The 57,671-nt window shown below is 34.7% G+C and carries 63 protein-coding genes (1 of these 63 only partly in view); 15 read left to right on the plus strand and 48 right to left on the minus strand.

Going from position 1 to position 57,671, the window contains the following annotated elements; translation table 11 throughout:
• The 3 genes from BN2390_RS07990 to BN2390_RS21670 form a co-directional block, all read right to left on the minus strand.
• Positions 1 to 518, minus strand: the 5' portion of a protein-coding gene (locus tag BN2390_RS07990) for a ParM/StbA family protein (protein ID WP_053983826.1). The gene continues 406 nt to the left of window position 1, outside the view; the window shows 518 of its 924 coding nt (coding positions 1-518); its start codon is at positions 516 to 518; its stop codon lies off the left edge, out of view.
• A gap of 126 nt (positions 519 to 644) precedes the next feature.
• Positions 645 to 1,058 carry a single-stranded DNA-binding protein gene (locus BN2390_RS07995; RefSeq protein WP_053983827.1) on the minus strand — a complete coding sequence of 138 codons (414 nt, stop codon included), beginning with the start codon at positions 1,056 to 1,058 and terminating at the stop codon, positions 645 to 647.
• Positions 1,051 to 1,224 (minus strand): hypothetical protein, encoded by a 174-nt coding sequence (locus BN2390_RS21670; RefSeq protein WP_154668802.1) that lies wholly within the window; start codon positions 1,222 to 1,224, stop codon positions 1,051 to 1,053. The genes BN2390_RS07995 and BN2390_RS21670 overlap by 8 nt, the downstream gene beginning before the upstream one ends.
• 410 nt (positions 1,225 to 1,634) lie before the next feature.
• Between BN2390_RS21670 and BN2390_RS08000 the strand changes: the two genes are divergently transcribed.
• Positions 1,635 to 1,871, plus strand: coding sequence for a hypothetical protein (locus BN2390_RS08000; RefSeq protein ID WP_053983828.1), 237 nt, complete (start codon positions 1,635 to 1,637; stop codon positions 1,869 to 1,871).
• Positions 1,872 to 1,929: 58 nt separating this feature from the next.
• On the opposite strand, the gene BN2390_RS08005 is transcribed toward BN2390_RS08000, so the two are convergent.
• The 5 genes from BN2390_RS08005 to BN2390_RS08025 all read right to left on the minus strand — a co-directional run bounded on the left by BN2390_RS08005 (position 1,930) and on the right by BN2390_RS08025 (position 4,059).
• Positions 1,930 to 2,727 carry a phosphoadenosine phosphosulfate reductase family protein gene (locus tag BN2390_RS08005; protein ID WP_053983829.1) on the minus strand — a complete coding sequence of 266 codons (798 nt, stop codon included), beginning with the start codon at positions 2,725 to 2,727 and terminating at the stop codon, positions 1,930 to 1,932.
• A 208-nt stretch (positions 2,728 to 2,935) separates the two neighbouring features.
• Complete coding sequence (locus BN2390_RS08010; RefSeq protein WP_154668803.1) at positions 2,936 to 3,175, minus strand: hypothetical protein; 240 nt, start codon at positions 3,173 to 3,175, stop codon at positions 2,936 to 2,938.
• Positions 3,176 to 3,204: 29 nt separating this feature from the next.
• Positions 3,205 to 3,441 (minus strand): hypothetical protein, encoded by a 237-nt coding sequence (locus BN2390_RS08015; RefSeq protein WP_053983831.1) that lies wholly within the window; start codon positions 3,439 to 3,441, stop codon positions 3,205 to 3,207.
• A gap of 27 nt (positions 3,442 to 3,468) precedes the next feature.
• Positions 3,469 to 3,705 (minus strand): hypothetical protein, encoded by a 237-nt coding sequence (locus BN2390_RS08020; protein ID WP_053983832.1) that lies wholly within the window; start codon positions 3,703 to 3,705, stop codon positions 3,469 to 3,471.
• Between the two features lie 33 nt (positions 3,706 to 3,738).
• Complete coding sequence (locus tag BN2390_RS08025; RefSeq protein ID WP_053983833.1) at positions 3,739 to 4,059, minus strand: hypothetical protein; 321 nt, start codon at positions 4,057 to 4,059, stop codon at positions 3,739 to 3,741.
• Between the two features lie 87 nt (positions 4,060 to 4,146).
• Here BN2390_RS08025 and BN2390_RS08030 point away from each other — a divergent pair, with 87 nt between their 5' ends.
• On the plus strand, positions 4,147 to 4,653 hold the full coding sequence (locus tag BN2390_RS08030) for a hypothetical protein (RefSeq protein WP_053983834.1): 507 nt from the start codon (positions 4,147 to 4,149) through the stop codon (positions 4,651 to 4,653).
• A 140-nt stretch (positions 4,654 to 4,793) separates the two neighbouring features.
• The gene (locus BN2390_RS08035; RefSeq protein ID WP_053983835.1) at positions 4,794 to 4,982 is read left to right on the plus strand and encodes a hypothetical protein; all 189 of its coding nucleotides are present in this window, start codon (positions 4,794 to 4,796) and stop codon (positions 4,980 to 4,982) included.
• Positions 4,983 to 5,179: 197 nt separating this feature from the next.
• On the opposite strand, the gene BN2390_RS08040 is transcribed toward BN2390_RS08035, so the two are convergent.
• The 13 genes from BN2390_RS08040 to BN2390_RS08085 form a co-directional block, all read right to left on the minus strand.
• The gene (locus BN2390_RS08040; RefSeq protein ID WP_053983836.1) at positions 5,180 to 5,395 is read right to left on the minus strand and encodes a hypothetical protein; all 216 of its coding nucleotides are present in this window, start codon (positions 5,393 to 5,395) and stop codon (positions 5,180 to 5,182) included.
• A 20-nt stretch (positions 5,396 to 5,415) separates the two neighbouring features.
• Entirely contained in the window at positions 5,416 to 5,646 is a 231-nt protein-coding gene (locus tag BN2390_RS08045) for a hypothetical protein (protein ID WP_053983837.1), read from the minus strand.
• Between the two features lie 23 nt (positions 5,647 to 5,669).
• Complete coding sequence (locus tag BN2390_RS08050; RefSeq protein ID WP_053983838.1) at positions 5,670 to 5,945, minus strand: helix-turn-helix domain-containing protein; 276 nt, start codon at positions 5,943 to 5,945, stop codon at positions 5,670 to 5,672.
• 62 nt (positions 5,946 to 6,007) lie between these two features.
• Positions 6,008 to 6,382 (minus strand): hypothetical protein, encoded by a 375-nt coding sequence (locus BN2390_RS08055; RefSeq protein ID WP_053983839.1) that lies wholly within the window; start codon positions 6,380 to 6,382, stop codon positions 6,008 to 6,010.
• On the minus strand, positions 6,382 to 6,714 hold the full coding sequence (locus tag BN2390_RS08060; RefSeq protein WP_053983840.1) for a hypothetical protein: 333 nt from the start codon (positions 6,712 to 6,714) through the stop codon (positions 6,382 to 6,384). The genes BN2390_RS08055 and BN2390_RS08060 overlap by 1 nt, the downstream gene beginning before the upstream one ends.
• Positions 6,711 to 6,872: a hypothetical protein gene (locus tag BN2390_RS21675; RefSeq protein WP_154668804.1), complete on the minus strand. Its 162-nt coding sequence runs from the start codon at positions 6,870 to 6,872 to the stop codon at positions 6,711 to 6,713. The genes BN2390_RS08060 and BN2390_RS21675 overlap by 4 nt, the downstream gene beginning before the upstream one ends.
• A 2-nt stretch (positions 6,873 to 6,874) precedes the next feature.
• Positions 6,875 to 7,522 carry a replicative helicase loader/inhibitor gene (locus BN2390_RS08065; protein WP_053983841.1) on the minus strand — a complete coding sequence of 216 codons (648 nt, stop codon included), beginning with the start codon at positions 7,520 to 7,522 and terminating at the stop codon, positions 6,875 to 6,877.
• Positions 7,523 to 8,545, minus strand: a complete 1,023-nt coding sequence (locus BN2390_RS08070; protein WP_053983842.1) for a hypothetical protein — start codon at positions 8,543 to 8,545, stop codon at positions 7,523 to 7,525.
• Positions 8,538 to 8,660: a hypothetical protein gene (locus tag BN2390_RS22240; protein ID WP_278308263.1), complete on the minus strand. Its 123-nt coding sequence runs from the start codon at positions 8,658 to 8,660 to the stop codon at positions 8,538 to 8,540. Before BN2390_RS22240 ends, BN2390_RS08070 begins: the two co-directional genes overlap by 8 nt.
• Positions 8,661 to 8,687: 27 nt before the next feature.
• Positions 8,688 to 8,825: a hypothetical protein gene (locus BN2390_RS21680; RefSeq protein WP_154668805.1), complete on the minus strand. Its 138-nt coding sequence runs from the start codon at positions 8,823 to 8,825 to the stop codon at positions 8,688 to 8,690.
• Positions 8,826 to 8,890: 65 nt separating this feature from the next.
• A complete protein-coding gene (locus BN2390_RS08075; RefSeq protein ID WP_053983843.1) occupies positions 8,891 to 9,385 on the minus strand; it encodes a helix-turn-helix transcriptional regulator in 495 nt (164 codons plus the stop codon).
• Positions 9,386 to 9,505: 120 nt separating this feature from the next.
• On the minus strand, positions 9,506 to 9,712 hold the full coding sequence (locus BN2390_RS08080; protein ID WP_053983844.1) for a hypothetical protein: 207 nt from the start codon (positions 9,710 to 9,712) through the stop codon (positions 9,506 to 9,508).
• A gap of 44 nt (positions 9,713 to 9,756) precedes the next feature.
• Positions 9,757 to 9,966 carry a helix-turn-helix transcriptional regulator gene (locus BN2390_RS08085; RefSeq protein ID WP_154668806.1) on the minus strand — a complete coding sequence of 70 codons (210 nt, stop codon included), beginning with the start codon at positions 9,964 to 9,966 and terminating at the stop codon, positions 9,757 to 9,759.
• Positions 9,967 to 10,152: 186 nt separating this feature from the next.
• Between BN2390_RS08085 and BN2390_RS08090 the strand changes: the two genes are divergently transcribed.
• The 6 genes from BN2390_RS08090 (at position 10,153) to BN2390_RS08115 (ending at position 14,722) form a co-directional block, all read left to right on the plus strand.
• Positions 10,153 to 10,578: a helix-turn-helix domain-containing protein gene (locus BN2390_RS08090; protein ID WP_053983846.1), complete on the plus strand. Its 426-nt coding sequence runs from the start codon at positions 10,153 to 10,155 to the stop codon at positions 10,576 to 10,578.
• Between the two features lie 68 nt (positions 10,579 to 10,646).
• The gene (locus tag BN2390_RS08095) at positions 10,647 to 11,087 is read left to right on the plus strand and encodes an ImmA/IrrE family metallo-endopeptidase (protein ID WP_053983847.1); all 441 of its coding nucleotides are present in this window, start codon (positions 10,647 to 10,649) and stop codon (positions 11,085 to 11,087) included.
• A gap of 71 nt (positions 11,088 to 11,158) precedes the next feature.
• Positions 11,159 to 11,953, plus strand: coding sequence for a HipA family kinase (locus BN2390_RS08100; RefSeq protein ID WP_053983848.1), 795 nt, complete (start codon positions 11,159 to 11,161; stop codon positions 11,951 to 11,953).
• A gap of 1 nt (position 11,954) precedes the next feature.
• Positions 11,955 to 12,752, plus strand: a complete 798-nt coding sequence (locus tag BN2390_RS08105; RefSeq protein WP_053983849.1) for a hypothetical protein — start codon at positions 11,955 to 11,957, stop codon at positions 12,750 to 12,752.
• A 67-nt stretch (positions 12,753 to 12,819) separates the two neighbouring features.
• Positions 12,820 to 14,442 carry a recombinase family protein gene (locus BN2390_RS08110; protein WP_053983850.1) on the plus strand — a complete coding sequence of 541 codons (1,623 nt, stop codon included), beginning with the start codon at positions 12,820 to 12,822 and terminating at the stop codon, positions 14,440 to 14,442.
• 28 nt (positions 14,443 to 14,470) lie between these two features.
• Positions 14,471 to 14,722, plus strand: a complete 252-nt coding sequence (locus tag BN2390_RS08115) for an HFCD family protein (protein ID WP_053983851.1) — start codon at positions 14,471 to 14,473, stop codon at positions 14,720 to 14,722.
• Positions 14,723 to 14,798: 76 nt separating this feature from the next.
• Here the strand turns inward: BN2390_RS08115 and BN2390_RS08120 are convergent, their stop codons facing one another.
• Both BN2390_RS08120 and BN2390_RS08125 read right to left on the minus strand, forming a co-directional pair.
• Positions 14,799 to 16,550: a sensor histidine kinase gene (locus BN2390_RS08120; RefSeq protein ID WP_053983852.1), complete on the minus strand. Its 1,752-nt coding sequence runs from the start codon at positions 16,548 to 16,550 to the stop codon at positions 14,799 to 14,801.
• A gap of 3 nt (positions 16,551 to 16,553) precedes the next feature.
• Entirely contained in the window at positions 16,554 to 17,780 is a 1,227-nt protein-coding gene (locus tag BN2390_RS08125; protein WP_053983853.1) for a response regulator transcription factor, read from the minus strand.
• Between the two features lie 191 nt (positions 17,781 to 17,971).
• Here BN2390_RS08125 and BN2390_RS08130 point away from each other — a divergent pair, with 191 nt between their 5' ends.
• The gene (locus BN2390_RS08130) at positions 17,972 to 18,940 is read left to right on the plus strand and encodes a DUF1861 family protein (protein ID WP_198524883.1); all 969 of its coding nucleotides are present in this window, start codon (positions 17,972 to 17,974) and stop codon (positions 18,938 to 18,940) included.
• Between the two features lie 50 nt (positions 18,941 to 18,990).
• On the opposite strand, the gene BN2390_RS08135 is transcribed toward BN2390_RS08130, so the two are convergent.
• The 5 genes from BN2390_RS08135 to BN2390_RS08155 all read right to left on the minus strand — a co-directional run bounded on the left by BN2390_RS08135 (position 18,991) and on the right by BN2390_RS08155 (position 29,172).
• The gene (locus tag BN2390_RS08135) at positions 18,991 to 21,057 is read right to left on the minus strand and encodes a glutaminase domain-containing protein (RefSeq protein WP_053983854.1); all 2,067 of its coding nucleotides are present in this window, start codon (positions 21,055 to 21,057) and stop codon (positions 18,991 to 18,993) included.
• A 79-nt stretch (positions 21,058 to 21,136) separates the two neighbouring features.
• Positions 21,137 to 25,804 carry an S-layer homology domain-containing protein gene (locus BN2390_RS08140; RefSeq protein WP_053983855.1) on the minus strand — a complete coding sequence of 1,556 codons (4,668 nt, stop codon included), beginning with the start codon at positions 25,802 to 25,804 and terminating at the stop codon, positions 21,137 to 21,139.
• A 22-nt stretch (positions 25,805 to 25,826) separates the two neighbouring features.
• Positions 25,827 to 26,720 (minus strand): carbohydrate ABC transporter permease, encoded by an 894-nt coding sequence (locus BN2390_RS08145; RefSeq protein WP_053983856.1) that lies wholly within the window; start codon positions 26,718 to 26,720, stop codon positions 25,827 to 25,829.
• Between the two features lie 10 nt (positions 26,721 to 26,730).
• Positions 26,731 to 27,633: a carbohydrate ABC transporter permease gene (locus tag BN2390_RS08150; RefSeq protein ID WP_053983857.1), complete on the minus strand. Its 903-nt coding sequence runs from the start codon at positions 27,631 to 27,633 to the stop codon at positions 26,731 to 26,733.
• An 81-nt stretch (positions 27,634 to 27,714) separates the two neighbouring features.
• Positions 27,715 to 29,172 (minus strand): ABC transporter substrate-binding protein, encoded by a 1,458-nt coding sequence (locus BN2390_RS08155; protein ID WP_053983858.1) that lies wholly within the window; start codon positions 29,170 to 29,172, stop codon positions 27,715 to 27,717.
• Between the two features lie 167 nt (positions 29,173 to 29,339).
• Between BN2390_RS08155 and BN2390_RS08160 the strand changes: the two genes are divergently transcribed.
• Positions 29,340 to 30,278, plus strand: a complete 939-nt coding sequence (locus BN2390_RS08160) for a cache domain-containing protein (RefSeq protein WP_053983859.1) — start codon at positions 29,340 to 29,342, stop codon at positions 30,276 to 30,278.
• Between the two features lie 62 nt (positions 30,279 to 30,340).
• Here the strand turns inward: BN2390_RS08160 and BN2390_RS08165 are convergent, their stop codons facing one another.
• From BN2390_RS08165 to araA, 10 genes are all read right to left on the minus strand, one after another.
• Entirely contained in the window at positions 30,341 to 31,588 is a 1,248-nt protein-coding gene (locus BN2390_RS08165; RefSeq protein WP_053983860.1) for an alkaline phosphatase family protein, read from the minus strand.
• Positions 31,589 to 31,600: 12 nt separating this feature from the next.
• Complete coding sequence (locus tag BN2390_RS08170) at positions 31,601 to 32,944, minus strand: ABC transporter substrate-binding protein (RefSeq protein WP_053983861.1); 1,344 nt, start codon at positions 32,942 to 32,944, stop codon at positions 31,601 to 31,603.
• Between the two features lie 38 nt (positions 32,945 to 32,982).
• Positions 32,983 to 33,801 carry a carbohydrate ABC transporter permease gene (locus tag BN2390_RS08175; protein ID WP_053983862.1) on the minus strand — a complete coding sequence of 273 codons (819 nt, stop codon included), beginning with the start codon at positions 33,799 to 33,801 and terminating at the stop codon, positions 32,983 to 32,985.
• A gap of 9 nt (positions 33,802 to 33,810) precedes the next feature.
• The gene (locus BN2390_RS08180) at positions 33,811 to 34,686 is read right to left on the minus strand and encodes a carbohydrate ABC transporter permease (RefSeq protein WP_198524884.1); all 876 of its coding nucleotides are present in this window, start codon (positions 34,684 to 34,686) and stop codon (positions 33,811 to 33,813) included.
• Positions 34,683 to 35,729 carry an ABC transporter ATP-binding protein gene (locus BN2390_RS08185; RefSeq protein WP_053983863.1) on the minus strand — a complete coding sequence of 349 codons (1,047 nt, stop codon included), beginning with the start codon at positions 35,727 to 35,729 and terminating at the stop codon, positions 34,683 to 34,685. Before BN2390_RS08185 ends, BN2390_RS08180 begins: the two co-directional genes overlap by 4 nt.
• A 256-nt stretch (positions 35,730 to 35,985) precedes the next feature.
• On the minus strand, positions 35,986 to 36,822 hold the full coding sequence (locus tag BN2390_RS08190; protein ID WP_053983864.1) for an HAD family hydrolase: 837 nt from the start codon (positions 36,820 to 36,822) through the stop codon (positions 35,986 to 35,988).
• 148 nt (positions 36,823 to 36,970) lie between these two features.
• Positions 36,971 to 38,122 carry an AI-2E family transporter gene (locus tag BN2390_RS08195; protein ID WP_053983865.1) on the minus strand — a complete coding sequence of 384 codons (1,152 nt, stop codon included), beginning with the start codon at positions 38,120 to 38,122 and terminating at the stop codon, positions 36,971 to 36,973.
• A 170-nt stretch (positions 38,123 to 38,292) separates the two neighbouring features.
• Positions 38,293 to 38,991: an L-ribulose-5-phosphate 4-epimerase gene (locus BN2390_RS08200; protein ID WP_053983866.1), complete on the minus strand. Its 699-nt coding sequence runs from the start codon at positions 38,989 to 38,991 to the stop codon at positions 38,293 to 38,295.
• Positions 38,992 to 38,993: 2 nt separating this feature from the next.
• Positions 38,994 to 40,631, minus strand: a complete 1,638-nt coding sequence (locus BN2390_RS08205) for a ribulokinase (protein ID WP_053983867.1) — start codon at positions 40,629 to 40,631, stop codon at positions 38,994 to 38,996.
• 12 nt (positions 40,632 to 40,643) lie between these two features.
• Entirely contained in the window at positions 40,644 to 42,125 is a 1,482-nt protein-coding gene (gene araA / locus BN2390_RS08210; protein WP_053983868.1) for an L-arabinose isomerase, read from the minus strand.
• A gap of 321 nt (positions 42,126 to 42,446) precedes the next feature.
• Here araA and BN2390_RS08215 point away from each other — a divergent pair, with 321 nt between their 5' ends.
• From BN2390_RS08215 to tkt, 3 genes are read left to right on the plus strand one after another with little or no spacing between them, the layout of a single operon-like run.
• Complete coding sequence (locus BN2390_RS08215) at positions 42,447 to 43,463, plus strand: LacI family DNA-binding transcriptional regulator (protein ID WP_053983869.1); 1,017 nt, start codon at positions 42,447 to 42,449, stop codon at positions 43,461 to 43,463.
• A gap of 22 nt (positions 43,464 to 43,485) precedes the next feature.
• A complete protein-coding gene (gene fsa / locus BN2390_RS08220; RefSeq protein WP_053983870.1) occupies positions 43,486 to 44,148 on the plus strand; it encodes a fructose-6-phosphate aldolase in 663 nt (220 codons plus the stop codon).
• Entirely contained in the window at positions 44,138 to 46,117 is a 1,980-nt protein-coding gene (tkt, locus tag BN2390_RS08225) for a transketolase (protein WP_053983871.1), read from the plus strand. The genes fsa and tkt overlap by 11 nt, the downstream gene beginning before the upstream one ends.
• 66 nt (positions 46,118 to 46,183) lie before the next feature.
• Here tkt and BN2390_RS08230 read toward each other — a convergent pair whose 3' ends face one another.
• From BN2390_RS08230 to BN2390_RS08240, 3 genes are all read right to left on the minus strand, one after another.
• Positions 46,184 to 47,221 (minus strand): sialidase family protein, encoded by a 1,038-nt coding sequence (locus BN2390_RS08230; RefSeq protein WP_053983872.1) that lies wholly within the window; start codon positions 47,219 to 47,221, stop codon positions 46,184 to 46,186.
• A gap of 208 nt (positions 47,222 to 47,429) precedes the next feature.
• Complete coding sequence (locus BN2390_RS08235; protein WP_053983873.1) at positions 47,430 to 49,298, minus strand: aryl-sulfate sulfotransferase; 1,869 nt, start codon at positions 49,296 to 49,298, stop codon at positions 47,430 to 47,432.
• A 46-nt stretch (positions 49,299 to 49,344) separates the two neighbouring features.
• The gene (locus BN2390_RS08240; RefSeq protein WP_053983874.1) at positions 49,345 to 50,838 is read right to left on the minus strand and encodes an SLC13 family permease; all 1,494 of its coding nucleotides are present in this window, start codon (positions 50,836 to 50,838) and stop codon (positions 49,345 to 49,347) included.
• A 243-nt stretch (positions 50,839 to 51,081) separates the two neighbouring features.
• Here BN2390_RS08240 and BN2390_RS08245 point away from each other — a divergent pair, with 243 nt between their 5' ends.
• The gene (locus BN2390_RS08245; protein ID WP_053983875.1) at positions 51,082 to 51,759 is read left to right on the plus strand and encodes a Crp/Fnr family transcriptional regulator; all 678 of its coding nucleotides are present in this window, start codon (positions 51,082 to 51,084) and stop codon (positions 51,757 to 51,759) included.
• Between the two features lie 15 nt (positions 51,760 to 51,774).
• Here the strand turns inward: BN2390_RS08245 and BN2390_RS08250 are convergent, their stop codons facing one another.
• The 7 genes from BN2390_RS08250 to BN2390_RS08275 form a co-directional block, all read right to left on the minus strand.
• Positions 51,775 to 52,158 (minus strand): hypothetical protein, encoded by a 384-nt coding sequence (locus BN2390_RS08250; RefSeq protein WP_053983876.1) that lies wholly within the window; start codon positions 52,156 to 52,158, stop codon positions 51,775 to 51,777.
• Between the two features lie 227 nt (positions 52,159 to 52,385).
• The gene (gene rbsK / locus BN2390_RS08255; RefSeq protein ID WP_053983877.1) at positions 52,386 to 53,270 is read right to left on the minus strand and encodes a ribokinase; all 885 of its coding nucleotides are present in this window, start codon (positions 53,268 to 53,270) and stop codon (positions 52,386 to 52,388) included.
• 160 nt (positions 53,271 to 53,430) lie between these two features.
• Positions 53,431 to 54,354, minus strand: a complete 924-nt coding sequence (locus tag BN2390_RS08260) for a nucleoside hydrolase (RefSeq protein WP_053983878.1) — start codon at positions 54,352 to 54,354, stop codon at positions 53,431 to 53,433.
• Positions 54,355 to 54,446: 92 nt separating this feature from the next.
• Positions 54,447 to 54,623, minus strand: a complete 177-nt coding sequence (locus BN2390_RS21685; protein ID WP_154668808.1) for a hypothetical protein — start codon at positions 54,621 to 54,623, stop codon at positions 54,447 to 54,449.
• Positions 54,624 to 54,772: 149 nt separating this feature from the next.
• Entirely contained in the window at positions 54,773 to 55,357 is a 585-nt protein-coding gene (locus BN2390_RS08265) for a hypothetical protein (RefSeq protein WP_053983879.1), read from the minus strand.
• A gap of 68 nt (positions 55,358 to 55,425) precedes the next feature.
• Positions 55,426 to 56,811, minus strand: coding sequence for a stalk domain-containing protein (locus tag BN2390_RS08270; RefSeq protein ID WP_053983880.1), 1,386 nt, complete (start codon positions 56,809 to 56,811; stop codon positions 55,426 to 55,428).
• A gap of 151 nt (positions 56,812 to 56,962) precedes the next feature.
• The gene (locus tag BN2390_RS08275) at positions 56,963 to 57,394 is read right to left on the minus strand and encodes a DUF1893 domain-containing protein (RefSeq protein WP_053983881.1); all 432 of its coding nucleotides are present in this window, start codon (positions 57,392 to 57,394) and stop codon (positions 56,963 to 56,965) included.
• Between the last annotated feature and the right edge of the window lie 277 nt (positions 57,395 to 57,671).

Here is a 57,671-nt window from a genome sequence, read left to right on the forward strand (position 1 = left end):
TAAATGCCAAAGTTCATATTCCTTCCACCTAGATCTATAACGCCGACTCTCTTGCCTACAAAAAGTTCTTTGTTGGTATAAACTACTCCTGATGATTCAGGCATAATTAAAACTCTAGTAAATTGGATATTTTGATACTTCCCATCTACTACAAATTTCTTTGGTTGCTCTTTGATATTCTCTTGAAATGCCTTTCTATTATCTTTACTCAAATAGATATTAGTTGGGCATCCAATAACAGCCGCTATTTCACCTTTGCATCCTAATCTATATGCTGCTGTATATATGGCTAACTTGTGAAGTAATGTGTTCTTTTCAAGGCTATAATCTACTTGCTCGCCTTGATCTCCAATAATATATGTATCTTCTTCATAAATCACTTTATTGCTATTCCCAGTTGCTTCAATATCTAGGCTGGATGTAAGTTGTGTACTCTTTGTTCTAAATAGAGTTTTCTCTCCACTTGCTCCTAACCCCTTTGTTGCATGCTTTCCTGCATCGATTGCTATTACTTTCATCCTAATCCCTCCAAATTTCATAATTTGTATTACAATGTATTACTTGTAATACCGTTTCGTCTTCATATGTATTACAATGTAATACTTTGTAATACATAACCATGCTTTAACTGCTTAAAACACATTCTAGAATGGTAAGTCATCATCTTCTCCTATATCTGGTGTTGGGCATTCACTTAATGTTTGAGTATTACTTGAAGTTGGCGTCCCTTCTTCAACTGATTTCTTACTCTCTGCAAAATGTTGCTCTTCAACTACAACATCAACTGATGTATGTGTGATGCCATCTTTATCCCATCTGTTCGTTTGAAGTCTGCCTACTACTGATACCATTTGGCCCTTCCTAAAGAACTTCTCTGCAAATTCTCCAGCTTTACCAAATGCTACAATATTGAAGAAGTCAACATCTGGTTCGCCTTGCTTTACAAATTGTTTTCTAACCGCTAGCCCATATCTTACTACTGCAACTGGATTAGCTGACTGTGAGTATCTAACTTCTGGATCACGTGTTAAGCGTCCCATTAAAATCACTTTATTCATGTCTAAACTTTCCTCCTATTATGTACTCTTGAGATCTCATCTTTTTTCTATGTTGGTAATCTGCAAATGCTTTATCAAACATCCTGCGTTGCTCTTTTTGTTTAAGCTCTTCAGCGCGCTTCTGTTTTTCAATGACTTGTGCTGCTATCCTTTGTTGTGTATTCATCGTTATACCCTCCATACTTCTAGCCAAAAGCAAATTTTATTCATTAATTCATTATTTGATATTGATTTTCATTTTCTATTATGGTATTATTATTTTGACATGATTAATACATATTTTTTAACATTTTCCCTCCCGATTTCGGGAAGCACTAGCTCCAACTAGTGCTTATTTTTTTGCCCACTTAAAATCAATTTTTATTTAATGTATATATCTAAATACTTTTACACAAAATATTAATGGATCTTAATTAATCAATTGTCCTAACACCCTTATAATTTATTTATCTAGAGTGATCTAGCCTGGTATCCTCCTTAGGTCACTCTATACATATCTTAACGTTTTTATTTAATTCTTACTTTTCACTGTGTTATACTAAAACTCTAAACCATCCATAAAATAGGGGGAATTTTATGTCTATATTTTTAATAATCTGTGGTATTATTTTTATTTCTTTAACTCCAGTAGTGAGTAATTTAGTACTACCAGCTCTTGGTATACTACTTATAGCACTATCTATTGTTATAAAGAATCAAAAAACACTTATCGTTAAAAGTGATATCATCATAGAACATCTAAAGTTAAATCGTTCTCTACTAGAGGTAACGTCAGATAGTTCTACTAATAATATCTTAGATAACGAAGTCTAAAGTACTTAAGCGCCATCCTACTGGATGGTGTTTTTTATTCAAAAACTAATTTTATTGACTACTCTTCAAACATACTGCACTGATTTTCTAGTGGCTTTTCTTTACATTTGCCTATCCACCATTCCATTACATCTTCTCCAGTTTGCCATGTTGTGTTATTATCTAAGTTCTTAATCATTCTGTTAAATGCTCTTATGTAATTTTCTTTGTACTTAGGATACATCTCTAATTCTTTTTCCTGGTTGCTACTTAAAGGACACCCTATACAACCTATTCTAGTAAAGCCCTGGTCGTACAGTTCACAGTATGGCTTTTTGTATTTCTTTAGAAATTCCCATACATCTTCATCTGTCCAGTCTATAATAGGTCGTACCATTACTTTGCCTTTCCAAAAGCTAACCATACTAAGCTTTTTCCTATTATTGCTTTCTGACCATCTTACGCCAACAAGCACAGTGTCACCTACATTACCTACATTTTCTTTTAACTCTTCACAACAATACCTCTGCATCCTTGTAGGTGGTTGTTTTTTACTAGATATCAAATTAAATATAGTTTTAGGCCTACCTTCCATAGTCCCCTTTACTTGTCTTTTGGTAAATACATTGCATTTTCTTTCTATAACATCCGGATAGTACTTTCTTCTAAACCTAATCAGCTCTGGTGGATCGGGCGTTGGTGCAACTTCTGCTCTGAATTTAACCCCTGCCATTTCCGCCAAATGATATACTACTTGACTATCCTTACCTCCACTAAAGGCTAATAAGTAACCTTCTTGTGGTTCAAATTCTTGCAATCTTTTTATTGCTATATCAACTTTATTTATTTCTCCAAATAATGTATGTTCAACTAACACTCATACCACCTAATTCAACTCGTATTGCCTAAGTTGAATTAAGTTAAATCGTTATCTACCAATCTCAGTCATGGTGTGAGCCTAATGCTCTACAGTGGGGATTTTTACGCCTTTACCACATATCTTTTTTCATAGCTAGATACATGGCTAGTGTTCTAGCTACTATGGCAACCTTAATAAGTTAAGGTCCTGGTACGGTGTTATGCTTCTATATTTCAATTAGTTCAGTTTCTTTAAATCTTACACTTAGAATTTCTGCATTAAGGTAAGGTCTATAGTCATAGTCCATGTTGTATTCTATTATGTATGCTTTAAGTGCTGCTCTAGCTTCATTCTCACTAAGTGCTCTTACTTCCCACGTTTGTTTCTTCCAGTTTCCTCTTATGGTATTGTAAGAGAACTCTATTTGGTACACATTAATTTCTAATCGTGTCTTAATGCTCTTCACAATATCACTTCCTAAAAAAACTATTTTATTTACTCTTGCCATACAACTTCTACAATGTCATCCTCTTCAACTTCAAACTCTGGATTATACTCTTTAAGTATTTTTTCAATCTTTTTCTTATCAACAAATAATATCCATTCTTTTTGTTCATCATTGAAATGCATATACATTTTGTTTTGTATCTCTCGCTTCAATTCGTCAAATTGCTTCGCCTTATCCCTTAACTCATCAAAATCATTAATGCTAATGGTTACTTTTCCGTCCATCTTCATCCTCCTCAAAGAATTATTTTATTAAAACATTTTTGCTATTTTCATCAGATCTTGAGCTCTTTCCATAGCACTTGGGCACATTGCTTCTATCGTTCCTAACATGCCAGCTAACGCTATTTCTGATTGTCTCGCTCTTAATCTCCTAATTTCACGTTGTTCATCCTGCAACCTCTTTTGTTCTTCTGTAGGCTCTACATGTGGTCTATTGTTGTATCTCCACCATATGTTCCTGCTATGAATCTTTTTCAATAATGCCATGTATTCCTCCAAAAAAATTATTCTATGGAGTTGTTAAGCCCCATATTTTAAATTTCTTTTGTTCTTCATTATTTGTTCGAATGTATTTGCATACTTACAAATTTTTGTATTCTTTGGAAACACCATTTTCACGCTCTCATGCGAAAAATTAAGCATTTCTTCTGTTATGCCTAACGTGTCCATGTTGATGTAACAATCACCATGTTTACTTTTGCTAACGGCTTCTTCTTTTGTGTATAAGCCAACTTTACTTAAATCAGTGTAGTACCCACTACTATTTTTACCCCAAAACAACACATTCTCACTATTGCCCCAGTATCTTAATGCTATTATTAAATACTTCTTTTCTTCCATTTGCTCACCCTTTCAAACTTAGATTTGCTTAAATACTTTATACACTTCACCATCTTTGTTATAATGAAAACAAAAAAGGAGAACTTTATGAATCAATCAGATAAACTAAACGACTTTTTTACTTCTAATCCTGAGGCATACTCTAAATTTAAATCTTCTATGGAAAACTTTTATTATGAACCTCAAATAAACATTCCTGATTATACTAAAAACATCAAACTAGCCCCCAGTATTGCAGAGCGTGAAGCTGCTGCTGATAATCGCAATACAGAGTTGATGGCAGAAATAAGCTCTGGTAATGATCGCCTAGTTCAGCAATTAGAAATAGCTAATCTATCTTTAAATGAAATGAATACTACTTTAAAGTCTCAACTTAATAGTGCTAATACTACACTTAACATGGTCCTTAGTTCCATAGGTCACAATTCACAGCTAACTCATAGACAACTTATAGAAATGAATAAATCAGTCGCTGAACTTAAAACTCTAATAGAGATTGGTGATTCTGAAGGTGTAAATAAGTTCATTGCTGACCATGGATTAGAAAGTTTAGCTTTAGTCCTTCAAGTAATTTCTATGTGTTTTGGTGCTTAGAAACTAATGAGGGTTAATTCCCTCAACTAGCTTCTATAAAAAATTGATTTTATTACTCTATTTGAATTTTTCTTTAAACTACCGTATAATTTATTTATCAACTCTATCCAGTTGAAATATAAAAGAAAGGCGGTACTAATATGAAAGCTACTGAACTTCAACAACAAATAGCTAAAGAACTTTGTCTTAAAATGCTTGAAAAAGGTGAGTATGCTGAGTTCTATCGTGGAGATCTTGATGAAATCTCATACAACACTCAAACAGGTCATAATATTGGCACACTCTATCAAGCTATTTTATCTAAAGTTTGTGCCACTGAAACTATTTAGTAATTTCTAAGCTCTCTATATGTTTCAGTTAGCTTACTAATTGCATTTAATGTCTCTGGAATAGCTGCAACTACTTCTGGAGACATTTGCTTTTCATCTAATTCCTTCTGAATCTATTCACAACTTTTACAAATTGTTTGTTTAAGATTTTCTTTTACTTCTCTCATTTTTATCATCCTTCCAATAGTTAATTTGTCTTAGTCCCATTCCCCATAATTAGGGCAACTGGTACATTCGGATTTATTCTTAGTACACTCTTCACAATCTAGTTCTTCACGTTCATGGATGTACCCAGTGTTACCGCAATTACGGCATGTAGCTTTATCTGCTATTTTTCTGAATCCTATTGTTACATCTTCTTCTAGATCTATCTCCTTAGAATTGCATTTAACACATTGTATAAATCTAACCATCTTCTCACCTTCTAACTTATCTAGATTCTTACTGGTATACCCTCAAGGTCATATCCTGATGCAATTACTTCTGCTGATTCATTACGACTCTCTATCCAACATCTACCACTTTCATTTCTGAATCTTACATCAGTCCATTCACCATCAATATTAACTTCCACTTTATCCATATCACGTAAGCCTTGTAATACCCATAAGTCCATTTCCAGTATCCCGTATGTGTATAATTTCCCATTACGCCCTAGATACATGCCATCCCTCCTATCCTTTTGTTTTACTCAATTTTCATCTGCCCCGGCATAATTGCCATGAGCTTTTTGATATCTGTAACAGGCTTATAAAATTTATTAGCCCCTTCTATATAATCTATTTCTATCAATCCATGACTTTTAAGATTTCTAATATATCTATCTGTGTTATTCTTCATGCATCCAAGTTCTTTAACTAACTGTGAAGATGTACAAGGTTTTACTAGGAGTATGAGGATAATTCTGTATTCTGTTGCCTTTAATTTGCATTTTGCTAAATAGTTATAATACTGCTTATCCATACTTTCTCCTTAGTTAGTCTTTTTTGACTAATCAATTAGTCTGTTTAGACTAATCTTGCTTATCATCCCAACATGTATTTAAATCTCATTCCAAGACTTGGTACAAATCCATTCCTTGTCCTAATAGCTATACCTATTGTCTTTTCTGTTACATAATGTTCTATAGCTGCTTGCTCTGCACTGTTGTATACTTTTACAACTTCACCTGCATCATTTAATTTTCCAACTTGGTATCTTTGAAGTGGTTTATTTACACCATCACCATATCTAAACCATAGTTTTTTATCTGGGAACTTTCCATCGTGCCCCATAAATGCTAGTCTCATTTTTGCCCTATCTATTCCGTGCTCTTCTAATGCCTCTTTGACAGTTCTATATCTCTTAATCACTTCACCTGTCTCATAATCTAGTTGTTCAAACTCTCTGATTTTACCCATTAGCTGATACCTCCCAGCATCAATTGCCCACTTTCTTTTCTTGTAAGTTCATGTTTAAACTTAGGTTTTACTCGTTCTCTCTTTGCTACTTGCTGTACATCTGCACAATATTTAGCAGCATAAACATGCAATGCTACATCCTCAATGGAATCTTTTTTATTCCATAACTTGATGGTGTTCATAATCTTATTTAGAGCCTGTTCGTTCCCATGCTCTTTGATATGCCTTTTAACAATGCTTGTCCATTCTTCTTTGGTTAGCTTAGTGCCATCCATGAGGTAATAAAACCACGCTTTGTTTATTTCTTCTCTGCATCCTAGTTTCATGTTCATTGACTCACCAACTTCCCTGCGACATAACCTTTTATTTGGTTAATATCTTGAAACTGTGTTCGTCCTTCATGAATTAACATCATGATATATGTAATGGATTTATTATGTTTCTCAGCCATTTCACTTGCCCACTTAGCTGCTTCAAAATGATTTGTCATAACTATGCTCCTATGTTCTCTAATACATCTTTAACTTTCGCCATACCACGTTGAGCAACCTCTATAGGTTGTTTCTCATAGTGTTCTTCGTATGTAATATATGCAACTGCTTGTTCTTTTGGTTTTTGTAATAATGACATTTGCTCATGAATACCAATACTAAGTACTTGCTCTGCTTGTCTGCGTTTATTAATGCTCTTCATAGTTCTATAAAAATGTGCTCTATCTGCTTCAAGATTTTCACTCGCACATAACTCTGCCCATCCTCCCATTGCTTTTATAGCTTGTACAACCTCTTCTGGTAATGATGCTAAGGCTTCGTTTACTCTTGCATATCCATAATTACGAATTGCTCGCTGCACCATGCCCCAAGCATCTGTCTCATCAATTTCCGGACCATTAATAACTTCTGCACATGCTTTTCTTATTTTTGCTATGTTTGGATAAAATTCTTCTTGTGCTATAAGTTTATGGATACCAACCTTAAGAACATTCATAGGAATATCACTTAGGCTTTCGTACCAAAATCTCAACATATTCTTATCATTTAAATCAAAGTCCCAATTAGGATAGTTGCTTTTAAGTCCTGCCATAAGCGAGGAAAACTCAACTCTTAATTGTTTGTCATCTGTAGCATCAAATTGACTCATTTAAAAATCACCATCCCCATTTATAAATTCTTGCATCCCCTTAGACATTAACTGGCTTGTCACCGTTCCAACAGATGCTTTTAAACTATTGTCATACTGTCCTTCTAAAATTGCTATAGCTTGATTTTCTCGCATGATCCAGTCAAAGTTTGCTTTCCACTCCTTCTTACGACCTGCTAAGAAATCACTGGATTCTGTTTTGTAAAACAAGGTTCTTAGTATATCAATATCACCATTTGCATATTTCCACATTGTTCGCATAGCCTTTTTACGTTTATCACTGACCTGCTGTACTTGAGGGAGTGATATGCAAATCTTGTTATATTCAAAAATGATATCCTCATACGGTACTTGTGTGCGTCGTGTGCGCTCTGGCTCGATAGAGCCACTATTGTGTGTACTCTCCTGTGTAGTCTTTTGTTTAGTCTCCTGGTAATCTACTGAGTAATCTACTGATAATGGAAATGCCCTTTCGGCACTTACGTAAGTTCCCTTTGGTTCTGTACGTAAGTTACCATTGGCACCATCCGTAAGTTCCCTTTGTTCATCTCCGTAAGTGCCCTTTGGTAACTTACGTAAAACACCTTTGGGAACTTCCGTAGAATCGCTTTTTGTTGCCCAATTTGTTAAAACTTGATCTAGAAGTTCATTGTTTCTTTGATAGAAAGTTAACCCTTTAACCCTATCTCGGTAAGACAAGTAATACATGCCTTCAAACTTATCACTAGCCTGGTCATACTCCTTTTTACTTACATAAGTAATACCTATCTTAGAAAATGCATTTTTAAATTCCTTTTTGCTAAACCCTATCTCTTCTAGCCATGCATCACCTGGTGCATAACTTGGATGTTCACATCCTTCAAGGAACTTATAGAAGTTTCTTCCGTTTGTTTTTGAGAACCAATACTCAAGCTGAACCATAAGCAAACTTGCTGTAACTGATTTGGTAAGGGTATTAAGTTCTGGATAATAAGGTATTGCTCTTGATACATTTGCTAATATCAAGCTTTTCATTTCAGCCATTATTTGTCCCCCTGTTTATGTATTCTTTGTGTTTGATAACTTGCCCTAACTTACAAGCAAAATATCCTATTGTAACACCTATTGCTAGTAATAAAGTGCCTACTAATTCATCCAACTTGTAAGCCTCCTAGTCATTTATGTATTAAATGCAGCACCAAAGATACAGCATAAAGCCTGTCCCCATAGTTGCTATTACCGCCAACTCAAACAACCCTTTCATAGCTTGGTCAAACCATTTGCTGAGGTTACTTTTAAGTGCTCTTTTTTCTCTTACTGTCATTATTCAATTCTCTCCCTTTGACATCTGTATAAGAACGTGCTATACTGATGTCACCAATTTAGATTTTAAACGTATGCTCTTTCAAGGTTGCCGCCTTGAAGGAGCTTTTTTCTTACTCCAAAACTACTTATAATTAGCGGTAAGCTTACACCTGCTAGCTCTGTGACTTCTTTCTGGACGCGTTCCCAGCGTTCTTCTTCATCTTCATTTACTTGTCCATCACATGCTATCGAGATCATATCCATCTGAACGGACCTTATATCGTTATATTCCTTCTGGAACCGTAAGGCTAGATTATCCAAACCTGTATGTATGATTGGTGGCAAAATGAGCCTCCCAAGTTCTGTACATCGGTGTAAGTAAATATACCCTAGTAATGGCTCTTCGTAAGCCTGTACTATTTTTGAAACTGTTCTTTCTGATGGGATTTCTTTACCTGTCTCCCATTTGCTTAAAGTAGAGGTATCTGCTACTCCAATAACAAAGCATGCTTGCTCTTGTGTCAGCCCTCTATCCTTTCGTGCCTTTACCAGTGCTATAGTAAATTCATTCTGATTCATAACGATTTATCCCCTTCTTGTTATATTAGGTCAATTTATAGTCATAAAATTGACTACTTTACCTATTCTTAATTTGCATATAATCCTGTAGTATATCTTTAGTATCTATGTACATTCTTCTTAATGATACACAGGCATTGAGGTTAATCTCTCAAATACAATTTTTCCTACCTCTTTAGGCATTTTATTGATTTGACTAACGATAACCTTAGCCTGAAACCTTGTAACTTCTTGATTAATACATGTGAGGTGTTGATTCTCTTTAGTAAGTGGCGTACCATCTTCTAAAAAACATCTAATGTTGTACTCTTGTTCTTTGCAAGCCATGACCTCCCCTCCTCTTTAGATGTTTATGAATGTCTAAATTTGTCCTATGACCTCTTTATGTCATTTTTTGTGACATTTGTTTTTAAAAAAATTTTATCATCATTTGTTTTCAGACATTCTTTAAGTTTTAATGCAATATCTAATGAGGGTGTTAATTTTCCAGTTTCATAGGAAGATATCGTATTTCTATTTACTCCTACATATTCTGCTACAGCATCTTGTGTCAAACCAAGCTTTTTTCTTTGGTTAATCATATAAATCCTCATGTATACCTCCTGTTATGTCATTTATTATGACTTTATAGTACGTCATTTTAAATGACATGTCAATAGCTTTTCTAAAAAATGTTTTATTTAATGACATTTATAGATTTAGTCATTAATAATGACTATACTTTATATATAAAAACATCAATACTTTATCAGAATTGGAGGATAAATATGGAAGTGACTAGTAGTGAGTTTGCCTTAAGACTAAAAGAACTCCGTAAAGAAAATAATATTACACAACTAGAGCTTTCAAAGAAACTAGGTATAGTACGTACCGCTATTACCAATTATGAAACTGGTAGGACTATGCCAGATCCAATAACATTAAACGCGCTTGCCAAAATATTTAATGTGTCATTAGATTATCTTATGGGTGAAACAAATACCCGTAATTATATTGACCTTGATCACATTAAGCCTGCATCTGTTAAGGAAAAAGTTTCTTATGATGAGTTCATGAAAACAGCAAAAGCTTTCTTTATGGATGCATCTGATGAAGATCGTGAAGCAATCACCAGAGATATTTCAAATTTATACTGGGAAAGTAAACAAATTAATAAGACAAAATATGCTCCACGTAAAAAAAAAAATAGTTAAATAAAAACTTAAATAAATTTGAAATTTAATAAGTAATAACTATTCTTTTTTTTACTGGAGGAACACAAATGATAAATATTAGAGTAAGGGTTAAAAACTTAGTGCAAAAATATGGGACACGTAGCCCTGAAAAAATTGCTAAAGAATTAAAAATCCATGTAAAATACTTGCCTTATGCAACAACAAAAGGTTATTTTATTAAAATATTGCGCAATAAGTTCATTATTGTTAATTCTAATTTAGATGAAACAGCTCAACAAATAGTACTGGCGCATGAACTTGGGCATGCACTGCTCCACTCTAATAAAACGGACTTTTTGAAATATGAAAAGGGAGTTTTACTAACACAAGATGAAGACCTCTTTAACTCTAATTGTATGTACGAGAATCAAGCAAATAAATTTGCAGCCGAGTTACTCTTGCATAACGATATGGAATTTGAAGGTTCTTACATAGATGAAACAACATATAATATGCTTGTTCGTATAAAAGAAACAAAAATAAGATAATCGTACAAACCCATAGCATAATATTTATTGGCTATGTTATGGCTTATTATTAAAGTATATTAGGAGTAAATATGTCATATTTATATATAGATAAAATTATAGATGGTTACCCCCATACTTCTACACAACCTTTAAACTGTGTATTGAATAATAATGAACATGTTATTTTTAAATGTTATGATAACCAAGAAGGTGTACTCTCTTTAATAAATGAGTGGGTTTCCTATAAGTTAGCATGTCATTTAAGATTGCCAATCCCAAATGCTGGACTTGCTAGGTTAGACTTAAATACAGCTGTTGGTACTCCACCTTATGAAATTTCAAGTGGACTTGGTTTTTATTCAACACGATTAAATAATATCTTGAATATGCGTTCTGAGTTAGGTTTACTTTTAAAACAGCATTGTATAAACTTAAGTGATTTCCCAAGAATTCTTTTATTTGATCACTTAATATTCAATACTGACCGTAATCCAGGGAATTTATTATATAGTATTGCAGAAAATAAAATCTACATTATTGATCATACGCACGTCTTTCCAAATAGAGTTATCTGGGATAAATACAAGCTTAAGCAATGTATGGAAGAAAAAGATATTGGGGATACTTCTGTAATGGAATGGAATGAGTTTCTCTATAATATGTTTTTTGGAATTATGTCTGTTAAAAATATGAATTTGATTGATGTTGCACATGATTTCCAAACTCTATTAAATAAGGACTTAATTAAAGATATTGTATATTCTATCCCAGAAGAATGGAAAATTGATTGCGATAGTTTAGATATGCTGATAGAATATATAAGTTATCGATTGGTTCACTTAGAGGATATTTGTAATACTATATTTAAGTATAAGGAGGTGTAATATGATGTGTAAAATTAAATACTCTGCATTAACTTATTATCCATCTTTTTTATTAACTGATAATACTACAATCGGTGTTGCATTCCATAACCTATCTACTAATGAGCGTAGATTTGAAATAACTTCTAATATAACTAGAATTGCTAATACATATGATGAATTAAACCCAGATATTTTAAAAATCATATTGCACAGTATCAAAGAGTCTATTTGCAAAGATTCATCATATTCATTCAATAATACAGAAACATCATTTGATTTATATGACTTCACAAAATTCTATGTCAACGAATTTAAATTTACTCCTATTGTTGAAGTTGATGTAGAAAATTTTGATTCATTTATAGATGAAGCCAAAAAGATTTATCTAAGATATGACTACTCAAAAGAACAACGCCCTTCTGTAGGTGATGAAATCAAATTTTTAAAACATATAATTTCTTCCAAGAAGAATGATTGTTCTTCTAAACCTCTATTTGGTGAATTTAATGATCAAATTAATTTTGATTATATTATAAATAATGAATATGCAATAAAAATATTTGATTTTAAGAATAGTACCCAAAAGCAATCTATTTCTACCGCAAGAAGTTGGGCTTTAGCTGCTCAAGAAGTTACTCCTATGCATAAAGTAGTATTTATCTATAGCCATGATATGGATATACTAAGCGAAAACGCAAAAAGCAAACTAAAAACTGCATTAGCTATTTTAAATAAATATAGCTATAAAACATTAGAAATTAGTGAAGGGGCATCTTTTATCTCTTCAATAACTAACAATCAATTGTCGGTTATTTAAATTTATATTCAAGCTCCACATAGACACATCTATGTGGAGCTCATTGTTTATATATAGGAGGCCTACTATGAAAATAGCAATCTACTCCCGTAAGTCCAAGACTTCTGACAAAGGGGAATCTATAGATAATCAAATACACATGTGTAAGGAGTATGCCAATGCACATTTTGAGACGCCAGAGTTCTCTACATTTGTAGATGAAGGTTTCTCAGGTGGCAATACCAATCGTCCTCAATTTAAAATACTTATAGATGAGCTAAAGAAAGGTATGTATGATGTACTTATATGCTATCGTCTAGATCGTATTTCTAGAAATGTTTCTGACTTTGCATCTACATTAGACATCTTAACCGAGCATGGCATAGGATTCGTATCTATCAAAGAGAATTTTGATACAACCACACCTATGGGGCGTGCCATGATTCACATATCTTCTGTATTTGCTCAACTAGAAAGAGAAACCATTGCAGAGCGTGTTACAGATAACCTATTAGAGCTTGCAAAGCTGGGCCGTTGGCTAGGCGGTACTTCTCCGTTAGGCTATAAGAGCAAAAAAGTAGCTTATCAATCCAGTGGCAAGACTAAGCATTATTCTGTTCTTGAACAAGATCCAGATACTGCTTCTATCGTTAAGCTCATTTTTGACAAGTATTTAGAGCTTGGTAGCATTTCTAAAGTAGAAACCTATCTTATGCAGTCTAATATCAAAACACCTAACAAAGCCTACTTCCGATCCAATGTTATACGTAATATATTAATCAATCCTGTTTATGTTACTGCTGATACATCAATCTATGATTACTTTCATAAACTTGAATGTATTCTACCTAAACCTAAAGAAGAATTTAATGGCTCCTATGGACTCATGCCTTATAACCGTAATAAAAAAGGACAAGGAAACTTACAAAATCCTCATGATAAATGGATTATCTCCATTGGCACCCATGAGCCTATTATCTCTAGCCTAAATTGGATAGCAGTTCAAAAGCAACTTGCTGCAAATAGCGACTTAGCCTATTCTAATGCAAGCACTTCTCCTGCTCTACTTAGCGGATTGATCTACTGTAAACATTGTGGGGCACCTATGCAAGTTTCCGGTAAAGGTGTTTTGGCAGATGGTACAGTATGCTATAACTATAGATGTACTACCAAGACTAAGAGTAGAGGTACGTTATGCAATATTAATAATATAAGTAAAGGCTATGCTCTAGATGCGCTTGTAATCAAACGTATTCGTGCTATGTTAGAAAATGAAACGGACTTAATCAAAGAACTCAAAAAGTCTAAACATGATTTAACCTTTAAGGCCGATGCTAATGAAGAAGAAAAAACACGTATCAAAATGGAATTAGATACAAATACGACTACTATTAGTAGCCTTATAAAAAAACTTGCTCTATTTGATGATCCGACTATGGAACAATATATACAAGACGAGGTTAAGGCACTGCATAGTAAAAATGCTGCTCTTAAAGAGCAACTTGAAGATCTTGAAAGTTTGGGTATCAATCAAGACTACTCTCTTGCTAATATTGACCTTATTCTTCAATCTCTTAAAGATTTTAATAAACTGATAGACTATGCAACATTGCATCAAAAGAAAACGCTTATGCGCAACTTAATTAAGCGTATTGAATGGGATGGTGAAACAGTAGGTATCTTCTTCTACTTCCAACAAAGTCCATTATGAAGGGAAGAAAAACACCCATATTCATATCATGGTAGCAAAATCTCTTATGCGTAATGGCAAGCCTATCATTCTTGCTATTTCTACTAACGATGGCTTAGGACTCAACCTTGAAAACATTGGACATTTAATGCCAAATCAAAATATTTATTTTGTACCTTTCGGCCAAGATAACTACATTGCTAAACCTTACTCACTTGTTGCTGATTTATCACTTGTACCTGACACCATTCAACTTGCATTAGAAGGCAAACAAATTCAACCTGTAATTGTTAAATACTAAAAATAAACCCTCATCACTTTTTTATAAAAGCGGTGAGGGCTTTTCTATAATTATCTTGTCTATCTCATAGAAATGGCTACTTATTGATTGAAGAACATAGCTCCTCAATACCTACATATACACTTACTCTTGTTCCCATACCAGGTTTACTTTCAATATCTATTCCAGCTGATGAACCATACTCAAGTTCTAGCCTTTCCCTTACATTCTTGATACCATAACCACTTGGCTTCAGTCCTCCTTTATCATCTGGTGGACGTTTAGCATTTATATCAAATCCAACCCCATCATCTTCTATAAAGAAGAAAATTTTATTCTCTATCCTTTTAATCTTAAGATAGATATTTCCATCTTTTCTTCTACGATTCATGCCATGTTTAATTGCATTTTCTACTATAGGTTGTAAAATTAATTTGACAATCCTATATGTCTCTACACCTTCTTCAATCTCATAATGCATGGTAAAACGTTTGGGCGCACGTACTTGTTCAATGGTCACAAAACTCTTTACAATATTAATTTCTTGTTCAATGGTCACATACTTCTTGCCACTATTTAGACTTAATCTAAAAAACTTGGCTAATTGTATAACCATTTCTTCAATTTCAGGTTGTTTTTGTATTTTTGCCATCCAACTAATCGTATCTAACGTATTATAAAGAAAATGAGGATTAATCTGAGCCTGCAAAGCTACAAGTTCCATTTTTCTTTGCTGTTCTTTTTCATAATTATTTTTTTCAATTAATAAGCGGATTTCTTCTACCATCTTATTAAAGTTTTCTTCTAAAATGTTCACTTCATTTTGAGTCGTATCATAAATGACATCATCCATATTGCCTTCACCTAAAACTTTAATCTTTTTAGCCAAAATATGTAAACGTGCACTTAATTTATTGCACATAAAGAAAATACCTATAATAATTCCTAATGCAATGACTATACTCAAGATAGCTAAACCTTTGTTTACTTGCTTAATAATACTAAAAATTTGTTCATAGTTAAGAGAAGTCACCACATACATATGTAAGCCCAGATTACGACTTAATGTTTTATTTTCTATCTTAGATAAAATAACCTTTTCTTTCCCTTTGCCACTCATCGCATAAGAAAACTCTTTTTTGTCACTATCTGCTCCAATAAATAGAGCAGCATGTCCAATCAAGGCTTCATTTTCATGTGAAAGAATAATATCATTTTCATTTACAATAAAGATCGAACCCATATCTTCAAATTTGCTTCTATAGGTCTTGCGAATAGCTTCTTCTTTAATCCATACAATGACATGTCCACCTTTTTGCATCGTATAATAATTATACAAAGGTACACCATATCCTAAATAAGCTTGTCCAGAAGAATCTTTTACAACCTCACTCCACACACCTAATTTACTTCCTTGCACTTGTTGTAAAAAAGTTGAAGGTAGGGAGTCTATTTTTGCCTCAACCCAACTATAGGTATATGTATTTTGTTCTCTATCAACAATTTCTATCTGTGCAATTTTATTAGTATCTAAATTTAAACTTTCAATACAAGCTTTAATTTCTTCTTCCTTCTTTAAATAGTCTATGTGTTTATCTGCTAGTATACCATATAATGGATCATAGGTTGTAAGCCTTACCACATTAATGATGATATCTTCAATCAATTGGCTTACCGCTGAATTAACCTGCTCTTGCCTACTTTCTATATAACCAGAAGTATAATCATCTATAATTTGCTTACTAAAAATATAAACAACTATACTATTTATCAAAATATAAACGAGAATGCCTATGATTAGATAAAGAGAGATTCGCTTGCTTATTGACAGATTTTTTATTCCCTTCATGTACTAATCCTCGTCTTCTAGAAGATAAGATCTTTTAGCATAGGATTTAGGTGTGATGCCAACATGTAGTTTGAATATTTTCCCAAAATACTTTACATCTGTATAACCTACTTGATTTGCCACTTCGTATACTTTATATTTGGGATTAACTAATAATTGTTTAGCTACCTCTATTCTCATATCTACTAAACATTCTATCATTGTTTTCCCAAGCTCTTGTTTAAATAAATGCATAAGGTGAGATGCACTCATATATAAGGCACTTGCTATATCTTCTATTGTAATACTTTCATGAATATGTTCTCTCATATAGTCTAACGCTAGATGAATTTCTCTACGATTTTCTCCTACTGTTCTCGAAACATCACATAATTTAATTGCCTCTTGATAAGCTTCATACATCTGATAGCATTTATTTTGTACACTTGAAATACTTACCCATAAATTTTGTATGCATATTTCTTTCTTAGCTCTTAACATATCCATAAGTTGGTTTTGAATTACTTTTAGAATATTTCTTTCTTCCTTACCTTGGTCTTCTATTAAAATTCCCCATTCATTCATACCTTTTTCTAAAACAATAAAATCTGGTCCCACATACTCGCACTTGTTGCCCATCACTTTAAAGGCTTGCTCTATCTCTTCTATGGAAAAGATATTTAGACCTTCTCCCTTAAATCTTACAGCAACAACCCGATACTTAGTAAAATCAAACTTAATATTTAATGCATTTATACTTTCATCTATCTTTTTTATATCTCTTATTTTATTATTTAACACTTCCTTTAAAAAAATTTCTTGGTAGTATGGACGTTCTTCATTCATATATTGAGCTCTTTTATGTTGCTCTTTTTCTTGTTTAATCTGCTCAGCCAATTGAGTTACTTGTATGATCAATTCCTTATTTTCAACTGGCTTAAGCAAGTAAGAACTTACCCCTCTATTTAAAGCTGTCTTTGCATATTCAAATTCGTCATAACCACTCAGTACAATAAATTTAGTCTGTATAGCTTGCTCTCGAATATGCTCAATCATCTGCAGGCCATCCATTATGGGCATACGAATATCTGTGATAATGATATCGGGTTTATATTCTATAGCCATTTCCAAGCCTTCTTCTCCATCATAGGCAATATCAACAATCTCTATATCATAGTCCTTCCATGCTATAGTTTGTTGAATCCCCATCCCTACATGATATTCATCATCTACTACAAGTACTCTAATCATTCATCTTCCCCCTTTGTACTTATAATATGAATTATATCAAATTTACATTTATATTTAAAATTTTTTAGTTGTTTTTTCTTGTATTTTGTAATCTTCACATTTTGATAACCCTTTTAACAGGATATTCACCTATTTTCCAATTTCACTCCATAGGATAATAAACTTATATCATTAATCTATGGAGGTATTTTATGAGCGCACCTGTACAATCTGCCAAGATGCTTCGTGAAGCATTTCAAGTATCGAAAAAAATTTATGAATCTCATCTCCTCACCTTTAAAGGGGTTGAAGGCTATGACGTTTATAATTGTTCTATTCCTTTTACTTACAATAATAAAACTTATCTATTTGGTCGTGTAGAACGTCGCCATGAATGGGCAAGGTCTTGGGTCAGACTCTTTGAACAAATTGCCCCTGATACATGGCAACTTGTTCCTGATTCAATGATTTATGCACTAGAGGATCCTTATATCTCTTTTATACATACTCAAATTATTCTAGGTGGGACCCATGTTCGCTATACTTGTGGCAAACAAGATGTCTATTACGGACATTTCTATAGAGGTACTCAATTAGATGATTTATACTATTTCACTACAGGCCCAGACAATATGAAAGATATTCGTATTGTAGAACTTTTAGATGGCCGTATTGGCGTTTTTTCTAGACCACGAAGCCAGCATATTCAGCAAACCTACGGCAGCGAATCTATTATAGGCTTTACACTGATTAATACTTTAGATGAGCTTTCCCCTGATGTTATCCAGCAAGCAAAACCTATAAATGGCTTATTTGGACAAAATGAATGGGGTGGCTGTAATCAATGTTACCTTTTAGATACAGGACTCATTGGCGTTATTGCCCATAAATGTTATAAATCAATAGATCAAAATGGCATAGAACATCTTGTTTATATGAATAGTTCATTTGTCTTTGATCCTTGTATGCATCATCTACTCGATTCACGTATTATTGCCACACGTGATTGCTATCCAGAAGGTCCTGCCAAATTAGATACCCTTGAAGATGTAGCTTTTTCTTCTGGAATTGTCATGCGTAAAGATGGAAAAGTAGATCTCTATAGTGGACTTGGTGATTGTCTTGAAGGACGTGTAGTCATTGATTATCCTTTTGAAGATTTCGGTAAAATAATTAATTAAAAAACAGGGAGATTCTGATATAAGAATCCCCCTGTTTTTAATTAATCTATCTACTCATATGTTTTTTTACTTATGTATTTTCTCAGGAGCGGCAAAAATAGCCCGCCTTGTACCGTACGATTTCTAAATAAGTGGTGCACTCCAGTCACTGTTTCATACCAATCTGTAAACGGTACTTTATCTGGTGTTTCATCCAAAAAGCGCGCTACCGCATCAACCATTTTTTGAGCCTTACTCCTATCTGTCGTCAATGTCGCACACCACACAGACCAATCCGATTTGGTATACGTTACGCGACTATCTAATGGTACACCGTAGGGGCCCATCTTACTCATATACCACTCTACCTCTTGTTCTTTCACTTTCTCATCAAAAAGATTAAGTTCTAATAGTTCATCCCATACTAAGTTATATTTTAGGCTCCAACTTTCTGGCTCTGTAAAGCTTAATGGCGTATGTTTCTTTCCTCTAGCTCTATCCGTCCATTCTTTACTCATCTGCTTGGCAACTACTTTATACTGATTAGCCTTTTTCTTTTCTCCTGCCTCATCTAACAACACTCCAAAACTTGCAACACCTATAATTGCTTTTAGTGATAAATTTACATTATGTGCAAGATGGCCTGCAAAATCATCTGTACAGAGTTGTTCTCCAGGATCAATACCATAGTTTACTAAATAATTTGCCCATTTTTCCAAAACTTCGATATAAGGTTTTATAAATTCAGTATGTCCTTCACACTTACAAATTGCTGCACATAGAATCAGCATATTACCACATTCCTCTATGGGCATCTGATAATGTTCATCATAAATCATTTTTCCCTTCGGATAATGTGTATAGTTTGGATAAATACCAATGCCACCTTCAATGATTCTCTCTTTACCTTGAATATATTTTCCTTCTTCACTCAGTCCATATACTTGACCTGTTGCATAGGGGTAGCGTCCTACATCATGAGGTGCATACTCAAAAGGCCATATTGGAAGTGCCTCAAATCTAAAAATAGGACGTAGCATCCCCTTCAATAATTCAGTATTATAGAGCAAAAAGAGTGGACTTGAAGGATAGCTTACATCCACTGTCCCAATACATCCATTTGAACAACACTCTTTCGATAAAAAAATGACTTCTCCCTTCTCATCTTCTATAAGCTGATGTGCCGCTATAGTTTGTCTATAGGCCAATGTACAAATCACTCTATAGGATTCACCTAATAGCTTATCTGTCTCATCCTCTAGCTGTTTATCAAAAGTTTTGCATCTACTTAAAACCTCCTCTTTTTCATCTAGGGCTTTTGCAATGACATCAATAATTGTTTTACCATCTCTTGCCCAATAAGGTGGCAAAGCACGGTTAAAATACATAATGGCTAACATTTCATCATAAGCAATGAGACTATATACTTCTTTTTCCTCACGTACTTTCCCTAAATCTATATGTAATACAATTCCTGCGCCTTGATCCTCTTTGGCTTCACAGTTTAGTATTTTGCTTCTTACTTCATTAAGATGCTGAGTACTATCTATCTTTCCTTTTACGTCTTCTTGATTAGGTAAAACCATGTATAAATATCCCCAGTCTATACCTACACCATCTCCACTATGTGCTAATAAATTTTGCTGTACTTGACCAAGAAAACCTAATTGATAAGTCTCATAGGTCAGTGTCTCACCAATAACTGGTTTAAGACTTTCCCCATTTTGCACATGTGATTGATTCATATCTATCACAATCTGAATATCATGTACTTGGTCGTCTTTGCTTGTAACCTTAAAGCATACGTAAGTACAAGGTCTTGAAAGTAATTCTAAATCATCTAGTAAAAGAGGACTTGTAAACTTAACTTCTAAAGAGATTTGTTCATTTTCAAAATAAAATGAAGTACTTGTAGGTGTTAAATCTATGCCTACTTGTTCAATAACGTCTTTACCTCCCTCTACTCCCATAAAACGATAGACTTTACCATCTATTAAAATATGACCATTTATCGAGCGTTTTAACCCGCACCAATGCTCAATGCATGCTCCATAAAGTTCTTTAGCTGGAAGCCATAACGATAAATAAGGATGGTGTACAATAATAGGTAAACTTGGTACTTGTTGATTTAATCTCATACTTCTGCCTCCGGTTCTTTTCATTGATTCAAGAAAAGGTAAGCCTTAAAGACCTACCTTTTCTTCATTATCTTAAAACTTATTTACTTTCTACTAAATGAGCCATTCTATAGAGCATTACAGCACTTTCTGCTCGCGTTACATTTTGCTTCGGATAGATCCATACGCCATCACCTTTTATGATTCCTATTTCTATTAAGTGTTTAATACTCTCTAGTGCATACGGTGATATAGTATCTATATCCTTATACATATCCCTATTCAGTTCTTTTGTGAATAGGATAGTTTGAGTGCTTTGTAATATACGATCAATCAATACCATAGCTTCTTCTCTGGTTAAAAATTGATCTGGTTCAAATTTATTGTTGCCAATTCCTTTTACAATACCATAACTTCTTGCTTTATGAACTGCTTCAAAATAAGATGCTTCAGGATCTACGTCACTAAAATATTCTACTGTTTGTTCCGATAGATCTACTGCATCCATCAGTGCTTCAATAAATTGACCACGTGTTACATGCTCTTTTGGTCTAAAATATGTGCTTCCTTGCTTTATCATAATACCCTTTTTAGATAAGTAATCAATAGCTTCTAAGGCCCAATCAAAGCCTTCTAAGTCTTCATATATGACTTTTTCTTGTTCAACTTTTTCTTTATCAACTGAATGGGTGCCTTCCGCTCCTTCTGGATTAGGGCTTGGATTCGTATCTGGTGTTGGATCTGGATCCGGTGTTGGATCTGGATCCGGTGTTGGATCTGGATCCGGTGTTGGATCTGGATCCGGTGTTGGATCTGGATCTGGTGTTGGATCTGGATCTGGTATTAGATCTGGTATTTTAAGAAGTATAATATCACCAAATCCATTTGGATCCGGTCCAAATCCAATCCCTTGTCGATATTCAATCCAACCGGTTCTACCTTCTCCATCATTTTCATTAATAAGCAATGAAAAACCTAAGCATGTCTTTTCACTTATTGTTTCACCCTTTGGTAAGATTTGATTCCACGGAATAGCAATTTCATAATTTGTTTTATTACCTTCTCGTACAATCTGGCATTTAGCATCTAGTACCTCTCCTGGATTATGACCATTATCTGCTGCCCAACGCCATTTTGTAATGGTTTCACCATCAAATCCAAAACCAAATTGATGATGTCCTTCTGGAGATGGTCTATTCAAACGATGTGTGTCTAATGAAAATTGGATACTATCACCTTTCCAAATACCACCACCAAAATCTTCCTGAGAGTGTGTGTCATCTGTAACTTCCATAGACAAATAGAAATGCTTCTCATCCCATTTGACATACCCTACTCCACTTAAATCTTCTATGCCTTGCCAATTATTATTTTCCTGTACTTGCTCAGCTTTATTAAGGTAGAATGGCATACTATCATTCCATTCCATTTCAGTTATTTTCCCATCAATAATAGGTACATTTTTACTTTGTATAGCTGCAAGAAAACTTATTTTTTGATTAATACCTATCGTTTCACCATTTTCAAGCTGTACTTTTCCTTGAAGTTCAATGAGATCATCTTGTAAGTCCTTAGGCACAGAAATAAGAATACTTTGTTTGGTTTGTGGTTGTATACCCTCAAAATTAAACGTCCCCGCCAGTGCTTGTGGCTTTTCTAACACAATATTTCCATCTAATGTAAGTGTCTTCGATTTATTTTCTAATTGAATTTGTACACTCCACTCATCCCATTTGCCAACTTCTGATACCATAGGTAGGACACTCACTTGTAATGCATTTTGTACATCTACCTCAAGTGTAACGGCATCAAATGACTGTTTTTCTACATGGGGTTGTATATTAAATACATACTTACCTATCTTAGAGGTATGTGGAACTTGAATTTTAAGTGTATCGATAGGCCCCTCTTTACTAAACTGAGTATCCCCTATAACTTTCCAACCCTCAGGTAATGCAAAGCTATAGTATCCTGTAATACCTTCTAGATTCTTTCCCCGCTTAATTTCTATATTCAAGCACTCACCTTTTGTAATTTCTTTAAAAGTTTCTAATAGCTTAAAGGCTACATCATCTGTCACTACTTCCCCAACCTCACCTACAATATAGATAGGCTCTTTTGAGATAGAAATACTTACTTTACCTCCTAATGATGGAATCACCCTTTCATTTCCAAATAGATCCATCACGGTTACACTTGACTGTGTTGTCTCAAAAGCTATTGCCTCACCTTGATCTTTGGTAGACCAAGCAACCACTACATCTTCTCCTGTGGAGCGTTTAAAATAATTAACTCTTATTTTATTATCTATCATACTATCATTTATAAATCTTGCCGCTTCTAATGCATCAACCATTTGTGCGTAGGCAACGTAGTCAGCTTTTGCTGAGAGTGGTACCGTTGCCCCTTCACCTCTGACAAGTCCAAAATTATCTTCATTATTATAAATGTCAGTTCCATCATTTTGTAAGTCATACCAAAAATACTTGTCAACCATCCCAGAAGCTATACTTTTCACATAGCTTCTCACTAAATAACTGCCTGCATCAAGCTCAGAAACACCATATTGATCACGTTGAGTTGGCCATCCTAATTCAGTAATCCAAACTGGCTTTTCCTTACCATATTTTTTTAGAAGATTAAAAGTTTGTTCAATATTATTTTCAAATTTCCCAACATCAGGTGTCATAGGATAGCAGTATGGATGAATTGAAATGGCATCCATATCATCAATTGCACCTGCTCGAAGTATTCTTTCAATCCAGTATAGATCCGTCCCTGCTGTTACTCCCCCTACAACTGTACAGTTAGGGTCTACTTCTTTTAATGTTGCATAAGTCAATTTGAGCAGTTTAGCATAATCCTCTGGAGGTCTCTTCGTTGGATTAAAAGTTCCATTGTACTCATTCCAAACTTCAAAGTATTTTACACGTCCTTTAAAATGTTCTGCTATAGTCCTTGCATAGTTGGCAAAAGCATTAAGCCCTTCTTCTGTATAAGGTGCACCACCTCCATCATAAAATGGATTACCATAGTCTAAAATAATCAATGGTTCCATTCCTCTAGCGATGGCTTCATCTACATACTCATCCCAATGTGGTAATATTTTCACCACACCTTTTTCTGTTTCTGCTCGATCCCAGAACATCTCATCTCGAATAAACTGTGCACCCATTTTTTGTGCAACATCTAGATTTTCCGGAATAACACCACGGTCTAAACCAAAATGTGTGCATACACCAAAGAAATCATTTATACGTTCTTTAAGTGCTGTTTCTACTTTAGGGATATAGCTAAAATCTACAGTTTTTTCAATCATTTCATCTGTAAGTTCTGGATCTACATTTAAATACATTTTATAAACACCAAACGCATCCAGTTGATTAACTAAGACAGGAATCGTTTGTTTTTCGTTTGGTTGTAGCGTAAGAGAGAACTCTCCTGTTGCTATCTGGTCGTTGCGTACATCATTTTCAATGGTATAAGTGACTCTAACGTCTCTTTTTTCATCTGAAAGTAAGTTTTCAAGCTGGATACCTAGCTCAACCACATCTCCCTGCGAGAAAATATTTCCAGTATAAGGTGACTTTACTTGTACTGAAATAGGTTTTATTGGAGGAAGTTTTTTCACTGTAACACTTCCAAAGGCTACGTCTTCTCTTGTACCTATTCCCGGTGCCCATACACCTATGCGAATATCTCTTTCAAAAAAGCGGTTAGCAAATTTAGCATCGCCTAGTACAAAAGTGTGTGTTTTCCATTCTTTTGTATCTGTTAATTTAACAATTCCAGCTACTTTTTCAGTCTCATAAACCGAATCATATTGCACACCAAATTCCGCTGTTCCTTCATCAAAGTACTCTACTGTAAGTTCTACTGTATTTTCTCCATCATAAATAAATCCATCTTCAACATCACAATAAATAAATAAGGTATTCGCTTTCTCATCTGTTTTCCATCCCTCTTTGCCTCCATAGTTTACAATTTGAATAGCATCTTGATTATCTCCAGGATTTGCATAAATACCATTAAACTTTGGAATATTTCCAAAGATAACATCTACCTGCTGTCTTTCAGATAAGTCTACTTTCCTTACTTTAATGCTTCCAAAGGTTACATCTTCCCTTGTACCTATTCCTGGTGCCCATGCACCTATCCTAAAATCCTTTCCAAAGAAGCGATTAGCAAACTTGGCATCTCCTATTGTAAACGTATGGGTTTTCCATTGTTTAGTATCTGTAAGTTTTACAAAACCTGCTACCTTTTCTACTTCACCTGTAGAATCATATTGCAAAGCAAATTCAGCTGTCCCTTCATCAAAGTATTCTACTTCAATTTCCACTGCATTTGTGCCATCAAATATAAAATCATCTGATACCCCACAATATACAAACAGCATATTTTCTTTTTCATTCGTTCGCCAGCCTTCTTTTCCATCATGTGTAACAATTTGTAAAGCTTCATGATTATCAGCTGGATTTGCATCAATGCCGTTTGCCTCCACTACTTTCCCTAACTTAACACTGACTTCATTGGTAATAGTTAAAGCACTCGTCGTTGTTATATACTTTGGTATTTGTTCCTCATTACCTGGTTGAATAACAATATTCCCTGAAGTCGTAGATTGAACCTCTTGTTGAATACTTACTGGTACATCATATGGATGACTTGCCATAGTTAAGTTGGGAAGCATGGTATTTGCTCCTAGAACAACACTTAACCCAAGAGCCATTCGTACCTTATAACCTTTCCCAGATACCTTTCTCATCTTATTTCCCCCTTCATTTTATTTATCCTTTAATACCACCTAAATTAAAACCACTCATTATTTTCTTTTGGAAAATAATGAAGAGGATTGCTGGTGGTATAATGGCAAAAGTTACTGCAATCATACGCATATCAGCTGGATAACCTGCTTGACCATTCATTGTGAAAATCTTTACCATTACTGTATATTTATTGGGATCCTTTAATGTAATATAAGGCCACAAAAAATCTGACCATACACTATTAATCGTAAAGATGGTTACAACAGTCATAACAGGCTTACTGAGTGGTAGAATAATTCTTGCAAAAATCCCTAAATCTGAACATCCATCTAATCTTGCCGCTTCTATATAATCTTTGGGTATACTATCGAAAAAGCTCTTAAAAATGATAACATAAAAGGCATTTGCACCTGCCATTAGCCATAGAGGCCAGTACGAGTCTGTTAAATTAATATGTAAAACAGGTACATCAATAATGTTTTTAAATAATGGAATCATACCTACTGAAGCTGGAAGCATCATGGTCCACATCATAATTTGAAAAAGAATATGGCTTCCTTTAGGTTTAAGTCTAGAGAGAACATAGCCAGCAAGTCCATTAAAAATAATAGAAAAACCTACTGATCCCATTGCAACAAAAATAGTATTCACATAATATTTCATAAAGCTTAGCTTTTTCCAAGTCTCTACTAACTTTTCAGGTTGAAAGGTCTTAGGAATAAAAGTTGGTGGAATTTGGAAGAACTCTTTAATATCTTTTACACTAGATGTCATAATCCATAAAGGTGGTATAAGACACAACAAGGCAATGACAATCATTATACCTAGAAGAATATAGTAAAACATCTTTATCTTTGGCTTTTTAAAATCTGTAAAAACAATAACACCTGTTTGTTTATGTTGTAATTTGCTCATATTTTTTCTCCTATTCCTTCTCCACTTTATTTTTAACTTTAAAATAAAATGCGGTTAATATAATAAGGATTAAGAAGGTAATCGTACTCACTGCCATAGATTTACCCGTTTCAAAATATCTAAACCCATATAAATAACTTTGTAACATTAAAGACATGGAGGCGTTATTAGGTCCTCCATCCGTCATAGCCAATGGTTCACTCATTACTTGGAATACACCTATTACTTGCATAATAAACATTAGACTCAATATACTTGAAATTTGAGGTAAGGTAATATGCTTTATTCTTTCCCATATACCTGCACCATCTGTAATTGCAGCTTCATAAAGTTCCTGATTAACGCCTTGCAAACTGGCTAAATATACAATCGCTGTAGCTCCAAAACCTTTCCATGTCATCGTAAGTATAATAATGGGTATGGTCAGCTTAGGATCTTGTAGAAATTGAGACATAGGTAAGCCTAGCTTCTGCAAAAGACTATTCATAATACCACCAGCTCCTGGCTCTAAAATAAATACCCATAATAATGCTGTTGCAATGCCCGGTACTATACTTGGGAAGTATACGGAAAATCGAAGAAATCCACTTATATGGATCATCTCATTAAGAATCAGTGCAACAATAACTGGTATTAAGTATCCTAAAAGCAATGACCAAAATAAATATTTAAAGGTGTTTATAAGTGCCATTCTAAAAGCAGGCTCTGAAAAAATCTCTCTATAGTTTTTAAATCCTGCAAAACTTACTACATCAAACCCTTTGGTTTCATAGAAAGAAAGTACAACACCCTCTATAAGTGGTTGCCACACAAATACTGTAAATAATAATAAGCTTGGCAATATCAGAATCCATGCTGTCCAATCTTTTTTTAGGGTCCTAAAAGTTTTTTGTATCAATAGTTGTTGTTTCATACGCTATTCCCCTTTTAGAAGTTTTTATAGAAAAAGGGTGCCTTGTTAAGAAATATTCTTTTAAGGCAACCCTCCATCTTCTTATTGTTGTTTATCTAAATAATTCGCTTGAAATTCTGCTACTGCTTGATCAAGTAACTTTTGTGGATCTGCCTTTTCATCTGTAAGTACAGTTTGAACAACTGAGTCTAATAACTTATAAAGTTCTTGTGTCGCAATAGGTTCTTCTGGTCTTAAATCTGTCATTCCATGTGTTAAATAATTTTCAAATTGACTCATATCCACATTGGCATTTTCAGTTAAGATTTTAATTTCTGCCTCTCGTCTTGGGCCACTTCCCCATGGAGATAGACCATATGGCCCTACAATTTTATCAATGGCTAAATCAGCTTGAACTGTTTCTTGTAAAGTTTTTTCTACTTCTGGGTCTGCATTTGGTGTATAACCTGTTATTTCTAGATACTTGAATACGGCATCAATCTCTTCTGGTGTTGCATTTGGTGAGAACATACGCACGGTTCCTCCCATTAATACCCCACGACCTTCTTCACCTGCTGGACCTACTGGTAAACCAAACATTCCTACTAAATCTTTATCCATTTTGTAATCTACAACTGGACTATTAAGCCAATCTAATGTAGAAAATGCCATTGCTACTTGACCTGTTCCAAAGTATTTAAAGAAATCACCATAATCTACAAGGAGATTATCTGGTAATACATCATATTTCCATCTTAAATCTTTAATATACTGAAGTGCCTGCACTGCTTCTGGTGAATTAAATACAGCTTTCCACTTACCATCTTCAAAAGTCTCAAACTCAGCTCCAAAATTCCATGCAAGGGTTGTAAACATCCATCCTCCTTGATTTGACTTTGTTGGGAAGAAGAATCCTGGCACTCCAGTCTTTTCTGTAATAGTCTGAGCAAACTGAGCCATTTCCTCAAAGTTTTGTGGTATTAAAGCATTTCCTCCATCATCTACAAGGCCAGCTTGTTTGAATAGGTCTGTATTGTACATAACGCCTACACTATAACCGCCAATAGGCAAACCATAAATTCTACCATCTTTTGAAAGTACTTCTAACATATTAGGATCTAAATATTTGTCATATCCCCATTCCTTAACAATATCTGTAATATCTGCTGCATAGCCTGCATCTACAATTTTATTAACCTCTGTAAACCATGTACCATACATAGTGGGAAGTTGACCACTTGCTGCTTTAGGTAAAAATGAGTTAATATCATAAGCCCAATCTGTAGGTTCAAGCGTAATGTTAGGGTATTTTGCATGGTACTCATCAAGTTGTTTTTTAGCTAGTGCATAACGCTCAGGATCTGTTTCTTTCGGAAAATCTGTTACACTTACTTTGATTTCTTGTTCTTCTTTTATATCTTCTTTTTGTGTCGTATCTTGTGTCTGTTCTACTTTAAGCTCTTCTTTCTCTGGCTGTACTGAGGTAGTTTGGTTACATCCGGTTAATTGGCTTGCTAATAAGAATAGTCCACAAAATAAAGCGATATTTCTCTTTTTCATAATCTTCCCCCTTAAAGCATTTTATTGTTTTATGACTTCCATGTATTTATATTAGCATACAATTTATACAGTTTTTAGGTGGCTTTTCTGCTAAAAAGGTTGCATTTTTACTAACCACTATCTATAATAAGTTTAAATTATACTCTAATATTAAAAAGGAGTCTATTATGTTTACTGGATTTAAAACGCGTATTACACTTACTTGTCTTGGGGTTATTACACTTTGCTATCTTATTATTAATGTTTTTTGTATTCGCTTGATTTTCTCAAATGTCGTTTCAAATTATAATACTCTGCTTCAAACTCATTTAAGCAGCCTCTGTACAGAAATCCAGACACAAATAGACCTTGTGGAACAAACTACATTACTCGCTGCCCAAAATCCTACGGTTATAGAAGCACTCTCTACTGAAAAATTTAATCCCACCATTAATGATTACCTTAATGGATTACAAGCTTCTATGCCTACTATTCAAGGTATTTCTATTTATAGTGCACACTCTAATTATTGTCTCTATACAACTTTATCTGTTTCTAATGCACCGCCTTTAGAATTTCTAGAACAACGCTATAACCTTTATACTCATGAAACAAAGCCCTTAAGCTGGATTGTTAGGTATCAAGATCTTTTTCCCTACTATGATGACTTTCGTTATGAGCGTACTAAAGGTGTACTTACTTACATAAGTCCTATTTATTCTATCCCAAATCAGACTCTAGGCTATTTAATCATTGATCTAGGCTTGCCAAAGCTCCTTCAGCCATTGCAAGTAGATAGTAATTTATTTTTGTCAGATCTTTATGTCACCATCAACCTTATTGATGAAAATATCAGTATTCCTTCTTCAGCTTTAGGTTTTAGCCCTCTGTCTTTTGAGAATGAATATATCTATATTTATTCTCTTACCTCTAATGCTCAGTTAGAAGTACATGCTTCTCTTGATCACGTCTATGCTCAGTTTAATAACTTAAAAAAGATCATATTTATTATCTTTATAGGGATCCTTGTCTTCTTCTTACTCCTTTCTCAAGTCATTATTAGACAAGTTGTTGTACCTATTCAGAAACTTGCTTCAAAACTCAATAGATTTATAGATACTTTATAAATAAAAATAACAAAGCCCTCATCACTTTTATATAAAAGCGGTGAGGGTTTTGTTATTTTTATTTAAAGGAGTGTTTTTCCATCTAATCCTTCTGGAATCTCTAACTCTAATAATTGCATTAAAGTCGGAAACTCATCCACTAATCTAGCAGATTCTATAACTCTTGATGGTAATTTTGAATTATAAATAATAAATGGTGGTTGATCACCTTTTGTTGGTAGGTGACCATGTGTAGCCTTTGAATATTTATAGTCTTTTGTATCTATTTCTTTTACAATCTCACTATCTACTTCATTTGAGATTGCCGTAAGCATACTGCTTTCTACAACATATTCAAAAGCACCTATAAGCCCATGTTTCTTCGCATCTTCTTTATCGAAGATATGGTCAATGTAACCTAATTCTTTTGCTTCATCTAACACTTCTAACGCCTTTACCCCCGCTGCTTCATTCGCAATATATAAGTGGCCTGAAATACCTGCTGATTGCATATAAGCTTCGTAACTTAATACTTTTCCTTTTCCATCTGTTTGAATAAGGCCTGCACGTTTAAGCATCTCATTAATACTTACAACTCTTTGAATATCCAATTGACCATGATCACCTAAAACAACAAAGGTGGTTTCTTCAAAGATGCCTTTGCGTTTGTAAAGATCTAATATATTTTCAATCCAATGCCCATGTTTTTTTCTTGCTTCGCTTACCAGTTCATGCTCTGTGCCAGCCACATGTCTTGCATGATCAAGGCTTGCTTGATGTAGGAATAATACATCTGGTGTATAACGATCTACAATTTCTAGTAAACAAGCTTCACCAAAGCTATCAAAATCAGGGTTCTTCTTCCAATTAAGAAGATGCTTATGATGATAATAAATTTCTTCTGTCAGTGCTGAGGCTGTTTCTAAAATCGCTCGATTTGCCACATCATATTCAGGTGCCCATATTTCTGGAATGAGGTAATCTATAGGACCATTGGCAGTCACTGGCCATAAAACGGCAGCTGTCGAAAGCCCCTTCTCTTTGGCATAGTCAAAAATTGTTTTTGTTTGTAAATCATTATAATACCAGTACCAATCTTCATTGTTATGCTCTGGTTCTAAGACTTCATTATGATGAATCCCATGGGTTGCAGGATAGTATCCTGTCATGATGGTTGCATGACAAGGATACGTAAGTGTTGGATAGACACATTCTATATTTTTTACAATAATACTGTCTTCTAATACTTCTTTAAAGCCTGGAAGATCCTTTACAATTTCCAAATCACTGGTAAATAAAGAATCTACACTAATGACAACTAATTTTCTCATATAAAACCTCCTCTATTTACCTTCTTGTAAAAGTTTAGTAGATTCTGCTGCCGCTTTATCAAGAGTTGCTTGAACGTCTACATCCGTTGTAAAGATTTGATCAAGTGCTGTTGTATATACTTTAATGGCTTCACCATAAGCTTTATTCATTGGACGACCATGACCATATTGTAATTGATCCACTGCAACTTTAAATTGAGGTGTTGATTCATATAATGCTTCGATTTCTGGATTTGTTGTTGAGCTAATGGTTGTTGGAAGGTATCCTGTCTTTTTATGTGAGTAAACCACTTGTTCTTCATCTGTCATAAAGTTAATAAAAAGTGCTGCTGCTTCTTTTTCCTTATCTGTAAGCTTAGATGTCATAACAAGGTTACATCCACCTGTTGGTACGCTGTATGCTGTTCCACATGGAATAAATGCTGTACCTACTTCATAACCATTTTGAGAAGCAATATCTAAAGTATTATTAAGGGATCCTGTAGAATTCACCCACATTGCAACTTTTTGATTCATAATTTCTGTTGTACGTGTATCACTTGCATTGTTCCCACTGTAATATTTAAAGTTATTGTTTGCAATACCTTCTTTTAAGAATGCTACAGCTTCTACAGCTGGTGCTTCGTTATAGATGGCTACTGTTTCGTCTGCATTCACGGTATTGCCACCATTTCCTTGTGTATAAGCTTCAAAATGCCAGTTATCATTAAGGAATCCAAAGCCTTTTACCCCGATGGTCTCTAACTGTTTAGATGCACTTGCAAGTTCTTCCCAATTGGTAGGTGCTTGTGTAATGCCTGCTTGATCAAAGAGTGTTTTATTGTAATAGAAAATAGGTGTACTTCTTAAGTAAGGCACGCCATATAACTTGCTATCTACATAAGAGTTATCCATAAGCCCTGGTAAGAAGTTGTTTTCTTTTTCATCACTAATGATCTCATCAAGGCACTCAATCATTCCTGCATCTGCAAAGCTTTCAATACTTGCAATCTCCATAACAGAGATGGCTGGTTGTTCATTGGCAATAAATGCACTCTTTAGTTTTGTATGTAAATCATCATAAGTTCCTTGATACTCTGCTGTAATCACAATATTATTTTCTTTACCAATGGTTTCATTGAACTTTGCTGTAAGCTCTTTGTTATTTTCAGCTACTTTATCTTGCCAAGAATACCAAAACTCTAACTCAATGATTTCTTCTTGGGTATCTTGTGTTTCTTGTTTTGCTTCTTGGCTTGTGCCTTCTTGATTAGGTTGAGCTTTCACTGATGCCGTTGTAGAACACCCCATTACAGCTACCGATGTTGTAGCCATTAAAGATAAACCTAGAAGTTTTTTAAGTACAGTTTTATTCATAATCATTCTCCTTTTAATCAATCATTTGATTTTATCTATTATTTATCACCCATATAGGTGAATGCTTTAATTATTTGTTTTTGTGCAAAAATAAACGCGATTAAAATAGGTACAATAAGCATGACATTCCCAGCCATCAAAATATGATAGTTTACACCACTTTCAATTTGCCTTAAAGAAGCAATGCCGACAGGTAATGTTCTTACACGATCATTGGTTGTAAGGGTTAATGGCCAAAAATAATCATTCCATGTGCTAATAAAAGTAAGTAATGCGAGTGTAGTCAATGTAGGTCTAGCAAGTGGTAACATAATCTTGGTGATTACTTTAAACTCACTTGCTTTATCTAACTTCGCTGCTTCAATAAGCTCTTTTGGAACTTGCTTAAAGGTCTGTCTCAGCATAAAGATTCCAAAAGCACTTGAGGCAAAGGGTAAAATAAGACTTGGTAATTTGTTAATTAAATTAAGATTTGAGAACATAACGAATAAAGGTAGGAAAACCAGTTGTCCTGGTATCATCATGGTGACCATGATTAGACCAAAAATAAGTTTATCCCCTTTAAATTCATATCTTGCAAAAGCATAGGCTGCAGGAATAATGGTTAACATTTGTAAAACAAGAACACTCACTGTAATGATCACACTATTTTTTAAGTAGTGCATAAAAGGTATGGCACAAAAGGCTTGCTTAAAGTTTTGCCATTGAAAGACCTCTGGCCACATACTTGGTGGGAATATTACAGTCTCTCCTAAAGTTTTAACTGAAGTGATAAACATCCAGTAAAACGGAAAGAAGAAAATAAGAAATAATATAATCGTCACAACGGCTCTTGGAAGTTGTTTAATAGACTTCATAACGCCCTCCTATTGGTAATGGACTTTCTTAGAAAGTAATTTAAAGTACATAACTGTAAAGATTGAAATAATCACAAGTAAAATCACACCAATAGCTGATGCATAACCAATTTTGTAGAATTGGAATCCATATTCATAGATGGAATACACAAGGGTATTGGTACTGTTTTGTGGGCCTCCACTGGTAATGATCTGAATGGTTTCAAACACTTTAAAGGATGCAATCACATTGACAATGGTTAAGAAAAAGAGTGTAGGTGAAATCATAGGAAGGGTAATCTTAAGAAAAGTTTGTTTCCTAGATGATTTGTCTAGTGCGGCTGCTTCATATAAATGTTTAGGGATGCTTTGTAGTGCTGACAATATGATAAGGGTGTTATAACCTAGTGTTTTCCACACTGATATAATAACCAATGAGATTAAGGCAACTTTGGGATTTCCCAACCAGTCTATAGGCGGAATACCTACTAATGATAAAATATAATTAAGAAGCCCAAAGTCATTATTCATCAGCCACATCCATAAGAAAGAAATAGATGCAAGAGATACAATGTAGGGTGTAAAGATTAAGTTTTGCATAAACTTATTAATACGTGTATCTTTTCTAAGAAATAGGGCTAAGGCAATGGCCAAAATCACCCCTAAACCTACGGTTAATACCATATACACAAAAGTATTGGATAAGGTTTGATAAAACTTTACGTCTTTAAATAAGGTATGGTAATTTTTAAGCCCTACAAATTGTTTTGTAGGTGAGATCAGATCCCATTCATGGAAGCTTAGATAAATCGTATTTAAGATTGGGTAAATAGAAAAAGCTAAAAAGATGATGAGGGCTGGTGCTACAAAAAGATAGGGTTTAAGGGTTTGAATCACTTTTTTCATGATGCACTTCCTTTGATTCTATCTTTACTTTTGTCAAATCCGTACATATGTTTATAAGAAAGAGAGAGTTTCACCTGGTCATCTAACTCCAGTTCTACATCATTAAATACTTTAACCGCTACAACCCCCATCTGTGTCTGAACACGATAAATTACTTCTGAACCAAGCATTTCTCTTGTCAGTATATAGCCTTCAAATACAAATTTATCTTCCTGCTCATCCCCTTCTTTATAAAGCTTTACTTTCGAAGGTCTAAAGCCTATATAAGCTACTTCATGATCTAAGTCTATATACTTTTCAACTTTCTCACGGGTTAGCACATTCATTTCTGGTGTTCCAATAAACTGTGCAGTAAAAACATTCTGTGGCTCCACATAAATTTCATGGGGTGTACTATGTTGTCTAATCACACCTTTTTCCATAAGCACAATGTCTGTTGCCATAGATAAGGCTTCTACTTGGTCATGGGTTACATAAACAAATGTTGCACCCAGTTTATGATGAAGCTCAATAAGTTCTGAACGCATTTGGTTACGGAGTTTTGCATCTAAGTTACTCAAAGGTTCATCCATTAAGAATACTTTTGGTTTTTTAACCATAGCTCTTGCTAAGGCTACACGTTGCCTTTGACCACCTGATAGCTGCGAGGGTTTTTTATGAAGATGATCTCTTAAATCTACAATATCTACAATCTCATCGATTAAGCGTTCACGCTCTTGTTTAGGTATTTTTGCATTGATTAATCCAAATTCAATGTTTCCTTTTACACTCATAGTAGGATAGAGGGCATAATTTTGAAAGACCATCGCAATATCACGATCTCCTGGCTGTATATCATTCATACATTTGCCATCAATATAAATTTCACCGCCTGTTATATCCTCTAATCCAGCAATCATTCTAAGTGTGGTCGACTTACCACAACCTGAAGGTCCTACCAATACAGTGAAGCTTCCTGACTCAATTGTTAAATCTAAATTTTCTATAACGGTTGTTCCATTATCATAAGTCTTTCTTATATTTTTCAACAAAATCTCTGACATAAATCCTCCTTACTCTTTCCTAGAGTTTATTGTCCTGTGTTTCTGACAAGTCTTATTCTATAGTCTTTTTATTAAATCAAAAACAAGAGTAAGTTAAAAGATTAATTTTTATATTAAATTTACGATAAATATAAAATAATTTATATTTTAAAAACAAAAAAACACACTTAAATGCTGTGTGTTTTTAGAGATTCTATTCACTAAAGTACTAGAGTCTCCCCTTTAACGGGTAGTATTTTCTCTGTTATGTTTGCCATTAAGCAATCCTGCCCTCTCTATTCTTACAATGTGTGAGCACTTCTTCTAATTGTCCTTTTAAAGCTTCTAATGTATGAACACGTACTGACCAATCCATATGATCTTGAATTTGATAAGGTGAAGTCAATATAGTCTTACCCCCTAAAACTTTTACTGGATATAAGTCATTATAGCCATGATCTCCAATAGCTAATATTTCATGCCCATCAATTTGATGCGTGTTTAAAATGTCCGGTAAGACATTCATAAGGCCAAAAGGTTTATCTGCACCATATTTGATCACATCAAACTTATCTTCTAATCCTATATACTTCGCAAACTCTATTGCTTCTGGTTCATTGGTATTAGTAAGCATATACATGCCTTCTGTATACTTTGCAAGTTCTCCTAGTACTTTTACAAGTTGCTCACTGACCTCTATGGCATATTCTGGCATAAGCATTTCCTCCCTTACTTTAACAAACCCCGCATCTACCACATCACTAGCTATGCCTAATTGATTAGCCAGCATAAAGACAACACTCCATGCATCAGCCATAAAGCCATACTTTCTATCTAAATAACTTTCAAAGTGGGCTTCAGTATTTACAATACCCTTAATGTTTAATCGTTCTTCTAGAGATTTTCCTGTTAAATCACTGGTTCTATCATAAAATTGTCCTAATGTAAAGGGATCCTTGCCGAGTAAGATTGCTTCTGCTTTTTGTTGAATGATTGCCTCATCTGCTTCAAATACACTACCTTTTAGGATGTGAGAAATAAATCTTTGATAAAATTTTTCATCTCTATATAAGGTTCCATCTAAATCACAAATAATTACTTTAATATGCTCCATTTTTACACCTCTTTACTATTTAAAATTGTTATAGGTTCAGTTATATACTTACGCTCTAAAAATATATGATTATTATTTATAATTCAATCTATTTAAACTACTTTTAACTTTATCTATCTATTTTTAACAAAGAAATAAGCCTCTCATTTTACTGAGAGGCTCTATTTTTCTTATATTCATAAATACGATCAATATAAATTTTAATCAGTGCAGCAACGGGTGCTGATAAAATCATTCCCATACCGCCATAATAACTGCCACCTATGATCACTACAATTAAAATCCACACAGGTGGTAAACCAATTTTATCTCCTACTACTTTAGGCTCAATAAAATTCCCATCAATTTGTTGATAAAGTAGTAATAAAATACATCCTGTTACCCCCAAGGATACACTGTCTAATAATCCCAGAATTAAAGCAAGCACTGCACCTACTAGTGGTCCTACATAGGGAATCATATTGGTAATCCCTGCCACTGTTCCAATAAGTACAGCAAAAGGATGACCGATCATGAGCATGAGTGCCGTTGAAATCACACCTACGATTATTCCCGCTAATAGGGTTCCAACAATAAAACCACCTATAATTTCATCTATATCCCCAAGTACGACTTGTACATATTTTTTTATTTTAGGTGAAAAGATAACATCTCCAAAACGATCCATTGCCTTAAATAAACGTTCTTTATCTTTTAAGAAATAGAAGGTTAGGATTAATGTGGCAACAAAGTCAATGACTGCCCCACCTAAGTTTCCTATAACTTTACCTACATAGCCTGCTAATGTTAGAATAAAGTCTTTCGACTGAATCAACACATTGAAATCACTTTTAGCATTTTCTAAAGTATGGTTAAGTTCTAATAATGCTGCTTTAAAAGGTTCTCCCAGTTGTAGATTACTTCTAAGAAGCTTTTGTACATTCTCTACAATTGGTGGCACTAGAAAATGGATAAGAAGCATAAGTGATGCGCCTACTATTACAAAGACAATCACAATACTTAAAAGTCTTACGCCCAGCTCTATCCCTTTAAATGACTTATTTTTACAACACTTATTTATAAGCGTTGTTAATTTTCCTTCAATAAATTTCATCGGACGATACAATATATATGCTAAGGCAAAAGCATATATAATTGGTGATATAACATCTAAAAATCTCCCCGTTCCACTGGTTACAACCTGTGTAATTATCTTCCCATTTTTAAACAACGTATAAATCCCAAATACAAGTACTATCATAATGAGCAAAAATATACCTTGTTCTACGTACTTTTTATACTTTGCTAGCCATTCTTTCATGTCCTTTTATGTCCTTTCCTCATGAATACTTATACATTATATACTATAAAGTATAATTAACCTATTCTTTTTTAAAGTGAGCATATGAAACAAAGCATGAGAAATAGGCTTCTACAAAATGAAAAAGATCCTCCCATTTTTATAGGAGGACCTGCATATCTTTTTATTGATTAGCTGATTTGTTTTTGACCATAATAAGCATTTTTTCCATGCTTTCTTAAGAAATGTTTATCTAGTAATGCTTGTTGCATATTGGCCATATCTTGAGCTAGTAAAGCTGTATGGAAAGCCATTTTACTTACTTCTTCAAGTACAACTGAATGATACACTGCATCAGCAGGTGTTTTTCCCCAAGTAAAAGGACCATGTTCTCTTACAAGTACAGCTGGCACTTCTAAGGCAGGAATATCTTTGAAGGTTTCCACAATCACCTTACCTGTTTCTTTTTCATATTCTCCTGCAATTTCTTCAGGTGTCATAGCACGTGTACATGGTACAGCACCATAGAAATAGTCTGCATGTGTAGTACCCATAGCAGGTAAGGATCTACCTGCTTGTGCAAAGCTTACTGCCATAGAAGAATGTGTATGCACAACTCCTCCAACTTCAGGGAATGCTTTATAGATTTCAAGATGTGTTGGTGTATCTGAGGAAGGATTTAATGTTCCTTCTACCACATTGCCTTCTAAATCTACAACAACCATATCCTCTACTTTAAGGTGGTCGTATTCTACACCACTTGGTTTGATGACTACAAGTCCTGTCGCTCTATCAATCCCACTCACATTACCCCAAGTATAAACAACAAGACCTTGTTTAGGAAGGTCTAAGTTAGCTTCCCATACTTCTTGTTTGAGCTTTTCTAACATTTTTACATGCTCCCTTCAATGAACGTTCCAACTTCTAGATACTTTTCATAAAGTTTATTATAAACTTCTACCATTTCAGGTTGTGGCAAATAAACTTTTTCTGTTGGGCTCGCCATATGACGTTGTGCTTCTTCCACATTGCCATAAATGCCTCCAACAACAGATGCAAAGATAGATGCACCTAAGGCTACTGCTTGTTCCGACTCGCATACATTGATTGGCATACCTAATACATTAGCTACAATTTGCATATTGAGTGCTGATTTCTTTGCTACACCACCAATAGCAATGACTTCATTAATGACTACACCACATGCTCTAAAGCGTTCAACAATGGCACGTGCACCATATGCGGTTGCTTCAATAAGCGCACGATAGATATGAGGTGCTTCTGTGCCTAAATGAATGCCTAAAATAGCGCCTTTTAAATTCTGATTGGCATAAGGTGTACGTCTTCCATTCATCCAGTCAATGGCCATCACACCACTTTCTAATGGATTTACCTCGTTTGCTGCTTTTTCAAGTTCTACAAGTAACTTACTTTCAATTTCTTCACGTTTTTCTGGTTCTACAGCTTGAAGAGGCCATGCTAAAAGACGTTTATACCACGCATACACATCACCAAAAGCGGATTGCCCTGCTTCCATTCCAAGCATGCCACGAATAACAGAGCCATCTACTTGACCACAGATCCCTTCAACTAATGTATCTTTCATCACATCCATATTCTCAATTAAGATATCACAAGTAGAAGTTCCCATTACTTTAACAAGGGCATTAGGGCGAATATTTCCTCCTACAGCCCCCATATGGCAATCAAATGCACCGCATCCTACTTTTACGCCTTGTGGTAAACCTAATGTCTCAGCCCATTCAGGTGCGATCACACCTGCTACTTCATCTGCTGTATATGTATCTTCAAACAATCTTCCACGAAGACCAGCTAAAAGTGGATCAATCCCTGCAAAGAATGTTTCACTTGGAAGACCATTATACGCTTGATGCCACATGGCTTTATGACCTGCAGCACAACGACTACGTTTAATCTGAGCGGCATCTTTAACACCTGTTAAGAGTGCTGGTATCCAATCACAATGTTCAACCCAGCTATAAGCTTCTTCTTTTACCGCTTGATCTTCCCTAAGGGTTTTTAAAATTTTTGCCCAAAACCATTCTGAAGAGTAAACACTTCCTATATATTGTGTATAGTCAATTCCGCCCCATGTTTTTGCATAGTGGTTAATCTCACTTGCTTCTTTAGTCGCTGTATGATCTTTCCATAAGATAAACATAGCATGTGGATTTTCGCTAAACTCAGGAAGAAGTGCTAAAGGTGTTCCTTCTTTGTTTACTGCACATGGTGTAGAACCTGTTGTATCTACACTAAGGCCTACAATATTTTGTGCAACTTCAGGACCTACTACTTTTACAGTTTCCTTGATTACTGTTTTAAGCCCTTCTACATAGTCTAATGGATGTTGTCTAAACTGTGCTTTTGCAGGATTACAATATAATCCTTGCTTCCATCTTGGATAGTAGAAAACATGACTTGCTAATTCTTTACCACTCATTGGATCTACAATAACACCTCTACATGAGTCACTGCCGTAATCAATACCGATAACATATTTTTTATCCATATTCTCCACTCCTTATCTTAGTTTCCAGAGTAATTCATTGGTTTTTAATGCTTGTTTGAAAGAAAGTATATCTGTTTTATCATTAATGACTACATACTCAATATCCATCATTTCTGCCCAATCTACTAAATCTTCAGCTGTTACTTCATATGAGAATACTGTATGGTGAGCGCCACCTGCCAAAATCCAAGCTGTAGCCCCTACTTCCATAGAAGGTTTAAGTTTCCACAATGTACGTGCAACAGGTAACTTAGGCATATCTTTTTCAACTGCCACCCCTTCTACTTCTGCTATAATCAATCTAAATCTGCCTCCCATATCAATAAGGCATGCACATACAGCTTCCCCTTTTCCACCATTAAAGACTAAACGTGCTGGTGGCTCTTTATCTCCAATACTAAGTGGATGTACTTCAATTTGTGGTTTTGTACTAGATATGGTTGGACATACTTCAAGCATGTGGGCACCAAGTACCATCTCTTCACCATTTACTAGGTTATAAGTATAGTCTTCCATAAACGATGTCCCTTTGTTATCTGCAATTACTTTCATAACACGTGTTAAGGCTGCTACTTTCCAGTCCCCTTCTCCACCATAGCCATAACCTTTTTCCATAAGTCTTTGTGTTGCAAGCCCTGGCAATTGTTTCATACCATGTAAGTCTTGGAATGTGTTTGTAAAGGCACTGCACTCATTTGCCTCTAAGAAACGTTCCATAGCAATCTCCATTTTTGCTTGCTCTTTTACATTTTCAAAAAGTGGTGTACCTTCTTGACAGTCTGCAGCAAAAGTATAGTTTGCTTTGTATACTTCAATGAGTTTAGCAAGGTCTTCTTCTGTTACTTTATTCATTTCTTCTACTAAATCACCTACGCCATAACCATTAATAGACCATCCGAATTTTACTTGTGCTTCTACTTTGTCACCTTCTGTAACAGCTACTTCTCTCATGTTATCACCAAATCTTGCGACTTTAAGAAGGTGTCCTAAACTTGCTGCTTTTGCAACACGTGCCCATTTTCCAATTTGTTGTTGTACACGTTCTTCTTCAAAGTAACCGACAACCACTTTGCGGTTAATGCCCATACGTGTATAGATAAATCCATGTTCGCGGTCCCCATGAGCTGATTGATTTAAATTCATAAAATCCATATCAATGCTTTCCCATGGAATCGCTTGATTTCGTTGTGTATGTAAATGTAATACAGGTTTTGTAAGCAACTTTAATCCGTTAATCCACATTTTTGATGGTGAAAATGTATGCATCCAAGTAATAACCCCTACACAACTTTCATGATTGCTTGCTGCCATACATGTATCTCTAATTTGTTCTGGTGTTGTCACTGTAGGTTTCCATACAATCTCTAATGAAATATGTGAAGATTGATTCAGTGACTCTACAATATATTTTGCATCTTCTGCAACTTGTTTTAAACATTCTTCACCATAAAGATGTTGACTTCCTGTAATAAACCATATTTTTTGTTTACTCATTTTATCGCTCCTTATTCATTTTCATTCTTGTTGTTTACCTCTTGTTTACTAATTTATCATATCTATTTGTAATATTCAATACAAATTTCATAAATTTTTATATTTATTTGTACGATTATACTTAAACGTTGATTTATATAGTTACATTTCTCTTTTTATCATGCTAAATTTATTTTTCAAGTTTTAAACCCTTTATTTTCAACCTTTTTGTTTAGTTCACACATTATCTATCTCTATTTTTCCATTATTCTTTATTGACTTTAATATATTTTTTGTTTACCATTTAGTTTATCAAACAGTTTACTACGAAAGGAGTACATTATGGCTACCATACGAGAACTCGCAAAAATGTGTGGTGTCTCCCCTGCTACTGTATCTCGTGTTCTTAATCATGATGAAACGATTAGCGTTTCTAAAGAGACACGTAAACGCATCTTTGAAACAGCGGAACTTGTCTCTTATCAAAAACCTTCTCGTTCTAAAAAAGATGACCAATCCTCTTATACTGTGGGCTTGGTCCATTGGTTCGACGAGCTACAAGAGCTTAATGACCCTTACTTTATTTCTATTCGTATGGGAATTGAAGAACTTTGTAACACCCATGCTATTCAACTGATTAAAATCTTTAATTCTGACACTTTAGAAGCTAACTTCCCACAAGTGTCGTTAGATGGACTTATTGTTTTAGGGAAATTTCCTGACGAACACATTGAGCAATTTAAAAAATACGCACCCCATATTGTGTTTATTCATTCCAATGAACAACATTTTGATTATGACTGCGTAAAAGCTGATTTTACGAATATTACCCTTCATGTCTTACAACATATTGTAGACAAAGGTCATACTAGGATTGGTTTTATTGGAGGACATGAAATACTGCCCTTTTCTAATACACCACTAGAAGATGAAAGAGAACAAACCTTTAAGGATTATTTAACTAAAATAGGACTTTATAATCCTGACTATGTTCTTATTGGCTCTTTCGACTTTCATAGTGGTTATACCCTTATGGGACAATTATTAAAGTCTTGTAAGGATCATTTACCAACTTGTATATTTGCTGCTAGTGACACCCTTGCTATTGGTGCCTTACGTGCCATTAATGAAGCGGGTCTATCTGTACCTAAAGATATAAAAATCATTGGTTGTAACGATATTCCAACTTCTCAGTACACTTCGCCTACGCTTTCTACTATAAAAATCTATACTGAACTTATGGGGCAAATAGGTATCAAACTTTTACTAGAACGTATTTCCGGTGAACGTACAGAATCTTTAAAAGTGACTGTACCGCACAAAATTATTCTTAGAGAAAGCTTTAACTCATTTAATTAATCAAATTTTAGGAGGTTTTATTATGAAGTTATTTATTGATACTGCGAATACAAAAGATATTGCTATGGCCAATGAATTAGGTGTTATCTGTGGGGTAACAACGAATCCTTCACTTATTGCAAAAGAAGGTCTTGTTTTTGAAGAAGTGATTAAAGAGATTACAACTATTGTAGATGGTCCTATTAGTGCAGAAGTTTTATCACTTGAAGCACCTGGTATGATAGAAGAAGCACTTAAACTTGCTAGCATTCATCCAAATATCGTTATCAAACTCCCAATGACTTTAGAAGGTCTAAAAGCAACCAAAATCCTTTCTAGCAAAAATATCAAAACAAACGTTACCCTTGTCTTTTCTGCAAACCAAGCCCTTCTTGCTGCACGTGCAGGTGCTACATATGTAAGTCCATTTGTTGGACGCCTTGATGACATTGGTTTTGATGGAAATGTTCTTATTAAGGATATTGCTGAAATCTTTGAAACACATAAAATAAAGACTGAAATTATTGCAGCAAGTGTACGTAACCCTATTCATGTATTAGAATCGGCTAAAGCTGGTGCACATATTGCAACTGTTCCTTATAGTGTTATTAAACAAATGGTGAATCACCCACTTACTACAGCAGGGATCGAAAGATTTATGGCTGACTGGGCTGGTCTTACGGAGGTACTTAACAATGAGAAATAATCAAGCAATTAACACCCTTCGTGCCCTTGCTGCTGATGCTGTTCAAGCAGCAAACTCTGGACACCCTGGCTTACCACTGGGTGCTGCACCTATTGTGTATACTTTATGGCAAGAACACATGAACCATAATCCTCACAATCCTAAATGGCCTAACCGTGACCGCTTTATCTTATCAGCAGGACATGGTTCTGCCCTTCTTTATGCTGCCTTACATCTTTTTGACTACGGGCTTACAACTGAGGATCTTAAAAACTTCCGTCAAGAAAACTCTCTTACACCAGGTCACCCTGAATATGCCCATACAAAAGGGGTAGAAATGACTACTGGCCCTCTTGGTCAAGGCGTTGCATCTGCTGTTGGTTTTGCTATGGCCGAGGCACATATGGCAGCTCACTTTAACCGTCCTAACTTCCCTATTGTTGATCATTATACTTATGCACTTGTCGGTGACGGCTGCCTTATGGAAGGGATTTCTTATGAAGCCCTTTCTCTTGCAGGTACACTTAAACTTGATAAATTAATCGTTTTATACGATTCAAATAATATTACGATTGAAGGCTCTACTTCTCTTGCCTTTACTGAAAACGTACGTAGTCGCATGGAAGCGCAAGGCTTCCACACTCAACTTGTAGAAGATGGTAACGATACAGCTGCTATTTCTTCAGCCATCGCCCAGGCAAAAGCTACAAAAGACAAACCAAGTTTTATTGAAATTAAAACACAAATTGGATATGGTTGTGCACAAAAGGTAGGTAAGGCAAGTGCACACGGTGAACCTCTTGGCAAAGATAATATTGCCCAAATGAAAATTGACTTAGGACTTCCGGTCCAAGACTTCTACGTGAGTGACGAACTTCGTAAGGATATGGATGCCTTTTGTCAAACTGCCTACGAAAAAGAAGCTAATTGGAACTGGAATTTTGAAGCTTATAAAGCCGAATATCCTGAACTCGCTAAAGAATGGGAAGACTGGCACACCCCTACTTCTTATAGCTTAGAAGATCTTTATGCCAACTATAGTGATCCTTCAAAATCTCTTGCTACACGTCAAGCCTCTTATGAAGTAATCAATGAGCTTGCTAAACGTGTTCCTAACTTTATTGGGGGTTCTGCTGACCTTGCACCTTCAACGAAGACATATATGGCTAATAAAGGAGACTTTAGTGCTGGGGATTACACAGGGCATAACCTCCACTTTGGTATTCGTGAACATGCCATGGCCGCTATTGCTAATGGTATGGCCTTATACGGTGGTTTAAAAGTTTTCTGCTCCACTTTCTTTGTCTTTAGTGATTACATGAAAAATGCGATGCGTCTTTCTGCACTCATGCATTTACCTGTTACCTATGTCCTGACTCATGATAGTATTGGGGTTGGCGAAGACGGACCAACACATCAACCGATTGAACACCTTGCAATGTTACGTAGTATGCCTAATATGATTACTTTCCGTCCTGCTGATGCAAAAGAAACCATTGCAGCTTGGGAGTATGCCATGAATAGCCAAGATGCACCTGTTAGTATTGTCCTTTCAAGACAAAACCTACCTTACCTTGCGAATAGTGGTGAAGAAGCTAAAAAGGGTGCTTATGTTATTGGTTCATATACAGCTGATGAAGCAGATATCCTCTTAATGGCTACTGGTTCAGAAGTACAACTCATTGAAAAAGCTGCCACACTTCTTGACGAAGCACATATTAAAGCTTGTGTCATCAGTATACCTTCTATGGATTTATTCGAGCAACAACCATTAAGTTATAAGCAAAGCATTTTACCAACATCTAATCGTAAACGTCTGGCTGTAGAAGCCCTTACTTCCTTTGGCTGGGACCGCTATACAGGTTTAGATGGTCGTATTATTTCTCTTGATACTTTTGGTGAATCTGCACCTGCTGATTTAATTTTCAAGAAACATGGTTTCTGCGTAGAAAATATCGTTGAACAAGTTAAAGCTTACTTACAAGCTTAACGGTAAAATAAATAAAGAGCTCTCTAATGCTAAATTAAAATTCTAGCACTAGAGAGCTCTTTTCATTTAAGACTCATAACAATTCATTTCTACTTTATAAAGTTCAATATTACCTCGTCTTTCAACGGCAATAAAAAGTAGATGATCTAAATGGCAAATACACGTATAACCATCTGTTTCCTCCTCTACCAATATGACATGCTCTTGCCAGTTGATCGTATCCTTAGAAACTTTTAGAGTAATTTTTTCCCTTTTCTCCTTAGAGTTTGGATTGACAAATACATAAAGGGGTTGTCCATCAACAGTTATCTTATCAAAACTTCCTTGGCAAGCATAAGGCTCTACAAGAACACGGCTATCCGTTTCATGAGGTACCCATGTTTTCCCTTTATCGTAGCTTAAATAAACTCTTCTGTAGCTGGCATAACTTCTACAATTAAGCATTAATATACCTGAATCTAACTCTACAACCTGGCATTCTGAAGAAAACGCCTCTACTCTTCCTCCTGGGAACGCCCATGTATTACCTCCATCTTCTGAAATCATAATGCAAGATTGAATAGAGGGCACCTCCTGCTCGTTGGTTTTAATTTGACAAGGTACAACTAACGTTCCATCTTCCATTTGTATGCCTTTACCTGGAGCTGGGAAAAAGCTTACCATTGTCTCATCCTTTAAGTGTGCCAGACTTCTTTTCGGAGCCCATGTTGCACCATCATCATCTGAATAGGTATATACCATATAAGCTTCTATTGCACTAGGTTCCTTTGTATGTTCCCATAATGCATTACTATCTACGTTATGTCCAAAGATAAAGACACGATTTGTTTGTCTATCCACTAAAATACAAGCATCTAATATTCTGGATTTTTCTACGCTACGATGATTACATAGTACTTTCTGTTCTTCTAAAAAAGTATTACCTAAATCTAAACTTCTACGTATTCCAATATCAATATTGTCTACATCACTAGAACCATTATAACGAATATCACCCCCAGCGATTAAAACATTATGATTGGTTACTTCACAAAATGGTATTCTAAAATACTTCGAATCAAAATTTTCATTAGCTGTCAAATAAGTGGTACATTCTACCTTCATCTCAAATTTCCCTTCGTATGAGTTTTATTATAATTTTTGTACTGCTATTTAAATAGTAACACTAAAATTTTACTTTTTCCACTCTATTTTTTTACTTGTTAATCACAAAAAAAAGAGTTCTAAAACGCTATCTTACTTTAGTTTTAGAACTCTTCTATTCATTTAAGTTAATAGCTATTTATTATATATGACTTGCCTTACTCATTTTTTAGAAAGTTACAGTTAAACCTGTTTGGAATTTTTCATCATCAATCACGACTGCAATATTAAATTCTCCTTTTACGCCCTCTTTCATTACATTCATTTGAATAGCACGTTTAAGGTCTGTTTGGAAGCTTGCTACACAGATTGCTGTGAATGTTTTTTCTGTTGTTGGCACATAGTATTGATAAGTTTTGTCTGCACCTTCTAAAAGAAGCATCACTAATTGACCTTTTGCAAATTCTGCATTAAATACGATACGGTCTATTTCTTCTGCAAAGTGTGCTTTGTACTTTTCTGGTACACTATTGCCTTCATCTTTAAGATCAGGAATTTCTGTTAAGAATTCTTCTGATGTCCCTAATGTACCAAGAATTTTACCTTTTCCAAGCTCTAAATTTGCACCATTGTGGTAAAGTGGCATTTTTTCTGCACGGTAGTAGTTACTTGGTACTTGCATTTCAAACATGACTTCATCATTTAGAATTTCAACTGTAATAGCATTACGTGTTACATTATTTTCTGTTGACACTGCACTTTTCATAAGACTTTCAGTTGGCTTACCGTCTTCCATTACAATACCACCTGAGTGAACAAGGTAATGCCCATCTGCATAATATTCTACGTTACAAATATAAGGTGAGAAGAACTCTGACCCACGCTCTTTTCCGTATTGCCATACTTGTTCAATTGTCATCTTGTCTGTATCAATTTTGTAGCGTACACCTCTTGAGAAGTTATCACCATTTTTAATATAGTCTTCTTTACGTTTTGCACGGTATTGACCGTTATCAAAGCACATCACATCCCCTTCTGGTGTAATAAGGCATGCATGTTGCTCATATTGCCAATCAAAGTTTTCACCAACTGGTGTGAAGAAATATTTTTCTACCATTTCTTGTGGCCATCCATCTGGATTACCAAGAATCCAATTAAGCTTACAGGTATCGTAATCCACATTAATAATCGCATCTTGGTGTCTACCTGAGAAAGATAAACTATTTGTTTTCTTATCATACCATACTGCATTATTGTGGAACCAGTCGTGTGGTGTCCAGCTTCCTGATTTACCTGCTTCTTGTGGCAATACACTTTGGATATCCCATTTTTTAATAATTTCTCCTGTGTTACGATCTACAAGTACACAAAGATCTTCAATGGTTCCTCTTTCAAAGTCTTGAGTAAGGATCATAATATTACCATCTTCCATCTCAAGTTGGTCATGATGGTAACCTCCTGGCAAACGGAATTCTTTATACATTTTCCCTACCATATCCATCTCAACAACACCTGTTGTTGTATAAGGTTTTTCTAAGAAACGTTCTGAACCAATTAAAAAGTGTCCATTTTTAATGCGTTTAATATCAAATACAAAGGTATCTGCTAAGTACCAACGGCATTCACCTTGGTAATCATAAGCTGCACAATAAGCTTTACCTGTTGGACTGATAAACATTAAATTATCTTTCATATAAGCACTTGTTGTTTCAATTTTAGTTGGTTTTAATGCCATTGCATGAAGAGGTTCTGTTTGAAGATTGAAACAATGAACTTCTCCTGTTGCAAGTGTGATTTCAACCGTATTGTTATAGTCTGCATAGAGTCCAAGTACAGGTAGAACATGAGTTGTTGCTGCTTCATAGGTATGACTGATTGTACCTGCTTCTTCTTTACCTTTTACTGCAACTGTTACAGCTACTGGTTCCTCTGTCTTAAAAGCTACTACTGCTGCTAAAGGCACAATATGATAAGGATTTAACTTCACATAAGGCTGGTCATAAGTATAATGACCTTGTTCAAATTCAGCAAGCATTGCTTGTTCACTTTCATATTGACTATGAATAAGATGTTCTCTTTTTATCATTTCTACTGCCATTTTTATCGCTCCTTTTTTCATAACCCTTTTAAAATTTATTTCATTTCTAACCTATAACTAAATTAGCAAGTGGCACACCTAAAACGAGTAATACAAGTAATACATAGGCTGACATTGCGATAGTGTATTTATAAACTTCATTAGTTTTTACCCATTCTTTATTGGAATGTAAAATAGCTGCATAAGGACATGCTGCAGGTGTTACACTTGCAATGTGTACAGTAAAGATAATGAGCATAGCTACAGGAATTGGATTAAAGCCCATTGTTGTTGCAAGAGATGATGAAATTGTAAGTAAGATAACTCCAATAACATAATTATTACTAAAGTTTGTTGCAATCAGTGCAATAATTACGAAGATCACCATAATCATAATAGGACTTTTACCTGCTACAATACCTGAGAAAACATTGGTTAAAAAGTCTCGAATTCCTGTTTCTGGACTTGTTAAAGCAGAACCAATAACCAGTGCTGTTCCAATAATACATACCATTGGCCAGTTCATGACTCTATTCATAATCTGAGCAAATGGTAATAAAGGTTTTCCCTCTATACGAATAAGTGCTAAACAGGCTACAAGAAGTGTTACAAAACCTGCAGGCCCTAATGTATTTAAGATGTTTTTAATCCATAACCCTTCTGGTAAAAGGTTAGGTAGGAACATCCCTGCCATAAAGATAATAAGTGCACCGACTAACATCTTTTGTCTTAAATTCATAGGCGGAAGTTTTTCTTTTTCAAATAACTCTGTACGGACGGATTTTAATAAAGTAATATCCGGACGGAAAATATATTTAAACACAAGTACAAGACCTACAATAAGTACCAACCCTAATATAAGAGAGATGGTTAAGTATGAAAGTTGATTAATGGCAATACCTGATAACGCTTCAAAGTTTGTAAGCATTAAAAGTACAATCCCTCTAAATGGCATTGCCGCAAATCCAAAGAGTCCGACCATAACAACACCAACAATCATTAAGGTTGCATATTGATCACCTGGTTTATATCCAATATCTTTAAAAAGTCCATAAAGTATTGGCCAGAATAAGAAAATGGCTGTATCTGTAGAAGTTAATATGGTTAAAATATATACACCCATAAAAATCATAAACGTAAATACCCATGGTCTACCATTGATAACTTTACGTGTTACAAACCATCTACCTATGTATTTACAAATATCATTTGCATTAATTGCACCTACAAGTGCCAAGATCCCTACAACTAAAATAATTTGGTTACTCCCAAAAGATTCAGCAAATGCTTTATTCATCGGCATAAATCCTGTTAGTGCAATGGCTACGAGCCCTAATAAACTTGGCCATACAGTATCTACTGTTGTCCATAAATAAATAAGTCCTAAGAAAATCCCTAATATTTTCATTCCCATTGGTGTAATCGGATCGATAGGTGATAAATACCCAAAGCCAAACATGAATAATAAACCTATAGAACAATGACATAAGTACATCACATCTACTTTACTTTTTGTTTCGACTGCTACACCCTTTACCTCTAGAACAGCTTCCTTCGACATATTTGCTCCCTCCTTTATTTGTTAAAATAATATCATATAGTTTTGTTTTTACGATTAGTCCACGCTAATATTTTATATTTTTTTAACAAAAATATATTTTTATATAGCTATTTACGTTATAATAAAGATAGTTTTAAAATTTTATTTGTGCATTGTATGCAACCTATTTATTCAAAACAAAACGTATGCTATATTTTTATTTTGTTAATTTATTTTCAACATCTTTACCTCAGGAGGTATGCTATGAAACAACTTGACCATGAACATTTTCAAATTCTCTGTAATGCAGGTACGCTTCAAAAACTCCCCAAAGGCCATATCTTTTATGATGGTTACGATAATCTTGATGCCATCTACTGCCTAACTGATGGCCTTTGCGCCTTGATGAGCCTTAAAGATTCTGGCAAAGAACATATTTATCATTATCTCAAACCAGGTTCTATCATTGGTTTTACTCCAGCCTTTTTAGAATATACTCATGAACAAGATACAACTTCTGAAGCTTACTTTCTTCTTAAAGCCAAAAGTAACTGCACGGTATATCGTCTTGAAAAAGAGCGTATTTTTGAACTCATGCAAACTTATCCACAAATCTTAAAATTTATTATGCTTTCCATGGCTAATACTTCTAGAAATTTGCTTAAACATTTCTATACCGCTCAAGAAAGTAATGCGGCTTCAAAAATTGCCTTTACCTTGCTCTCTCTTGCAGAAGAAGTAAATGGTGATTTTATATTACATAAAGAATTTAACTATCCTGAGCTTTCTAAGTACTTAGGCATTCATCATATTACCGTAGCTAGAATTATTGGTAGTTTTAAAGATGAGGGTATTATAAAAAAATTAGGCCACTCCATCAAAATTCTTGATCAAGAGGCCCTTATGGATTATGCTCAAAATAAAAAAATCCTTCAATATTAAAAAAGTCCTCAAAGCTTAACAGCTTAAGGACTTTTTTAATTGTATGTAGTCTGCTCCTGCAAAGAGAACTATTGCTATAATGGTTACCAGTATATCATATCCATCAAATGGACTATTTAAAAACAGATCATGAACAATTTCAGATCCTAATGCCCCTATAAAAATACATCCAAGAGTTATCATCATAGATTTTAACGTAAATGCTTTTTTATAATAGGTTTCATACACTTGACAAACACAACTAGCAAAGAACCATACTGCTGCAAAGTTTGGCATCACACCTAGTATAAAACCCACTCCACTTATTGCGCTTACACTCGTCTCTCTTAAAAAAATGGTCACCGCCCATAAGAGTATCCCTATAATCCCTAACACTTGTGTTAACTTTATATCCTTCATTTAATCTCCCCTTCTACATTCTTTTTTGGTTTTTTATAAGTTCTAAAGCTTTGCCCCTTACTTTGTATCCCTCTATACAACGCTATAAATCCAATGCATTCGTTTATATCTAAGTCTTACCTATGCTTTTTAGATGTCACAATATTTTTATATACTTTTATAAAATATCATATTTAATTAGATATTTCAATTTTATATTTTGGCCTTTTTGTGAGGTATCTTTTTACTTATTTTACATTGTTTCTATAAGCTTTTATTTGTTCTAAAGTTGGCATACCACCTTGTGCACTTAATTGGGTTACAGACAGGCCCGCTGCCAAGTTTGCAAAATCAATAGCCTCCCTTAATCCTGTTCCCTGTGCTAATTGATATGCAAGTGCACCATTAAAGGTATCTCCTGCACCTGTTGTATCTACTACTTCCATCTTATAAGCAGGTACATTAACCACTTCTTTCCCATCATAAAAGCTTACCCCTTGTGCACCCTGGGTAACAATTAATTTATTGGGATACTTTTTAAGACATGCTTCAAGAGATTCTTCTTCTCCAAATAATATTTTGCATTCATGCTCATTAGGTGTTAAGTACGTACATTGTTCAATAAGTGCTTTGGGTAAGACCTGTGCTGGTGCTGGATTTAGAATAAGTGGAATGCCTTTTTTAGACGTCATTTCTCCTAAATAGCATACAGCCTCTAACGGAATCTCTAACTGGGTAACAACTAAATCAGCTGCTTCTATTATCTTACGATTGGCTTCTATATAGTCTACTGTTACCGATTGATTGGCTCCTGGTACAACAATGATACTATTATCTTGTTCACTGAGTGTAATAACAGCTACACCATTTGGTCCCTCTACTTGCTTAAGATACGCAAGTTCTAAGCCCTCTTTTTGAAGCACCTCATACATTAACTTACCATTCGTATCCTCTCCAATACATCCAAGCATTGCACATGTTTCGCCTAACCTTCCAATAGCTACTGCTTGATTGGCACCTTTTCCTCCAGGGAATGTATGAAAATCACGTCCTGATAAGGTTTCACCTTTTTCCGGTCTTCTCTCTACTTCCACAACTAAATCTATATTTAAACTACCTACCACTACAATCATGTTTAATCTCCTTTTGCATTTCATCTGCTTTATTTTTGTCCTTTTACGTGATTTATATTTTATCATACTTCATCACTCTTCATTTAAAGTCTATTGGGATTTAATAAAGTTCATAAGAAAAAGCTGATAACCTTCAACGTCTATCAGCCCTTCTTTATATTTAATACTTTAACATTTCTTCAAGTAAATGAATAAATCTAGGGGTATCAACCGCTATAGCTACCTCTACATTAGGCTGCTTCCTGGTTACATGTTCTAAGTCTATACGTGTTTGTCCTCTGTACTTTTCATCGTGTATCTCTACCTCACCATAACAGGCTGTATACGTTAATAATGGGGGACAAATCACGCTAGCTACAGCTAATGCATCATGAAGCATAACTGTATCCTTTCCCATTTGCTTACTGAGTTGTTGTAAAAAATGTAGTAACTGCTTCACAACCTCTTTATAAGGATGTTCATATTCGAATAACTTATTCATGTTGGTTTCATTTAAAACACCTTTTGTTGTTACATCTAATCCTACCATTTTGAGAGGAATTCCTGACTCGAATACGATCTGAGCAGCTAGTGGATCTGCCCATATATTAAATTCTGCAAAAGGTGTACGATTTCCTCTTCCAGTGGAGCCACCCATAAATGTAATTGTCTTAACATGTTGAAATAAATCAGGATACTTTTTTAGCGCCTTGGCAAGATTAGTTAACGGCCCTAGTGCAATAATTTCTAATTCACCCTTTAAACTTACTGCTTTTTCATAGATAAAGTCCCATGCGTACTGCTCAATACATTTCTGATTAGATTGTGGTAATTTAACACCACCTAACCCACCTTCTCCATGAAAAGCTTCTGCACTTTCAAGTGAATGTCCTAAAGGTGATCGTGCACCGCGTATAACAGGTGCTTCTAATTCTAGGAATTCAACAATATTTAAAGCATTTTGTGTAACCTTATCACTTCCTAAATTTCCTGCTACGGTTGTAATCCCTTCTATCTTTAATTGTGGATTTTGTTTTGCTAGCATAAGTGCTACAAAATCATCTACTCCTGGATCGGTATCTATGATCACTGATAGGACCTTCATTATCTTTTCCTCTTTCTTATCTTAATTGAATTTATCTTTAAGCACTTCATTCTTTTCATTGTATCTTTTTATTCTCTATTCTATCACTTTTTTTATACATTCGTCCAATCATTTCCCTGTGCTAAAACGCCCATATAAGCATACCACATTTGATTGGCTTCTTCTTTTGAAATATTCTTTTTACACGCTAAATAATCTCTTAGCTTATAGGCTTTTAACATAGAATGAATATAATAGGTCACAAATTCTTTTAATCTACACTTAATCATGATCCCATCTCCTCTATTTTCCATATTAATAGCTATTACATGATTTCTTGTTCTAGACCAAAAATCTTCTTGTCTCCATTAAATTTTCTAATTTCTAACTCATAGAATAAGGACTTAAGTAAATGATCTCACTTACTTAAGTCCTCATCTTATCCTATACTTTCAACTAAATCCATCATTTCTTGTTCATTTAATGCCTCTTGGCTCCTTATGGAGTAAGTATAAGTACCGTCTGTCCATACTGCTAAATAAATACCACTAGAATCACCTTTTAATGTAACCTCATCCCATTTACTATCCACATCTTCTTCTAGTGGATAATCCGTATAATCTCCACTGATGTCCTGTGTACCTTCAGCCATACGATAAGTGATTTCATTGGTAGAACTTGCATATACCACTTGTGCTATATGCCCATCTATAGTTGAAAAACTACTCCTCATATAGTCACTCGGAATAATAGGTAACTTTAATGTGAAAGGTAATGCAGCCTCAAGTTCTTCTAACGTTGCGTATTCTATAATAGGATTTGGCATACTTATAGGCATTTCTACTACTCTTTCAACAGGTTCTTCATCTACTACTACATCTATACTTTCTGATTGCTCATTCTCTACTACTTCACTTTCTTCTTTTTGTGAAGCTTGTGTCATACTTCTGAAAACAAGACCAGCTATCAAAATACTTCCTAATCCTAGTCCAGATTGCATTGATTGTTGACTATGACGTTGCATTTTGAGACCTCCATGATGTTTGATACCATCAATATATGCTGTCTTTTTCCAATTTGCTCCTAAAAATTCTATTTCTTATAAATAGATGTTCTTACTGGTAGCATCTCTTCTACCCATTCATTGGTTTCTCTGTCATAGAACTTCGTATCTGAATTCACTGCAAAAGGTATGCCTGCCTCTATTAATTGTTCACTCATATATGTTGCAAAGACTACTTGTTCATGAATCGTATAATCATTTCCATCATTATAGTTACCTGGCATCCAAGCACCTACCCATGTTGGTATACCTGTTGATTGTTGCCATTCAAGTGCTAAATCAATCTTTTCATTGATAAGTGCTTTTTCTTCTTCTGTTCCTATGGCCCATAGCTTACGCTCATTGGTCTTACTCGGTCCTGAAGCATAAAAATGCCATTGGGCCATTAAGTAGCCATTATAATCTGTTGGTATGTTAAGTTCACTTAGATACGCCGCATCCGAACGCAATCGTGGTGAAATCATAATAATCCTTGTTGGATTTGTTTGACGAATCGCTGTTACAATACGTTCATAAATTTTATTTAATTTCTCTGGTTGCTTATTCAGTGTATCTGTTGCTTCAATAAGTAAATCAAAGGAAAGAAGATGAGAAACATCTTTATAACGTTCGGCAACTGTTTCCCACCACTTTACCACCTTTTTAATATTCTTCTCACTCGGTTCATTTTTAAATTCATCTGCTTGATATGCAATGATAGGTATTAAACCTACTTCAAGACAATCTTCTATCTGTTGATCTAAGCTTTTAAAGAGTTCTTCATCTGCTTCATCTTTTACTCTAATGCGTACATGGCTAACACCTGCAGCTTTAAAGTCTTGTGCAGCTTGTTTATTATAAGACTTACGTCCTTGTTCCGTTTTAGACCAGTCTACATCCATCCCTTTTCCTAATAACCCTTGATAACGCCATGGATCAATTGGACCTTCTGCTTCTTGTTTATTTGTAATATAAGTAATCCCATTTTCAAAGTTCACTTCACAACCTAGATTTTCTGTTACAAATCGTAAAGGTACATAAGTTCTATCATTTCTTAAACTTGCTGTCGTGGAATATACAGGCACCCCCTCTCTCTCATCAATATATACTTGTTTGCCATTGATGGTTGCCTCTGGGCTTCCTATTTGTAGAGATATATGGTTATTACCATCCTCTACTGTTACTCTTCCTGCTAAAGCATCCCATCCTGTTTTATACCCTAACCTTTCTGCCATAAGACGTAGCGGTACATGTGTACGTCCCTCTATGGTTATAGGTACACCTGTTGTAGCATCAAACTCTACTTTGACACCCTCTACAACAATATCCCCTGGCAAAGGTTGTCCATAAACCCTATACTGCTGATTTAAAAGTATTGTAGCACCAAGTAACCCACAGGCTACCTTCTTATGTATAAGCATTCTATTTCCTCGCACTATTGCCTCCTAAAATTTGCTGTTTACCTTTTTATTTGAAACTTTTTTCGAACTTAATTTTATATCTATCTTTATATTATTTCTTGTATTTACTCTCACTAATTTATTTATCTTTATATCTTATTTGCATTTACTCACTCCTTTTTATGCTCTAAGCTATACCTAACCTTCTTTTTACAAACTGATTAATAATCTTAAAAGCTTCTTGTTCAACACCTACTTGCTCAAGTGCCGCTTCCATCGGACATTGACCATCTTTTGTACGATTTAAAATATAAGGTACAACTTCATCATAATGTACTGTCATTGCATAACGGCTCAATACTTCTAGTGCTGTCTTGCTAATGACTTTGGTATAAACATTGCTTACACCTAAGTAAATCAGTAAATAAGCTACTGCGCGTCCTACCATTTTATCAGCTACTTCTAATGTTCCTTCTGGAAGGCTTTCACACTCTGTTATATAACGCCATAAAGGCAAAACACCCTTTTCATAAGAGTTCATAATCATTTGTCCATTTTCAAAAAGTATACAACTTGCTTCTTGTTCATTCAATAATGTCTTAAGTGCTTCACGTGTCATCCTTATCTCCTTATTCTATAGCTATGCTCTTGCATCTATATTTTTTTCTTATACTATATACTCTACTCTAATCTTTTAATGTTTTCTATACTCTTTTTATAAATAAATCTGATTTACTGCAACACCACTCCTTTAACAATCCTATCCTCTAAAAGATTGATTCTACTCAATGCATAAAGCCCCTACAGCAGATCTATTTGCTCTAGGGGCTTACTCATACTCTATTTTACAAGTTAATAAATACTTATTTCATGTAGTTTAATCTATGATTTTTAAT

The organism is Niameybacter massiliensis (genome assembly GCF_001282685.1).
Taxonomy (GTDB): Bacteria; Bacillota; Clostridia; order Lachnospirales; family Cellulosilyticaceae; genus Holtiella; species Holtiella tumoricola.

Coding starts and splice junctions, on each gene's coding strand:
- BN2390_RS21680 (WP_154668805.1), bottom strand. CDS start 8,825: ATGACAGTAAGAGAAAAAAGAGCACTTAAAAGTAACCTCAGCAAATGG.
- BN2390_RS08230 (WP_053983872.1), bottom strand. CDS start 47,221: ATGAAGGTAGAATGTACCACTTATTTGACAGCTAATGAAAATTTTGAT.
- BN2390_RS08045 (WP_053983837.1), bottom strand. CDS start 5,646: ATGTATCTAGGGCGTAATGGGAAATTATACACATACGGGATACTGGAA.
- BN2390_RS08155 (WP_053983858.1), bottom strand. CDS start 29,172: ATGAAAAAGAGAAATATCGCTTTATTTTGTGGACTATTCTTATTAGCA.
- BN2390_RS08030 (WP_053983834.1), top strand. CDS start 4,147: ATGAATCAATCAGATAAACTAAACGACTTTTTTACTTCTAATCCTGAG.
- BN2390_RS08200 (WP_053983866.1), bottom strand. CDS start 38,991: ATGTTAGAAAAGCTCAAACAAGAAGTATGGGAAGCTAACTTAGACCTT.
- BN2390_RS08090 (WP_053983846.1), top strand. CDS start 10,153: ATGGAAGTGACTAGTAGTGAGTTTGCCTTAAGACTAAAAGAACTCCGT.
- tkt (WP_053983871.1), top strand. CDS start 44,138: ATGAGAAATAATCAAGCAATTAACACCCTTCGTGCCCTTGCTGCTGAT.
- BN2390_RS08100 (WP_053983848.1), top strand. CDS start 11,159: ATGTCATATTTATATATAGATAAAATTATAGATGGTTACCCCCATACT.
- BN2390_RS08040 (WP_053983836.1), bottom strand. CDS start 5,395: ATGGTTAGATTTATACAATGTGTTAAATGCAATTCTAAGGAGATAGAT.
- BN2390_RS08070 (WP_053983842.1), bottom strand. CDS start 8,545: ATGGCTGAAATGAAAAGCTTGATATTAGCAAATGTATCAAGAGCAATA.
- BN2390_RS08265 (WP_053983879.1), bottom strand. CDS start 55,357: ATGCAACGTCATAGTCAACAATCAATGCAATCTGGACTAGGATTAGGA.
- BN2390_RS08085 (WP_154668806.1), bottom strand. CDS start 9,966: ATGATTAACCAAAGAAAAAAGCTTGGTTTGACACAAGATGCTGTAGCA.
- BN2390_RS08135 (WP_053983854.1), bottom strand. CDS start 21,057: ATGAGATTAAATCAACAAGTACCAAGTTTACCTATTATTGTACACCAT.
- BN2390_RS08055 (WP_053983839.1), bottom strand. CDS start 6,382: ATGGGTAAAATCAGAGAGTTTGAACAACTAGATTATGAGACAGGTGAA.
- BN2390_RS08060 (WP_053983840.1), bottom strand. CDS start 6,714: ATGAACATGAAACTAGGATGCAGAGAAGAAATAAACAAAGCGTGGTTT.
- BN2390_RS08080 (WP_053983844.1), bottom strand. CDS start 9,712: ATGGCTTGCAAAGAACAAGAGTACAACATTAGATGTTTTTTAGAAGAT.
- BN2390_RS08015 (WP_053983831.1), bottom strand. CDS start 3,441: ATGGACGGAAAAGTAACCATTAGCATTAATGATTTTGATGAGTTAAGG.
- BN2390_RS08235 (WP_053983873.1), bottom strand. CDS start 49,298: ATGGCAGTAGAAATGATAAAAAGAGAACATCTTATTCATAGTCAATAT.
- BN2390_RS08145 (WP_053983856.1), bottom strand. CDS start 26,720: ATGAGCAAATTACAACATAAACAAACAGGTGTTATTGTTTTTACAGAT.
- BN2390_RS08120 (WP_053983852.1), bottom strand. CDS start 16,550: ATGAAGGGAATAAAAAATCTGTCAATAAGCAAGCGAATCTCTCTTTAT.
- BN2390_RS21670 (WP_154668802.1), bottom strand. CDS start 1,224: ATGAATACACAACAAAGGATAGCAGCACAAGTCATTGAAAAACAGAAG.
- BN2390_RS08205 (WP_053983867.1), bottom strand. CDS start 40,631: ATGGATAAAAAATATGTTATCGGTATTGATTACGGCAGTGACTCATGT.
- BN2390_RS21675 (WP_154668804.1), bottom strand. CDS start 6,872: ATGACAAATCATTTTGAAGCAGCTAAGTGGGCAAGTGAAATGGCTGAG.
- BN2390_RS08245 (WP_053983875.1), top strand. CDS start 51,082: ATGAAACAACTTGACCATGAACATTTTCAAATTCTCTGTAATGCAGGT.
- BN2390_RS08195 (WP_053983865.1), bottom strand. CDS start 38,122: ATGAAAGAATGGCTAGCAAAGTATAAAAAGTACGTAGAACAAGGTATA.
- BN2390_RS08185 (WP_053983863.1), bottom strand. CDS start 35,729: ATGTCAGAGATTTTGTTGAAAAATATAAGAAAGACTTATGATAATGGA.
- BN2390_RS08180 (WP_198524884.1), bottom strand. CDS start 34,686: ATGAAAAAAGTGATTCAAACCCTTAAACCCTATCTTTTTGTAGCACCA.
- BN2390_RS08140 (WP_053983855.1), bottom strand. CDS start 25,804: ATGAGAAAGGTATCTGGGAAAGGTTATAAGGTACGAATGGCTCTTGGG.
- BN2390_RS08160 (WP_053983859.1), top strand. CDS start 29,340: ATGTTTACTGGATTTAAAACGCGTATTACACTTACTTGTCTTGGGGTT.
- BN2390_RS08190 (WP_053983864.1), bottom strand. CDS start 36,822: ATGGAGCATATTAAAGTAATTATTTGTGATTTAGATGGAACCTTATAT.
- BN2390_RS08025 (WP_053983833.1), bottom strand. CDS start 4,059: ATGGAAGAAAAGAAGTATTTAATAATAGCATTAAGATACTGGGGCAAT.
- BN2390_RS08000 (WP_053983828.1), top strand. CDS start 1,635: ATGTCTATATTTTTAATAATCTGTGGTATTATTTTTATTTCTTTAACT.
- rbsK (WP_053983877.1), bottom strand. CDS start 53,270: ATGATTGTAGTGGTAGGTAGTTTAAATATAGATTTAGTTGTGGAAGTA.
- BN2390_RS08150 (WP_053983857.1), bottom strand. CDS start 27,633: ATGAAACAACAACTATTGATACAAAAAACTTTTAGGACCCTAAAAAAA.
- BN2390_RS08065 (WP_053983841.1), bottom strand. CDS start 7,522: ATGAGTCAATTTGATGCTACAGATGACAAACAATTAAGAGTTGAGTTT.
- BN2390_RS08175 (WP_053983862.1), bottom strand. CDS start 33,801: ATGAAGTCTATTAAACAACTTCCAAGAGCCGTTGTGACGATTATATTA.
- BN2390_RS08165 (WP_053983860.1), bottom strand. CDS start 31,588: ATGAGAAAATTAGTTGTCATTAGTGTAGATTCTTTATTTACCAGTGAT.
- araA (WP_053983868.1), bottom strand. CDS start 42,125: ATGAGTAAACAAAAAATATGGTTTATTACAGGAAGTCAACATCTTTAT.
- BN2390_RS08250 (WP_053983876.1), bottom strand. CDS start 52,158: ATGAAGGATATAAAGTTAACACAAGTGTTAGGGATTATAGGGATACTC.
- BN2390_RS08130 (WP_198524883.1), top strand. CDS start 17,972: ATGAGCGCACCTGTACAATCTGCCAAGATGCTTCGTGAAGCATTTCAA.
- BN2390_RS08035 (WP_053983835.1), top strand. CDS start 4,794: ATGAAAGCTACTGAACTTCAACAACAAATAGCTAAAGAACTTTGTCTT.
- BN2390_RS08260 (WP_053983878.1), bottom strand. CDS start 54,354: ATGAAGGTCCTATCAGTGATCATAGATACCGATCCAGGAGTAGATGAT.
- BN2390_RS08170 (WP_053983861.1), bottom strand. CDS start 32,944: ATGAATAAAACTGTACTTAAAAAACTTCTAGGTTTATCTTTAATGGCT.
- BN2390_RS08095 (WP_053983847.1), top strand. CDS start 10,647: ATGATAAATATTAGAGTAAGGGTTAAAAACTTAGTGCAAAAATATGGG.
- fsa (WP_053983870.1), top strand. CDS start 43,486: ATGAAGTTATTTATTGATACTGCGAATACAAAAGATATTGCTATGGCC.
- BN2390_RS08275 (WP_053983881.1), bottom strand. CDS start 57,394: ATGACACGTGAAGCACTTAAGACATTATTGAATGAACAAGAAGCAAGT.
- BN2390_RS08240 (WP_053983874.1), bottom strand. CDS start 50,838: ATGTCGAAGGAAGCTGTTCTAGAGGTAAAGGGTGTAGCAGTCGAAACA.
- BN2390_RS08125 (WP_053983853.1), bottom strand. CDS start 17,780: ATGATTAGAGTACTTGTAGTAGATGATGAATATCATGTAGGGATGGGG.
- BN2390_RS08020 (WP_053983832.1), bottom strand. CDS start 3,705: ATGGCATTATTGAAAAAGATTCATAGCAGGAACATATGGTGGAGATAC.
- BN2390_RS08050 (WP_053983838.1), bottom strand. CDS start 5,945: ATGGATAAGCAGTATTATAACTATTTAGCAAAATGCAAATTAAAGGCA.
- BN2390_RS08075 (WP_053983843.1), bottom strand. CDS start 9,385: ATGAATCAGAATGAATTTACTATAGCACTGGTAAAGGCACGAAAGGAT.
- BN2390_RS08105 (WP_053983849.1), top strand. CDS start 11,955: ATGATGTGTAAAATTAAATACTCTGCATTAACTTATTATCCATCTTTT.
- BN2390_RS07995 (WP_053983827.1), bottom strand. CDS start 1,058: ATGAATAAAGTGATTTTAATGGGACGCTTAACACGTGATCCAGAAGTT.
- BN2390_RS08115 (WP_053983851.1), top strand. CDS start 14,471: ATGGTAGCAAAATCTCTTATGCGTAATGGCAAGCCTATCATTCTTGCT.
- BN2390_RS08215 (WP_053983869.1), top strand. CDS start 42,447: ATGGCTACCATACGAGAACTCGCAAAAATGTGTGGTGTCTCCCCTGCT.
- BN2390_RS21685 (WP_154668808.1), bottom strand. CDS start 54,623: ATGATTAAGTGTAGATTAAAAGAATTTGTGACCTATTATATTCATTCT.
- BN2390_RS08110 (WP_053983850.1), top strand. CDS start 12,820: ATGAAAATAGCAATCTACTCCCGTAAGTCCAAGACTTCTGACAAAGGG.